The following is a 48,093-nucleotide window of genomic DNA, read 5'->3' as shown; positions in this document are numbered from 1 at the left end:
GCCTCGGCATGCCTCGCCTCACTTAACCTCAACTACTCGAACCGCCCGGTGCGGACCCGCATGCCGGGTGGTGTGGGAGGGGACCGGCCAGACAACTGGCCGCCCCTATCCCGATTCTAACGCTGCACGACCACCAGCAGCGCCTTCGCTTCGGTCTTCCCCGCATTCCGAATCACATGGTCATGGTCCGCCGGATAGCGCGCCGTGCCGCCATGCTTGATCTTCTTCTTTTCCGCCCCCACTTCCAGCTCGATCGTCCCGCTGATCACGGTCAGGTGTTCCTTGGTCCCCGGATCGTGGGCCTGCGAGGCCATCTCGCCGCCCGGCGCCAGGGTCAGCTCGTACCACTCGTACTTGCCCGCCAGGTCCATCGGGCCCAGGATGCGCAGCGAATAGCCGGCGTGGGCGCCGGGCAGGGTAGGCGTCTCGTGGGCATCCACCACCCGGATCAGGTCCACCGCCCGCACCTCGGACGACAGCAGCTCGCCGATCTCCACGCCCAGGGCGTTGGCCAGGCGCCAGGTGATGGCGATGGTGGGATTGGCCTTTTCGCGCTCGATCTGGGACAGCATCGACTTGGACACTCCGGCGATACGTGACAAATCTTCAAGGGTCAGGCCGCGCGCCAGGCGCAGGCGCTGTAGCGTGGCGCCAACTTCCGGCGGGGCGTTATTTGTTACAGTCATCGTCATTGCCTTTGGCTTGCCAAGTTCATTAGCTGGGGGTAATATTCAATATATTGAATTTTCGTTCGACATACAGAACTCGGTTCCATGAACCGAACGGGTCCAACGATACGACATTCGCCAACCACCGGTCAAGCCGGACCAAACCAGGAGTGGGAACACCATGAGCGACCAAGCATTCTATAGTGGCCTCCAATCGAAACTCGAGACGCTGCGTAGCGACGGCCTGTTCAAGCCCGAGCGCGTGATCGCCTCGCGCCAGGGCGCGATCGTTACCGCGCAGGACGGCCGCACGCTCATCAATATGTGCGCCAACAACTACCTGGGCCTGTCCGGCGACGAACAGACCTCGCAGGCCGCCGCCGCAGCGCTGGAAAAATACGGCTACGGCCTGTCCTCGGTGCGTTTCATCTGCGGCACCCAGACCGTGCACAAGGAACTCGAGAAGAAGCTGTCCGAATTCCTCGGCACCGAAGACACCATCCTGTACGCGGCCGCCTTCGACGCCAACGGCGGCGTGTTCGAGCCGCTGTTCGACGAAAACGACGCCATCATCTCGGATGCCCTGAACCACGCTTCCATCATCGACGGCGTCCGCCTCTGCAAGGCCGCGCGCTACCGCTACGCCAACAACGACATGGCCGACCTGGAAAAGCAGCTGGTCGCCGCCACCGAAGCGGGCAAGCGCCACAAGATCATCGTCACCGACGGCGTGTTCTCGATGGACGGCACCATCGCCCAGCTGGACAAGATCGTCGCGCTGGCCGAGAAATATGGCGCCCTGACCATGATCGACGAATCGCACGCCTCCGGCTTCATGGGCAAGACCGGGCGCGGCACCCACGAGCACTGCGGCGTGATCGGCAAGATCGACATCATCACCGGCACCCTGGGCAAGGCCCTGGGCGGCGCCATGGGCGGCTTCACCTCGGGCCGCAAGGAACTCATCGAGACCCTGCGCCAGAAATCGCGTCCCTACCTGTTCTCGAACACCCTGGCGCCGATGATCGCCGGCGCCTCGCTGTCGGTGCTGGACCGCATCTCGAACTCGACCGAACTGCGCGACCGCCTGCACGAGAACACCGCATACTTCCGCAAGGAGATCGAGCGCATCGGTTTCACCATCAAGCCGGGCACGCACCCGGTGGTGCCGGTGATGCTGTTCGAGGCCCCGATCGCACAGAAATTCGCGGCCCGCATGTTCGAACTGGGCGTGCTGCTGTCGGGCTTCTTCTACCCGGTGGTGCCGATGGGCCAGGCACGCGTGCGCGTGCAGATCTCAAGCGCGCACACCCGCGAGCAGCTCGACACCGTGCTCGCCGCCTTCGAGCAGGCCGGCCGCGAGCTGGGCATCCTCAAGAACAATCAAGACTGATCGGAATAGATACATGGAACGCATCCTCATCATCGGCGCCAACGGCCAGATCGGCAGCGAACTGGTCACCGCCCTGGCGGAGCAGCACGGCGCGGCAAACGTGATCGCCTCGGACATCGGCAGCAACAACGTCTACGGCGCGGCGCGCTATACCCAGCTCGACGTGCTGGACAAGGACCGCCTGTCCCAGCTGATCGACGTAGAGGGCATCACCCAGGTCTACCAATTGGCAGCGCTGCTGTCGGCCACCGGCGAAAAAGCGCCGCTGAAGGCCTGGACCCTGAACATGGACGGCCTGCTGAACATCCTGGAAGTGGCACGCGAGCGCGGTGAGGCGGGCAAGCCGCTGAAGGTCTTCTGGCCGTCGTCGATCGCCGCCTTCGGCCCGAACACCCCGGCCGAGTCGACCCCGCAGTACGCGGTGATGGATCCGACCTCGATCTACGGCATCAGCAAGCTGGCCGGCGAGCGCCTGTGCGAGTACTACCACAGCAAGTACGGCGTGGACGTGCGCAGCATCCGCTACCCGGGCATCATCAGCTTCAAGTCGCCTCCGGGCGGCGGCACCACCGACTACGCGATTGCCATCTTCTACGCCGCCCTCAAGGGCGAGACCTATGAATGCTTCCTCGGTGCGGAAACCACGCTGCCGATGATCTACATGCCGGACGCGATCCGCGCCACCATCGAACTGATGGACGCACCGGGCGAGAAAATCGCGATCCGTTCCTCGTACAACGTGGCCGGCGTGTCCTTCAATCCGCGCGAACTGGCCGCCGTGATCAAGAAGTCCCTGCCCGAGTTCGAGATCGCCTACAAGCCGGACAGCCGCCAGCAGATCGCCGATTCCTGGCCGAAGAGCCTGGACGACAGCCGCGCGAGCGCCGACTGGGGCTGGAAGGCCCGTATCGGCGTCGATGAGATGGTAGCAAGCATGCTGAAGAACATCGACGTCGGCGTCACTGCCTGAACGTCACCGCAATCCCATAAGAATAAAAAACTGAAGAGCGAGACAATAGATGGACATGAGTGTTTTTGATCTGTTCAAGATCGGTATCGGGCCATCGAGCTCCCACACGGTGGGCCCGATGATGGCGGCGCGCCGCTTCCTGTTGGAATGCGGCTCGCTGGAAAACGCGGTCGGCGTCGAGGCCCACCTGTACGGGTCCTTGGCCCTGACCGGCGTCGGCCACGCGACCGACAAGGCCGTGATCCTGGGCCTGATGGGCGAGACGCCGCAGGGCGTCGACCCGGACAGCGTCGAGGACAAGCTGGCCGAGGCCGAGATGGACGGCGTCCTGCGGCTGCTGGGCACGAAGGAAGTGCCTTTCCAGTACCGCAGCGGCCTGGTCTGGCACAAGCAGTCGACCTTGCCCGAACACCCGAACGGCATGCGCTTCATCCTGCAGCTGGCCGACGGCAGCATCATCGAGCGCATCTATTACTCGGTCGGCGGCGGCTTCATCACGGCGGCCGGCGAAGGCCAGAACCGCGCGCCCGATGCGAATGCGGTCAGCGTACCGTTCCCGTTCAGCACCATGGGCGAGCTGCTGGCGCAGGGCAGGGAACATGGCCTGTCGATCCCGCACATGCTGCGCGCGAACGAACTGGCGCGCATGAGCGAGGCCGAGCTGGACGCGGGCCTGGACCGCATCTGGGAAGTGATGCGCGACTGCATCGCCCATGGCCTGGTCACCGAAGGCGAGCTGCCGGGTGGCCTGAACGTCAAGCGGCGCGCGGCCAAGCTGTGGAAGCAGGCCCACTGCGTCGAGGGCAAGCGCGTCAACGAGCTGCCGCATGATGCGACGCACCAGGTGACCCTGTACGCGATGGCCGTGAACGAAGAGAACGCGGCCGGCGGCCGTGTGGTGACGGCGCCGACCAATGGCGCGGCCGGCATCATCCCGGCGGTGCTGCGCTACTACGCCGAGGACTGCCGTCCGAGCGATCCGGCCAATGGCATCCGCGACTTCCTGCTGAGTTCCGCCGCGATCGGCATGCTGTGCAAGAAGAACGCCTCGATCTCGGGCGCCGAAGTCGGCTGCCAGGGCGAGGTCGGCGTCGCCTGCGCGATGGCGGCGGCCGGCCTGGTGGCGGCGCTCGGCGGTTCCAACGAGCGCATCGAGAACGCGGCCGAAATCGGCATCGAACACCACCTCGGCATGACCTGCGACCCGATCGGGGGCCTGGTGCAGATTCCCTGCATCGAGCGCAACGGGATGGGGGCGATCAAGGCGATCACGGCGGCCTCGCTGGCCTTGAAGGGGGATGGGACGCACTTCGTCAGCCTGGACAACGTGATCGAGACCATGCGCCAGACGGGGGCCGACATGCAGGTGAAGTACAAGGAGACTTCGCTGGGTGGTCTTGCCGTGCATGTGGTGACGGTGAATCACGCTGCCTGCTGAGTTGACTTGGGTCCCGGCCTGCGCCGGGACGACGTGCATGCGTCAGCTTTTTTTGCAGCACAGCATACGATCCGTTCGGGCGCTATAATAAAAGTTCAACTTTGGCCCCTACCGGATCTCCTACCGTATGCATTACGTCTCCACCCGCGCGACCAGCGCGTCCGCAGCACGCAATCCCCAACGTTTTTCCGACATCCTGCTGGCGGGCCTGGCCCCGGACGGCGGCTTGTACCTTCCTGAAGAGTATCCGCAGGTCTCCAGGGAAGAACTTGACGCCTGGCGCAAGCTCTCCTACGCCGAACTGGCCTACGAAATCCTGCGCAAGTTCGCGACCGATATCCCCGACGCCGACCTGCGCGCCCTGACCGCGAAAACCTACACGCCCGAGGTCTACCGCAACGCCCGCACGGACGAGTCCAGCGCCGACATCACCCCGCTGCGCGTCCTCGAGGACGGCGCACAGGGCAAGCTGGTCCTGCAGGCCCTGTCGAACGGCCCGACCCTGGCCTTCAAGGACATGGCCATGCAACTGCTCGGCAACCTGTTCGAGTATGCGCTGGCCAAGAACAGCGACGAACTGAACATCTTCGGCGCCACGTCGGGCGACACCGGCAGCGCGGCCGAGTACGCGATGCGCGGCAAGCGCGGCGTGCGCGTGTTCATGCTGTCGCCGCACAAGAAGATGAGCGCCTTCCAGACCGCCCAGATGTTCAGCCTGCAGGACCCGAACATCTTCAACATCGCGGTCGACGGCGTGTTCGACGACTGCCAGGACATGGTCAAGGCCGTGTCGAATGACCTGTCCTTCAAGGCGCGCCACAAGATCGGCACCGTCAACTCGATCAACTGGGCGCGCGTGGTGGCCCAGGTCGTGTACTACTTCCGCGGCTACCTGGCGGCCACCACCAGCAATGACGAGAAGGTCTCGTTCACCGTCCCGTCGGGTAACTTCGGCAACATCTGCGCCGGCCACATCGCGCGCATGATGGGCCTGCCGATCGACAAGCTGGTGGCCGCCACCAACGAGAACGACGTGCTGGACGAATTCTTCCGTACCGGCGTGTACCGGGTGCGCAAGCCGCTTGAAACCTACCACACCAGCAGTCCGTCGATGGACATCTCCAAGGCGTCCAACTTCGAGCGCTTCGTGTACGAACTGGTGGGCCGCGATGCCGAGCGCACCCATGCGCTGTTCCGCAAGGTCGACACCCATGGCGGCTTCGACCTGTCGGGCGCGCCGGGCAGCGATGGCGACGAGTGGAAGCTGGTCGGCCAGTATGGCTTCGCCTCGGGCAAGTCGACCCATGAGGACCGCCTGGCGACCATCCGCGATGTGCTGGACGACTACGGCATCACCATCGACACCCATACCGCCGACGGCATCAAGGTCGCGCGCGAACACCTGCAGCCGGGCGTCCCCATGATCGTGCTTGAAACCGCGTTGGCCGCCAAGTTCAACGAAACCATCCTGGAAGCGATCGGCATGGATGCCGAGCGTCCGGCCGGCTTCGAGGACATCGAGGCGCTGCCGCAGCGCTTCGTCGTCATGGGCACCGATGTCGATGCCATGAAGGCCTACATCGCCCAGCACACGGGGCTGTGAGATGAAGCCGCCGATGCTGTCCGTGCGCGAGGCCCTGGGCCGGCTGCTCGATGCGGCGCGGCCGCTCGAGGGCATCGAGGTGGTGCCGACCCTGGAGGCCAACGGCCGCGTGCTGGCCGAAGACCAGCATGCGACCATCGACGTGCCGTCCGCCGACAATACCCAGATGGACGGCTACGCGGTGCGCGCGGCCGACTGCGAGAGCGGCAGCGCGACCCTGCGCGTGGCCCAGCGCATCCCGGCCGGCAGCGTCGGCGAGCCGCTCGAGCCGGGCACCGCCGCCCGCATCTTCACCGGCGCCCTGATTCCGCCCGGCGCCGATGCGGTCGTGATGCAGGAGCAGTGCGAGGCGGTGGGCGACAGCGTCACCGTGCGCCACGCCCCGCGCGCCGGCGAATGGATTCGCCGCACCGGCGAGGACGTCGCGGCGGGCGCGGTCATCCTGCCGGCCGGCACGCACCTGCGCAGCCAGGAACTCGGGCTGGCCGCTTCCGTGGGCCTGGCCGAGCTGCCGGTACTGCGCCGCGCGCGGGTCGCGGTGTTCTTCACCGGCGACGAACTGGCCATGCCGGGCGAGCCCCTGAAGCCGGGCGCCATCTATAATTCGAACCGCTTCACCCTGCGCGGCCTGCTGGAGAACTTCGGCTGCGACTTCACCGACTACGGCATCGTGCCGGATTCGCTGGAGGCGACCCGCGCCACCCTGCGCGAAGCGGCGCGGGAGCACGACCTGATCATCACCTCGGGCGGCGTCTCGGTGGGCGAAGAGGACCACATCAAGCCGGCGGTGGAAGCCGAAGGGCGCCTGGACATGTGGCAGATCGCCGTCAAGCCGGGCAAGCCGCTGGCCTTCGGCGAGATCCGGCGCAACGAAGGCGCGTCGTACTTCATCGGCCTGCCGGGCAACCCGGTGTCGAGCTTCATCACCTTCCTGCTGTTCGTGCGGCCCTTCCTGCTGCGCCTGCAGGGCGTGAGCGGTCCGGTGGAGCCGCGCGGCTACAGCATGCGCGCCGACTTCGCGCTGCCGAAGGCCGACCGCCGCAACGAATTCCTGCGCGTGCGCGTGAACGCCGCCGGTGGACTCGACCTGTTCCCAAACCAGGGCTCGGGCGTGCTGACCTCGACCGTCTGGGGCGAGGGCCTGGTGGACAATCCGCCGGGCCAGTCCATCGCCGGGGGCGACCTGGTACGCTTCATTCCCTTCGCCGAACTGCAGCACTAGGAACGACATGAAAATCAGTTTGCGGTATTTTGCATCGGTGCGCGAACAGCTCGGCACCGGACAGGAAAGCCTGGAGCTGCCGGCAGGCGCCCTGACGGTGGGTGCGGTGCGCGAGGCGCTGGTGGCGCGCGGCGGCGCCTGGGCCGAAGCCCTGGGGCAGGGCCGCGCGGTGCGCATGGCCTGCAACCAGGTGATGTGCGGCCCCGAGACCGAAGTGGTTGACGGGGCCGAGGTGGCTTTCTTTCCGCCCGTGACGGGCGGCTAGGTCAGATCATCGCGATCGACTGCTCGGCCAGTTCCAGCAGCTTGGCGCAGTTGCCGTTCTTCTCGCCATACTCGCGCCAGGCATTGGTGCGCGCCACCGCCTGCCACTTGCGCAGGGCTTCGGCATTCAGGTCGACGATCTGGGCGCCGCTCTTGGCGTAAACCGCGGCCACCGCCGCGTCGTCCGTCCGCGCGGCCTTGAGCGCGAAGCCTTCCAGCTCGGCGCCCACGGCCATCACGGCGGCCTGCTGCTCCTTGCTGAGGCGGTCGAACACGGTGCGCGACATCATCAGCGGCTCGAACATGAACCAGTAGGCGCCGCCGCGCGCCGTGGTGACGGAGCGCGCCGATTCCTGCAGGCGGAAGGAGATCAGCGAGGTCGACGAGGTCAGCGCCGCGTCGAGGGTCCCGGCGCGCATCGCGGCCCCGATCTCGTTGGACGGCAGGTTGACCACGGTGGCGCCGGCATCCGCCAGCAGGCGGTCCATCTCGTGCGAGCCGCCGCGCACCTTCAGTCCGGCCACGTCTTCGGGATGCAGGATCGGCTTGCCGCGCGAGGCGACCCCGCCGGCCTGCCAGATCCAGCTGACCACCACCAGGCCTTGCTCGTTCAGGATGCGGGTCAGCTCGCGCCCGACCGGCGCATTCTTCCACGCATAGCCCTGCTCGTACGAGGTGACCAGGCCGGGCATCAGGCCGATGTTCGCTTCCGGGGCCTCGGCGCCCGCATACGACAGCGGCACCAGGGCCATGTCCAGGCTGCCGTTGCGCAGAGCGCCAAACTGGGCGTTGGGCGCCATCAGGCTGGCGCCGGGATAGATCGAGAACTTCAGGCCGCCGCGAGTGCGCCGTTCGACATTGGCCGCGAACATGCGGCACAAGCGGTCACGGAAATCGCCTTCTGCAAGGCTGCCGCGCGGGAACTGGTGGGAGATCTTCAGATTGTTTGGCTGCGCCCATGCGGACTGCATCCAGAGTGGACTGGACGCGATTGCGCCCAGCACTGTCCTACGGGACATTGCTGCCCTGTTCATTACCGACATACACATCCTCCAAGATGTTGAAACGGACTGCCTTGGCGAGTCGTGGCGGCCTCGTCGAGCGGGCGCCATCGTTCGTTATAGCGGATACAAGAATATTCCTGTTACATGTATTGTCAAGAAGAATCTTATAGATATATCAAACGCATGCATATATCAGCGCTTGGTGTCGGGATGGCGGCACGTGGCGCACTCGGCGCCGCGCTCGGCCCGGTAGTAGCGCGAGCCGATGAAGATGGCGGCTGCCAGCACCGACCAGGCCAGCGACTCGCGCCAGCCGGTCTCGAAGGCTTCGCCGCGCAGGAACACGTCGATGCCGGCCAGCAGGGCGAACATCGAGCCGGCGGCCAGCAGGTACTGGCCGCTCCAATAAGTCAGTTTGTGCATCGGGTGCTCCTTCGGGTTTACAGGCGGTTGAGGAAACGGCGGACCGCGTCGGCCACCGCATCCGGCTGGTCGAACATGGCGAAGTGGCGCGCCTTGGGCACCGGTTCCACGATCAGCTGGGGCGTGCCGGCGAGCAGGCTGCGGTAGTGTTCGAGCTTCATCATCGCCGTCACCTGGTCCTGGCTCGCATCCGGTTCGAAGTAGGGTACCAGTACCAGCACCGGTGCGGCAATCTTCGGCAGGCCGGGGCGCAAGTCGGTGCCCAGCAGCTCTTCCATGTAGGCGCCGACGGCGGCGCGGTCGCTGCGCAGGGCCAGCGCGGCGAGGTCCTCGGCCTTGCCCATGTCGACCAGGCCCTGGCTGCGCATGTACTGCTTCTGCTGCTCGGCGTAGGCATCCACGGGGGCGGCTTCCAGCCGGCGCCGCACGCTGGCCGCCATGAGCGGGCGCTGCTCCGGCGCCAGCGCCTCGGTGCCGGGGAAGACCGGCAGGCCGTCGAGCGAGATCACGCCGCCCACCTGCGCCGGGATGTCCTGGGCCACCGCGAAGGAGAGGGCGCCGCCGAGGCTGTGGCCGATCAGCACCGGCTTGTCGAGCCGGCGCGACGTGACTAGTTCCTGGAGGGCGGCGCGGGCCGCTGCAAGGGGCGGCCCGCTTGGCGCGGGACGCCCGTCGAAGCCGGGCAGGGTCACGACGTAGACGGCGCGCTCGCCGCTGAAGCGCCGCACCAGGTCTTGCCAGGCCCAGGGTCCGCTGGCCAGGCCGGGGATCAGGACCAGCGGGCGCCCGCCCTGGCCGTGGCGCTCGACCAGCATGCCCTGGATCTCGAAGCGCTCGGCCGGCGCCATGCGCATCGCGAAGCGGTTGGCGGCGGGCGCCGTTACGGCGGCGGGGGCGGCATGCGCCGGCAGGGTGGCGGCAAGCGCCAGGGTGAACAGGATTGCGGCTTTCATGGTGTCTCCGGGTCTGGGATGAAGATGGATTCGATCGGTTGGCCGAATAGGCGGGCGATCGCGAAGGCGAGGGGCAGGCTGGGGTCGTAGCGGCCGGTCTCGATCGCGTTCACGCTCTGGCGCGAGACGTCGAGCATGTCGGCCAGCTCGGCCTGGCTCAAGCCGCGCTCGGCCCGCAAGGATCTGATGTGGTTGTTCATCGGTCGAGCAGCTTGCGCAGCAGCTGCACCAGCACGACGGCGCCGCACAGCACGCACCAGACGGTGAACATGGACAGCTTCGGGTAGCCGGCGGTCTCGAGGAAGCCGTAGCTGAAGGTCAGGCCGGCGGTGATGGCGGCGGCTAGCGCCACGTTTTCCAGCAGGCGCATGCGCAGGTATTCGTCGATGCGTCCGAGGTGGCGCGCGATCACCCACAAGGCCGCGCCGAAGCCGATCATCGGCGACAACAGCACCAGGGTGCGCGCCAGGCCGTCTTCCATCGGCCGGCCCCAGCGGATGGCCGCCATCAGCAGCACCGTGTACAGCGCCAGCGATGCGAACAGTTCGCGCAGATAGGCTTTTCCGACCCGCTTTTCGTGCATGACATCCTCCATGAAGTAAAGTATGCTTGACATCGTAGTCAAGGAAACTAGACATGTCAAGCTTGCTTTACATTTTTATGCGCGCCGCAAACTCGACTACAATGCCGCTCCTTTGCCTTCCCTGAATGCCGATGAGCCAGCAGCCCAGCCAACCCCCACGTGTCGCCGTCATCGGCGGCGGCCCCGCCGGCCTGATGGCGGCCGAAGTCCTGGCTGCCGGCGGCGTGCAGGTCGACGTCTACGATGCCATGCCCTCGGTCGGCCGCAAATTCCTGCTGGCCGGTAAGGGCGGCATGAACATCACCCATTCGGAAGCGCTGCCGGCCTTCCGCGCGCGCTATGGCGCCCGCGAACATGAAGTAGCACGCTGGCTGCAGGCCTTCGACCCGCAGGCGGTGCGCGACTGGATCCATGGGCTCGGCATCGGCACCTTCGTCGGCAGTTCCGGCCGCGTCTTCCCGCTTGAGATGAAGGCGGCGCCCCTGCTGCGCGCCTGGCTGCACCGCCTGCGCGAGGCCGGCGTGCGCTTCCACATGCGGCATCGCTGGCTCGGCTGGCAGGACGGGCGCCTGCGCATGATTACGCCCGACGGCGAGCTGCTGGTCGAGGCCGGGGCCACCGTACTGGCCCTGGGCGGCGCGAGCTGGGCCCGGCTCGGTTCCGACGGCGCCTGGGTGCCGCTGCTGGCCGCACAAGGCGTGGAGGTCGCGCAGCTGGCACCGTCCAACTGCGGTTTCGACGTCGGCTGGAGTGCGCATTTCAGCGGGAAGCATGCGGGTGCGCCGCTCACCACGGTGGCCATCGGCTGGCGCGGCCGCGACGGGACGCTGGAAAAACGCCGGGGCCAGTTCGTGGTCACGCAGACCGGGATCGAGGGCAGCCTGGTGTATGCGCTGTCGGCGCCGCTGCGCGACCAGATCGCGCAGCAGGGCGGCACCACGGTCTGGCTCGACCTGCTGCCCGACCTCGACGCCGCGCGGGTGGCGGCGGAAGTGGCGCGTCCACGGGGCTCGCGTTCGATGTCCAGCCACCTGCAGGGCCGCCTCGGCATCAAGGGCGTCAAGGCGGGACTCCTGCACGAATGCCTGTCGAAGGAAGATTTCGCCGCCCCGGAGAAACTGGCGGCTGCGCTGAAGGCGCTGCCATTGGTCTTGCAGCGCCCGCGCCCGATCGACGAGGCGATCAGCAGCGCCGGCGGGGTGCGCTTCGAGGCGCTCGAGGAGGGCAGCGCGATGCTGCGTGCGCTGCCGGGGGTGTTCGTGGCGGGGGAAATGGTGGATTGGGAAGCCCCGACCGGCGGCTACCTGCTCACGGCCTGCTTCGGCAGCGGCCGCGCCGCGGGGCGCGACGCATTGGCCTGGCTCAATCGGTAAAGCTCACCGCGCCGCTGCCCGAGCGGCTGACGCTGCGCTCGGCCGGATTGCCGATCACCTCGATGTCGCCGCTGCCCGAGATCGAGGCGGCGACGGTCTGGGAGGCCCGCACGGTACTCTGGCCGGAACCGGTCTGGCTGACCTGCACCTTCTCGGCGCGCAGGTGGCGCGCATCGAGTTCGCCCGAACCGCTGGCGTTGGCGTTCAGTTCGCGGGTGCTGCCGACGATGGTCAGGTGTCCCGAGCCGGTGAGCACCGCATCGAAGCGCTCGATGCCGGAGCCGGCATTCAGGTCGAGTTCGCCGCTGCCGCTCATACCCGCATCCACCTCGCGAAAGCGGCCGTTGAAGTGCAGGCTGCCCGAGCCTTCCATGCGCACCTTGATGCGTTCGCCCGAAAAACCGTTGACCGTGCTGTCGCCGCTGCCGTCCACCGTGACGCCCACCAGGCTTGGCAGCACCAGTTCGACTTCGAGCGGGCGGCGGTGGCCCAGCACCATGCCGCGGATGCCGATGTGCAGGACCTCGCCCTCCTTGCTGACGTCGACGTTGTCCAGCAGGCGCGCCTCGCCGCGCACCTTGAGCGACGGGGCCGAGCCGTAGCGCAGGGTCAGGTCGATCGGCCCGTCCAGGTCGATCGCGTTGACGCCCGCCGGCAGCGCGCGGTTCTCGCTCGCCACCTGGCGGCCTTCGCTGGCCGCGGCCACGCCGTTGGCGCGCAGCGCCGCGTAGCTCAGGCCGATCAAGACGAAGGCCAGCAACAGCAGGCTGAATCCGACTTTCAGCAATCCGCGCATGATTCAAGCCCCCTTCAGCAGCGACAGGTTCATCTTGATGTAGCGTTTCAGGCCGATGAAGGTGTAGCGGGTGATCACCAGCGAGAGCAGGAACAGCAGGATCCCGCCCAGCACCATGCCGAGGCCGACGACGGTCTGGGTGGTGCGCGATTCGCCGTCCATGTCGGTATTGATCTGGATGCCGGCGTCGGCCACCTTTTCGGCGCGGCGGATCACCGCCGTGGCCCTGGCCTCGTCGGCCGGATTGTCGTCCGCCACCTCGGGATCGGCCGGCTCGTCCTCAATCACGTGGATGCCCTGCTTGCCGATCGAGACGCGGGTGCGCACGTTTTCCGTGGTCTCGCGGCGCTCGCCCGATTCCATGACCTCGATCCGGTGCAGGGGATTGTTCAGGACCAGTTCATTGGCGCCGGCCAGGCCGCTCGCGGTGATGGCGATGCCCGAGACGTAGACGCCGAGGGCGGTGCAGTACGCGGCAACCAGCAGCGAGGCATACACGGCCGCCGGAATCGCCATGAACAGGTTGAAGACCAGCAGGCCGGCGCCCGCGACGACCACGCGCACGGCATTCGCGGGCGTCTTCTTTTCCTTGAATGCTTCCATGTGGGCGCTGGCGCGCAGCGTCACCGCGACCTTGCGCGGATCGCCCAGCTCTTCGGCGATGCTCGCCTCGGAGCGGCCGGCGGCCACGCCGTCGACGAAACGCTGCTCGTACCAGGCCAGGGTCTTGGCCTGGGTCTCAGGCGGCAGGCCGCTCATGGCCCGCTTGAGCGCGTCGAGATATTCCAGTTTACCCATGTGCTGTACTTCTTCGGTAATCAATGGTGACCCACGACCGGGATCGAACCGATCGCGAAGGCCGTGGCCGGCGCGGAGCCGCCGATGAGTTCAGGCTGGACCAGCACGGCGGTGCTGGACACCACAACGGCCAGCAGGGCCAGGGTACGCAAACCGAGTTGGAGCTTGTTCATGTTGTTCAATCCATAAGACATGTTTCGATGTTGCTAGCTTACGGAAGGGGGCGCAGCCATGCCATCGGCATGCGACAGTCTGCGTTTTTCGCGGGGCAGGGTGCCGTAGGCGCGGATAAGCGCCGCGGCCTCGATGCCGCTGCGCACCGCGGTTTCCAGGGTCGCCGGGTAGTCGCTGGCGGTGTAGTCGCCCGCCAGCACCAGGCCCGGCAGCGAGGTATCGTTGCCGGGGCGGACCAGGCCCGGGGTGCAGGAAAAGGTGGCGCGCTTCTCGGTGATCACCCGCGTCCACTGCGGCGCGGCCAGTTCCGGGCGGCCCAGGTCGCGGGCCAGTTGGGCGGCAATGCTGCCGGCCAGCGCCTCCTGGTCGAGCTGGGCGGCCGCGCCGGCGGCGCTGACGACGACTGCCAGCAGGCCCGGCTGGGCGGCATCGAGCTGGCCGCGGTCGAAGGCGAACTGGCCCCAGCGCCCCTGTGCCGGGTCGTCGAGCAGGGCGTAGAAGGGCAGCTCGAGGCGGACCGAGGGGGCGTACTGCAGGTAGCAGGTCGCGATCGGCTCGTAGTCGAGGGCGGAAAGTTGCTGCGCCAATTCAGGCGCGTGTGGCGCGAGCAGGGCGGCCGACTGGGCGGCCGGCGTGGCCAGTACGACGGCATCGAAGCTCGCCTCCCGGCCTGAGAGTGCGACCTGCCAGCCGTCGCCGGATGGCGTCGCGGCCGTGAGCCTGGTCCCGGTGAGCAGCTTGCCGCCGTGGGTTTCGACGAAACGCGCCGCCGCCTCGGGAAACAGGGCTCCCATGTCCATGCGCGGCAGCAGCATGTCCGAGGCGGCGCGCCGTTTCGCACCCAGGCTGTCGCGCAGCACGGCCAGGAAGACCTTGGCCGAGGCGCGTTCGGGCGGCGTGTTCAGCGCCGCGATGCACAGCGGGTGCCACAACAGGCGGTTCAGGCGCGGGGTCTGGTCGTAGCGGTCCAGCAGCTCCCCGACCGTGCAATCCTTGTAGAGCACCCAGCCCATCATGCGGCCCGTGGAGTTGAAGCGGGCCAGGGCCAGCTTGTCGGCGCGTGTCAGGCCCCTGGCGCGCAGCAGCGCGGCGATCAGGTGGAAGGGCGCCGGCCAGCGCGGGGCGACGAAGTCCATGCCGCCGCTGCGTTCCGGGTAGCGCATCTGCACCGGCAGGCGCAACAAGGCTGTATCAGGGGCGATGCCGACCTGGCGTAACAGGCGCAGGGTCGCGTCGTAGGCGCCCAGCAGGATGTGCTGGCCGTTGTCGAGCAGTTTTCCCTCCACCTCGACGGCGCGGGCGCGGCCGCCGAGCGTGCGGGAAGCCTCGACCAGCGTCACGTCGGCACCATGAGAGGCCAGTTCCACCGCGGCCGCGCAGCCGGCCCAGCCGCCGCCGGCGACCAGGACCCGCAGCCGGGCCTCAGGTGCGGACATAGGTCTTCCAGGCCAGCCACAGCTTGCGCAGCGGCGTCAGCGAGACGCGCTGGTTCAGCACCTGGAAGTTGTCGCGCGCGATTTCATCGAGCAGGGTGCGGTAGATCGCCGCCATCATCAGGCCCGGGCGCTGGGCGCGCCGGTCTTCTTTCGGCAGCAGCGCCAGGGCCTCGTCGTAGGTGCGCTGGGCGCGCTCGTTCTGGTACCGCATCAGGGCCTCGAACTTCTCGTTGTGGCGGAAGTTGAGGATGTCGGCGGCAGTGACGTTGAACTGCTGGAGCTCGTTCACCGGGATGTAGATGCGGCCCTTGCGCGCATCGTCGCCGACGTCGCGGATGATGTTGGTCAGCTGGAAGGCCAGGCCGAGCTTCTCGGCGTAGGCCAGGGTCTCCGGCCGGGTGTAGCCGAAGATGCTGGCCGACAGGATGCCGACCACGCCGGCCACCCGCCAGCAGTATTTCTGCAGGCCGGGATAGTCGAGGTAGCGGCTCTGGTCCAGGTCCATCTCCATGCCGTCGATGATCGCCTGCAGGTGCTGCTCTTCCAGCTGGTAGGTGGCGATGTGCGGCTGCAGGGCCTGGGTCACCGGGTGGGTCGGCGTGCCCTGGTACATGGTCGAAACCTCGGTGCGCCACCAGGCCAGCTTGATGCGCGCGACCGAGGCATCAAGCGTCTCGTCGACGGTATCGTCCACCTCGCGGCAGAAGGCGTAGAGCGCCGTGATCGCACGGCGGCGCTCCGGCGGCAGGAACAGGAAGCTGTAATAGAAGCTGGAGCCGCTTTGGACCGTCTTTTGCTGGCAGTAATCGTCGGGGGACATGTATTGTTGTTTGTTGCTGAATACTTAATGGGCGATGCGGAATGATGCGAATCCGCTATTTTACATGCGCAGCGCGCGCCAGCCGACCACGAGCCAGTCGGGCGCCGCCAGGGCGGGGCGACGCCGGAACACGTCGTAGTCGGCCCGTTCGATCGCTTCCAGGATGCGCAGGCCGCCCTGCACCATGAGGCGCAGTTCCCAGCCGATGCGGCCCGGCAGGCGCTCGACCAGCGGGGCGCCGCTGAGCATCAGGGCACGGGCGCGCTCGACCTCGAAGCGCATCAGGGAGCGCCAGGCCGGGCTCGAGGGGGCGGACGCCAGTTCCGCTTCGCTCACGCCATGCCGATCCAGGTCTTCCAGCGGCAGGTAGATGCGGCCCTTGGGCAGGTCGATCGCCACGTCCTGCCAGAAGTTGATGAGCTGGAGCGCGCTGCAGATGGCATCCGAATCGCGCAGGTTGCGCTCGTCGACCGCATCGTAGAGTTCCAGCATCAGGCGCCCGACCGGGTTGGCCGAGCGCCGGCAATAGTCGAGCAGGGCCGTGTAGTCGGGGTAGCGGGTGGTGACCACGTCCTGGCGGAAGGCCGACAGCAGGTCGTGCATGGGCGCGACCGGCAGGCGGAAGTCGCGCACCACGCCGGCCAGGCGCGCGAACATGGGATCGGCCGGGGTCGCGCCATGCTCGATGGCCCGCAGCTCCCTGCCGTAGCGTTCCAGTTCGGCCAGCCGCTCGGCAGGCGCGGCGTCGCCTTCGTCGGCGATGTCGTCGGCGCTGCGCGCGAAAGCGTAGATCGCTTCCACGGCCGGCACCAGTCGGCGCGGCAGCAGGAAGGAGGCAACCGGGAAGTTCTCGTAATGCTCAACTGGCATATTTGACTGTTGACTCTAATGTCGGGTTCTTGTCTGTTTCCCTGATTATAATTGCTTGATTACAAATGCCCTAACAGGCCACCAAGGCCAGAGGATTCGACGTGTCTGCTCTCCAGCTGTTTCGCCGTACCCGCACCGCATATATTGCTCCGTTCATTGCGCCGCTCGTCCTTGCCCTGCTGACCGCCTGCGACAAGCCCGCACCCGAGCCTGAGGAGGTGCGCCCGGTGCGCGCCATCCAGCTGGCCGCCGGCAACGGCGTCGAGCGCGTCGAGTTCTCGGGCGACGTCCGTCCGCGCTACGAGTCGCGCCTGGGCTTCCGGGTCGGCGGCAAGATCGTCGAGCGCAAGGTCGATGTCGGCGCCAACGTCAAGGATGGCCAGGTCCTGATGCGGCTCGACCCGCAAGACCTGCGCCTGGCCGAGGCCCAGGCACGCGCCAGCCTGCGCGCCGCCGAGACCGAACGCGACCTGGCCCAGGCCGACTACAAGCGCCACCAGAACCTGCGCGCCCAGAACTTCGTCAGCCAGGCGGTGCTCGACGCCAAGCAGGCGGCCTTGCGGGCGGCCCAGGCCAACGTGGATGCGGCGCGCGCCGGCTTCCGCGGCCAGTCGAACCAGGCCGGCTATGCCAACCTGGAATCGGATGCCGACGGCGTGGTGACGGCGGTGGACGCCGAGGTCGGCCAGGTGGTGGCCGCCGGCGTGCCGGTGGTGCGCGTGGCCCGCACCGACGATAAGGAAGTCGTGATCGGCATCCCCGAAGACCGGGTCGGCCAGCTGCGCCAGGCCACCGACGTCAAGGTGCGCCTGTGGGCGAACCGCCAGGTGGCCATCCCCGGCAAGATCCGCGAGGTGTCGCCGGTGGCCGATCCGGCCACCCGCACCTACACGGTGAAGGTGTCGATTCCCGCCAGCGCCGAGACGCGCCTGGGCATGACCGCCACCGTCGACATGGCGGTCGCCGACGACAAGGGGAGCGGCACGCAACTGCGCCTGCCCTTGAGCGCGCTGGTGCAGGACAAGGGCGCGACCAGCGTCTGGGTGGTCGAGAAGGGCGCGGTGCAGCTGCGGCCGGTCCAGCTGGCGGGCCAGTCGGGCAACGAGCTGCTGGTGGCGGGCGGCGTGCAGCCGGGCCAGACCATCGTGACGGCCGGCGTGCACCTGCTCAAGCCGGGCCAGAAAGTCCGCATCCTGACGGCGGACGTCTCGCGCCGCGGCGACACCGAAGCCGCCGCGGCTGGCGGAGCCGCGAAATGAGGGGTTTCAACCTGTCGCGCTGGGCACTGGAACACATCCCGCTCACGCGCTACCTGATCGCGGCACTGCTGATCGGCGGCATCCTGAGCTACCAGCAGCTGGGCCAGGACGAAGATCCGCCCTTTACCTTCCGCGCGATGGTGGTCAGCGCCGTGTGGCCGGGCGCCACCGCCGTGCAGATGGCCGAGCAGGTGACCGACCCGCTCGAGCGCAAGCTCCAGGAAACGCCCTATATCGACCGCATCCGCAGCTTTTCCAAACCGGGCGAGACCACCATCATCCTCGAGCTGCGCGAATCGACGCCGCCGCTTGATACCGCGCCCACCTGGTACCAGGTGCGCAAGAAGATCGGCGACATGGCGGCCACGCTGCCGCAGGGCGTGATCGGGCCCTTCTTCAACGACGAATTCGGCGATACCTACGGTTCCATCTTCGCGCTCTCGGGCGACGGCTTCACCCAGGCCGAGATGCGCGACTATGCCGACTTCGTACGCCAGCAATTGCTGAAGGTGCCGCTGGTCTCCAAGGTCGAGCAGTTCGGCGTCCAGGAAGAGAAGCTCTACATCGAGTTCTCCAGCAAGAAGTTCGCCCAGCTGGGCATCCCCTTCGAGCAGATCGTCAACCAGATCGCCACCCAGAACCAGGTCGAGGCCAGCGGCGTGCTGGTGACCCCGAGCGACAACCTGCAGGTGCGCGTCACCGGGGCGTTGAAATCGGTCGAGCTGCTGGAAAACCTGCAGCTGCGCGCCGGGTCAACGACGTTCCGGCTGGGTGATTTCGCGATCGTGAAGCGCGGCTACCAGGATCCGCCCAAGGACAAGATGCGCTTCAACGGCAAGGAAGTGATCGGCCTGGGCGTTTCGATGGAAAAGGGCGGCAACATCATCAAGCTGGGCAAGGGCCTGGACGAGACGGTGGCGCGCGTGCGCGCCCAGCTGCCGGTCGGGATCGAGCTGGAACGCGTGTCGGACCAGCCGCAGGCCGTCACCGCCTCGGTCGATGAATTCATCAAGGTGCTGGTCGAAGCGGTGATCATCGTGCTGGCCGTGTCCTTCATCGCCCTCGGCCTGCACACCAAGCCGAAGCTGCGCATCGACGTGCGCCCCGGCCTGGTGGTGGCGCTGATGATTCCCCTGGTGCTGGCGATTACCTTCCTGTTCATGCGGGTGCTCGACATCTCGCTGCACAAGATCTCGCTCGGGGCCCTGATCATCGCCCTCGGCCTGCTGGTGGACGACGCCATCATCGCGGTCGAGATGATGGTGCGCAAAATGGAAGAGGGCATGTCGCGCTTCGAGGCGGCCACCTTCGCCTACACCTCGACCGCGATGCCGATGCTGACCGGGACCCTGATCACGGCCGCGGGCTTCCTGCCGATCGGCCTGGCCAAGTCGGCGGCCGGCGAATACACCTTCACGATGTTCTCGGTGAATGCGCTGGCCCTCCTGATCTCCTGGGTGGCGGCGGTGGTGTTCACGCCCTATATCGGCTACGTCCTGTTGCGTGTCAAACCGCACGGGCAGGGCGAAGCCTCGCACGACGTGTTCGACAGTCCGGCCTACGAGCGCTTCCGGCGCCTGGTGCACCGCTGCGTCGAGTGGCGCAAGACCACGATCGCCCTGAGCCTGGGCGTGTTCGCGCTGGGCGTGTTCGGCTTCAATTTCATCGAAAAGCAGTTCTTCCCGGATTCCAGCCGTCCCGAGCTGATGGTCGAGATGTGGTCGCCGGAAGGCACCAGCTTCGCGGCCAACGAGGCTGTCGTGAAACGCTTCGAGGGCTTCCTGAAGCAGCAGCAGGGCGTGCAGAGCGTGACCAGCTATGTCGGCACCGGCAGCCCGCGCTTCTACCTGCCGCTGGACCAGATCTTCCCGCAGTCGAACGTATCGCAACTGGTCGTGCTGCCGGTTGACGCCGAGGCGCGCGAGGCGCTGCTGCGCAAGATCGAGGACGCCTTCCGCAACGACTTCCCGGAGGTGCGCGGGCGCGTGAAACTGCTGCCGAACGGGCCGCCGGTGGCCTATCCGGTGCAGTTCCAGGTGCTGGGCCCGGACATCGGCATCGTGCGCGGCGTCGCCGACCAGGTCAGGGAAGTCATGCGCGCCAACCCGAACACGGTGGGCGTCAACGACAACTGGAACGAGGCGGTGAAGGTGCTGCGCCTCGACCTCGACCAGGACAAGCTGCGCGCCCTCGGGGTCACTTCGCAGTCGGTGCGGCGCGTGATCAATACCACCCTGAGCGGCACCCCGGTCGGCCAGTTCCGCGAGACCAACCGCCTGATCGACATCGTGGTGCGCCAGCCGCTCGAGGAGCGCTCGACCATCACGCGCCTGTCGGAGGCCCTGGTGCCCACCGCCGGCGGCGGCGCCGTGCCGATCGGGCAGGTGGCGCGCGTCGCCTTCGTGTGGGAGCCGGGCGTGGTCTGGCGTGAAGGACGCGAGTGGGCCATCATGGTCCAGTCGGACGTGAAAGCGGGCATCCAGGGGCCGACCGTTACCGCGCAAGTCGACGAAAAGCTGGCCGCGATCCGCGCCAAGCTGCCGGCCGGCTACCGGGTGACCGTGGAAGGCGCGGCGGCCGACAGTTCGGATGCGGAAGCCTCGATCATGGCCAATGTCCCGCTGGTGCTGTTCATCGTATTCACCCTGCTGATGCTCCAGCTGCACAGCTTCTCGCGCTCGCTGCTGGTCTTCCTCACCGGCCCGCTGGGCATCGCCGGGGCGGCAATGGCGCTGCTGGTGTTCGGCCGGCCGTTCGGCTTCGTGGCGAACCTGGGCGTGATCGCACTGTTCGGCATGATCATCCGTAACTCCGTGATCCTGGTCGACCAGATCGAGCAGGACATCGCCGCCGGGGCCGAGGCCTGGGACGCCATCGTCGAAGCGGCGGTGCGGCGCTGCCGGCCGATCCTGCTGACGGCCGCCGCGGCGGCGCTGGCGATGATCCCGCTGTCGCGCTCCGTGTTCTGGGGGCCGATGGCGGTGGCGATCATGGGTGGCCTGCTGGTGGCGACGGCGCTGACCCTGCTGTTCCTGCCGGCGCTGTATGCCGCCTGGTTCAGGGTGAAAAAGCCGGTTGGCGCCAAGCTCCCGTGAGCCCGCGTAGATGGAAGAGCTCTACACTCTATATAGAAGAGCTCCCAACCCCCGCACGCCTAGAAAAAAGCGTCCAATAGTGACAGAAAATCCAGTAAAATAACCGGCTGAAGTTGTAGCCCCTAAACAGAGGAGTGCAGGGCGGCCGGTTTCACTGTCGGGCGCCCTTTGTTTTTGTGGCAAAAAATGCAATCCTGCGCGAGGATGGCGAAATTGGTAGACGCACCAGGTTTAGGTCCTGACGCCAGCAATGGTGTGGGGGTTCGAGTCCCCCTCCTCGCACCACGAATAATTATTTTTTTGGACGATTTTTATAATGGCAACTGCAGTCGAAACCCTGGGTAAACTCGAGCGTCGCTTGACGATCACTTTTCCGGTAGCTGACGTCCGTAGCGAGGTCGAAAAGCGCCTCAAGAAGCAGGCCAAGACGGCAAAGGCCCCGGGCTTCCGCCCAGGCAAGGTGCCGCTCAAGATGGTCGCTGCGCAATACGGTTACCAGATCGAATCGGACGTGCTGAACGACAAGGTCGGCCGCGCGTTCAATGACGCCGCCAACGAGAACCAGCTGCGCGTTGCCGGTTTCCCGAAAATCGAGCCGAAAGAGGAAGCGCCGGAAGGCATGCTGGCCTTCGACGCAACCTTCGAAGTCTACCCGGAAGTCGTGCTCGGCGACCTGGCCAATGTCGACATCGAAACCGTGTCGGCCGACGTGACCGACGCCGAGATCGACAAGACCATCGACATCCTGCGCAAGCAGCGCGTGCACTACCACACCAAGGGTGAGGCAGGCGAGCACGGCGACGGCGGCGAGCCGGTGGCCGCCAACGGCGACCGCGTGACCGTGGACTTCGTCGGCCGCATCGACGGTGAAGAGTTCGCCGGCGGCAAGGCCGAGAACTACGCCTTCGTGCTGGGCGAAGGCCGCATGCTGCCGGAATTCGAAGCCGCGACCATCGGCCTGAAAGTCGGCGAGAGCAAGACCTTCCCGCTGCCTTTCCCTGAGGACTACCACGGCAAGGACGTGGCCGGCAAAACCGCCGAGTTCACCATCACCCTGAACAAGCTCGAGTGGGCCCACATGCCGGAAGTCGACGCGGAATTCGCCAAGTCGCTCGGTATCGAAGACGGCTCGATCGAGAAGATGCGCGAAGACATCAAGACCAACCTGCAGCGTGAAGTCAACGCCCGCGTCAAGGCCCGCAACAAGGAAGCCGTGATGGACGCCCTGGCCAAGGCTACCGACCTGGAAGTGCCGAAGGCCATGATCCAGCAGGATTCGGAGCGCCTGGCCGAGATGACCCGCCAGGACATGATGCAGCGTGGCATGGACGTCAAGGCGATGCCTTTCCCGGCAGAGATGTTCGCCGACAAGGCCGAACGCCGCGTGCGCCTGGGCCTGATCCTGTCGCAGCTGGTCTCGGACAATAACCTGCAAGCAACTCAAGAGCAGGTCAAGGCCCAGATCGAAGACTTCTCGCAAAGCTACGAAGATCCGAAGGAAGTCCTGAAGTACTACTACAGCGACCGCCGCCGCCTGGCCGAAGTGGAAGCTCTTGTATTGGAAGAAAACGTCGTTAACTATGTCCTCGGCAAGGCGAAGGTCGGCACCAAGACCATCGCTTTCGATGAACTGATGGGTGGCAACCCACAGGGCTAAAGAATAGCTGGTCCGCAAGGACGTTGTGGTTTAATGGGAGGGCGGGCAGCTTCGCTGTCCGCCCTCCGTGTCTGTGCAAACCACGCGCACCTGCTAAGATTGGACTTCTGAACCCCTTTTTAATAGGAACGAGACAGGTATGATTCGTAATCCGGCATTGGATACCCAAGCCCTCGGCCTCGTGCCGATGGTGGTCGAACAAAGCGGCCGCGGCGAGCGCGCCTATGACATCTATTCGCGCCTCCTCAAGGAACGCGTGATCTTCCTGGTCGGCCCTGTCAACGACCAGATGGCCAATTTGATCGTGGCACAGATGCTGTTCCTGGAAAGCGAGAACCCGGACAAGGACATCTCGCTGTACATCAATTCGCCGGGCGGTTCGGTCTCGGCGGGCCTGGCGATCTTCGACACCATGAACTTCATCAAGCCCGACGTGTCGACCCTGTGCACCGGCCTGGCCGCCTCGATGGGCGCCTTCCTGCTGGCCGCCGGCGCCAAGGGCAAGCGCTTCTCGCTGCCGAATTCGCGCGTCATGATCCACCAGCCGTCCGGCGGTTCGCAGGGCATGGCGTCGGACATCGAAATCCAGGCCAAGGAAATCCTGTACCTGCGCGAGCGTCTGGCCCGCATCATGGCCGACAACACCGGCCAGAGCATCGAGCAGATCCACCGCGATACCGACCGCGACCGTTTCATGTCGGCGGAAGAAGCAGTCGAATACGGTATGATTGACCGCGTCCTGACCAACCGCGCCTGAGCGCGTTGCGACATCGACCAAGGTGTTGCCAAAAAACGCCCGGGCGGAACGACGTTCGGGCGTTTCGTTTTTATTTCAGGTAGCATGTTCGTGTGCGCACTTGTTGCGTATCCGTATTAGCGATATATTCATTGCAATTCATTAAATTACCTGCCCCATGTCTGACAAAAAATCCTCCAGCGGCGAAAAACTTCTGTACTGCTCGTTCTGCGGAAAGAGCCAGCACGAAGTCAAGAAGCTGATCGCGGGACCGTCGGTGTTCATCTGCGATGAATGCATCGACCTGTGCAACGACATCATCCGCGACGAGACCTCGAACGTCGAATCGGTGGCGGGCGCCAAGTCCGATCTGCCGACTCCGCACGAAATCACCGAGCTGCTCGACCAGTACGTGATCGGCCAGCAGACGGCCAAGCGCATCTTGTCGGTGGCGGTGTACAACCATTACAAGCGCCTGAAGCACCTGGGCAAGAAGGACGACGTCGAACTGGCCAAGAGCAATATCCTGCTCGTGGGTCCAACCGGTTCCGGCAAGACCCTGCTGGCCCAGACCCTGGCGCGCATGCTCAACGTTCCCTTCGTGATCGCCGACGCGACTACCCTGACCGAAGCCGGCTATGTCGGCGAGGACGTCGAGAACATCATCCAGAAGCTGCTGCAGAGCTGCAACTACGAAGTCGAGAAAGCTCAGCGCGGCATCGTCTACATCGACGAGATCGACAAGATCTCGCGTAAATCGGACAACCCGTCGATCACGCGCGACGTGTCGGGCGAGGGGGTGCAGCAGGCCCTGCTGAAGCTGATCGAAGGCACGATGGCGTCGGTGCCCCCGCAGGGCGGCCGCAAGCATCCGAACCAGGACTTCGTCCAGATTGACACGACCAACATCATGTTCATCTGCGGCGGCGCCTTCGACGGCCTGGCCAAGATCATCCAGAACCGCTCCGAAAAGAGCGGCATCGGTTTCGCCGCCACGGTCAAGAGCCAGACCGAGCGTGCAGCCAGCGAAATCATGATGGACGCCGAGCCGGAAGACCTGATCAAGTTCGGCCTGATCCCGGAACTGGTCGGCCGCCTGCCGGTCGTGGCGACGCTGAACGAGCTCACCGAGGAAGCGCTGATCCAGATCCTGATCGAGCCCAAGAACGCCCTGATCAAACAGTACTCGAAGCTGCTTGAAATGGAAGGCGCCGAACTCGAAATTCGCCCTGCGGCCCTGCACGCGATCGCCCGCAAGGCGCTGGCGCGCAAGACCGGCGCCCGCGGCCTGCGTTCGATCCTCGAACACGCGCTGCTGGACGTGATGTATGAATTGCCGAGCCAGCAAAACGTGGTCAAGGTCGTGATCGATGAAAATACGATCACGAACGCCGCAAAACCTTTGCTGATTTACAGCGAAACGCCAAAAGCATCCGGCGAAAACTGAAAAAAGACGCGCACTCTTGCCACAAAAGTCTTGCCGTACGGATTCTTGAGCGTACAATTTACCTCAATAATAGACGTAGGCTTCAATCGAAAAGCCACTCGCGGGAGCCCTCGCGTAGTGGCTTTTTCATTTGAAAAGACGACTTTTATTGGAACGGCTATATTTTCACTTAATTGATAATCTTTTACCGGTAGAAAATATATTCGCGGTGGTCTTGAGATTTACGCTGCGAGCGCCCAAGTTCAGCAACACGTTTCTATAAGGTATGCCATGACAACTACGAAATTAACCGAGCAAACGACGCTGCCTCTCCTGCCGCTGCGCGATGTGGTCGTGTTCCCGCATATGGTGATACCTCTGTTCGTCGGCCGTCCGAAATCGATCAAGGCCCTCGAAGCCGCGATGGAGCAGGGCAAGAGCATCATGCTTGCCGCGCAAAAGGCCGCAGCCAAGGACGAACCTTCCGCCGCAGACATCTACGAGATCGGCTGCGTGGCCAATATTCTGCAAATGCTGAAGCTGCCGGACGGTACCGTGAAGGTCCTCGTCGAGGGCGCCCAGCGCGCGCGCATCGACCAGATCACCGATGGCGCCACCCACTTCACGGCCGAGCTGACCCCGGTCGCCTCGGAAATCGGCGACGATTCCGAAGTCGAGGCCATGCGCCGCGCCATCGTCCAGCAGTTCGACCAGTACGTCAAACTCAACAAGAAGATCCCGCCGGAGATCCTCGCTTCGCTGGCGGGCATCGACGACGCCGGCCGCCTGGCCGACACCGTCGCCGCGCACCTGCCGCTCAAGCTCGAGCAGAAGCAGGTCATCCTCGAGATCTTCAACGTCGCCAAGCGCCTCGAGCACCTGCTCGGCCAGCTGGAAGGTGAACTGGACATCCTGCAGGTCGAAAAGCGCATCCGCGGCCGCGTCAAGCGCCAGATGGAGAAGTCGCAGCGCGAGTACTACCTGAACGAGCAGGTCAAGGCCATCCAGAAGGAACTGGGTGAAGGCGAAGAGGGCGCCGACATCGAAGAGCTGGAGAAGAAGGTGATCGCCGCCAAGATGCCGAAAGAGGCACTGGAAAAGGCGCAAGCCGAGATCAAGAAGCTCAAGCTGATGTCGCCGATGTCGGCCGAAGCCACCGTGGTGCGCAACTACATCGACACCCTGGTGTCTCTGCCGTGGAAGAAGAAGTCGAAGGTCACCATCGACCTCGAGAAGGCCCAGCAGGTGCTGGAGTCGGATCACTACGGCCTCGACAAGATCAAGGAACGCATCCTCGAGTACCTCGCGGTGCAGCAGCGCGTCGACAAGCTGAAGGCGCCGATCCTGTGCTTCGTCGGTCCTCCAGGCGTGGGCAAGACCTCGCTGGGTGAATCGATCGCCCGCGCGACCAACCGCAAGTACGTGCGCATGGCGCTCGGCGGCGTGCGCGACGAGGCCGAGATCCGCGGTCACCGCCGTACCTATATCGGCTCGATGCCGGGCAAGGTGCTGCAGTCGCTGTCGAAAGTCGGCGTGCGCAACCCGCTGTTCCTGCTCGACGAGATCGACAAGATGGGCGCGGACTTCCGCGGCGACCCGTCCTCGGCCCTGCTCGAGGTGCTGGACCCGGCGCAGAACCATACCTTCAGCGACCACTACGTCGAAGTCGACTTCGACCTGTCGGACGTGATGTTCGTGGCGACCTCGAACTCCTTCAACATCCCGCCGGCGCTGCTGGACCGGATGGAAGTGATCCGCCTGTCGGGTTACACCGAGGACGAGAAGACCAGCATCGCGCAGCGCTACCTGCTGCCGAAGCAGATCAAGAACAACGGCCTGAAGGAAGGCGAGATCAAGGTCGAGGAATCGGCGATCCGCGACATCATCCGCTACTACACCCGGGAAGCCGGCGTGCGTTCGCTCGAGCGTGAGATCTCGAAGATCTGCCGCAAGGTCGTCAAGATGCTGCTGCTGACCAAGTCCGAAAAGCGCATCCTGGTGAACGGCAAGAACCTCGACAAGTTCCTGGGCGTGCGCCGCTACGACTTCGGCGTGGCCGAGAAGGAAAACCAGATCGGCCAGGTGGTCGGCCTGGCCTGGACCGAGGTGGGCGGCGACCTGCTGACCATCGAAGCCGTGAACGTGCCGGGCAAGGGCGCGATCATCCGCACCGGTACCCTGGGCGACGTGATGAAGGAATCGATCGAGGCGGCCCGCACCGTGGTCCGTTCGCGTGCGCAGCGCTTCGGCATCAAGGCCGAGGCCTTCGAGAAGACCGACATCCACATCCACGTACCGGAAGGCGCGACGCCGAAGGATGGCCCGTCGGCCGGTATCGGCATGACGACGGCGCTGGTCTCGGCCTTCACCGGCATCCCGGTGCGCGCCGACGTGGCGATGACCGGCGAGATCACGCTGCGCGGCGAAGTCCTGCCGATCGGCGGCCTGAAGGAAAAGCTGCTGGCGGCGCATCGCGGCGGCATCAAGACGGTCCTGATCCCCGAGCAGAACGTGAAGGACCTGGCCGAGATCCCGGACAACGTCAAGAACAAGCTCGAGATCGTGCCGGTGCGCTGGATCGAGAAGGTGCTCGAGATTGCGCTGGAGCGCCAGCCGGAAGCCCTGGCGGACGTGCCGGCAGCCGTGGCCGTGACCCCGGCGCCGGCTGCGGAAGGTTCAACCGAAGTGGTCAAGCACTGATCGCAGTACGTGATCGATAAGACGGGCGCTTCGGCGCCTGTTTTTTTTCGTGCCTGCCGCGCGCATGAAGTGACGTATGCATGCAACCGACACCGGCCTCCACGGATGTTGCTTGACAGACCAATGTTGCCCTTGTTTAATACGCGCTTGCACTTTTGCAGGAAGGCGCCGCGGCGTCCAACGTATAAACGAGGGTTAGAGTGAACAAGACAGAACTGATCGAAGAAATCGCGAAGTCCGCGGACATTACCAAGGCCTCGGCGACCCGTGCTCTCGACGCGATGATCGAAGCGGTAACCGAGTCCCTGAAGAAGAACGACAGCGTCACGCTGGTCGGCTTCGGCACCTTCACCGTGGGCGAGCGCGCCGCACGCACCGGCCGCGATCCGCGCACCAAGGAACCGATCAAGATTGCAGCTGCAAAGGTTCCGAAATTTAAGGCTGGTAAAGCGCTGAAAGATGCTGTAAACTAATGCCTTCTCTGCAGTGACACGCAGGGGGCACTAGCTGAAAAGCTAATGCGATGAAGTGTTTTTGTTGGAGCGGTAGTTCAGTTGGTTAGAATACCGGCCTGTCACGCCGGGGGTCGCGGGTTCGAGCCCCGTCCGCTCCGCCAACATCCACAACATTTAGTCTGGAGCGGTAGTTCAGTTGGTTAGAATACCGGCCTGTCACGCCGGGGGTCGCGGGTTCGAGCCCCGTCCGCTCCGCCAGAATTCAGTAAGGTCCGGAGTCTGCGAAGGCTCCGGAATACAAGAAGGGGCGAACGCGAGTTCGCCTTTTTTTTTAACTTGTGCTGTTAAAGCATTATCAACCTTGAATGGCTGACCATGTTTGATTTTGTCCGTAACAACAAGCGCGTGATGCAGGGCCTGCTGCTGGTCCTGATCGTGCCTTCGTTCGTGTTAGTCGGTGTCGAGAGCTACCAGGACCGCGGCGACGCGGCCACCGGCGTGGCCACTGTGGCCGGCCAGAAGGTCACCCAGCAGGAATGGGAAGAAGCCCAGCGCCGCCAGATCGACCAGGCGCGCCAGATGATGGGCCCGCAGTTCGACCAGAAGATGTTCGAGACGCCGGAAGCCAAGCAGGCGATCCTCAACAACCTGGTGGCCGAACGCGCCATCCGCGCCGAGATCGCACGCAGCAACATGAGCGTGGGCGACGCCGCCCTGGCCAAGAGCATTGCCGAGATCCAGGCCTTCCGCAAGCCGGACGGCAGCTTCGACATGGAGCAGTACAAGGCCGCCCTGGCGGCCCAGGGCATGACCCCGGCCATGTTCGACCAGCGCCTGCGCAGCGACCTGACCATGCAGCAGCTGTCTAACGCGATCCAGGCGACCGCCTTCGCACCGCGCTCGGTAAGCGCGCGCCTGTCGGACATCAGCGACCAGGAACGCGAAGTCCAGGAACTGCAGTTCCCGATCGCGCAATTCCTGCCGCAGGTGAAGGTCACCGACCAGATGGTCAAGGCCTACTACGACAAGAACGCCCAGCTGTTCACAATACCGGAGCAGGTAAAGGCCGAGTACGTCGTGTTCGATGCCGCCGCCGTCGAAAGCCAGGTGCAGGTGACGGACGCCGAAGTCACCGACTACTACAACAAGAATCTCAAGAGCTACACGACGCCGGAACAGCGTAGCGCGAGCCACATCCTGATCAACCTGGCGCGCGACGCCAAGCCGGCCGACCAGGCCGCCGCCAAGGCCAAGGCCGAAGCGGTGCTGGCGGAAGTGCGCAAGAACCCGGCGAACTTCGCCGAGATCGCCAAGGCACAGTCGCAGGACCAGGGTTCGGCCCAGGCCGGCGGCGACCTCGGCGTGGTCGAGAAGGGTGCCTTCGTCAAGCCGGTGGAAGACGCGATCTACGCGCTGAAGGAAGGCGAAGTCAGTGGCGTGGTGCAGTCGGAATTCGGCTACCACATCATCAAGCTCACTTCGCTCAAGGCCGCCGAGCAGAAGCCGCTGCTGGCCGTCAAGGATGACATCGTCGCCGACCTGAAGAAGCAGAAGATGTCAAAGCGCTATTCGGAAATGGCCGAGACCTTCACCAACATGGTGTACGAACAGTCGGAGAGCCTGAAGCCGGTGGCCGACAAGCTGGGCCTGAAGATCCAGACCGTCGACAACCTGACCCGCAAGCCGAACCCGCAACTGGGCCAGGCGCCGTACAACAACGAGAAGTTCCTGGCTGCGCTGTTCGGCACGGACGCCGTCAAGAACAAGCGCAACACCGAAGGCGTGGAAGTGGCGCCGGGCGTGCTGGTCTCGGGCCGCGTGCTCGAGTTCAAGCCGGCCACCAAGCGTGCGCTGGCCGACGTCGACGCCCAGATCCGCCAGCGCGTGACCCTGGAAGAAGCCGCCCGCCTGGCGCGCGCCGCCGGCGAGCAGAAGCTGGCCGCGGCCAAGGCCTCGGGCGATGCGAGCGGCTTCGGCGAGCCGAAGCTCGTGACCCGCACCAAGGAACCGACCATCAACACCACGGCTGCGGTCGCGGTGCTGAAGGCCGATGCGACCAAGCTGCCGGCCTACGTCGGCGTGGAGATCCCGGGCCAGGGCTATGGCGTGTACCGCATCAACAAGGTATCGCAGCCGGCTGCGCCGGACCTCAACCGCCGCAAGCAGGAAGCCCAGCAGATCTCGGGCGTGGTGGGCCAGTCGGAGCTGTTCAACTACGTCGAAGCACTGAAGACCAAGGCCAAAGCCAAGATCAACGTGCAGCCGTCCCAGCTCGGCGTCAAGACCGACGGCGAGTGATCGCCACGAAGTAGCAAGGCATGAAAAAGCCCGGCTGTGTGAGCAGCCGGGCTTTTTGCTTTACAAGGCGCCGAACGGCGTCTCAGGCAGCGTGCAGGCGGCGCGCCGCCGCGACGAAATCATGCTCGGCGATGTCGTTCAACTCGAGGCTCTCGGCCTTCGGAAACTGCGCGAAATTCCGGTCGATCGACCGCAGGTAGGCCGGATCGTAGTGCTCCACCAGCAGCTGGTCGACCAGCTCCGCCATGGCCCCGCTGTTGGCCATGTCGTGCCAGGCCTTGATCTTTTCGTTCCCGTGCAGCTGCGCCAGGTGGGCCAGCTGGCCGGTCAGGGCGTCGGGGTTCTTGCAGAAGTGCGCGTAGTCTTCCATCAGCAGCCGCACCCGGTTCTCGCGCGACAGCGACAGCGAGATGCAGCGCGAGGCGCGCATGCGTTCCATCACCGCGTCCGGCACGCGCAGGTTGCCGACCTTCTTGCTCTCGGATTCGACGAACACCGGCTTGGATGGATCGAAGCGGCGCAGCTTGTCCCAGATCTGGCTTTCGAACATTTTTTGGGTCGGCTGGGGTTCGTCCGGCAGGTGACCGAGCACCGAGCCGCGGTGGGCCGCCAGGCGTTCCAGGTCGAGTACCTGGGCGCCCAGGCGGTCGAGGGTTTCCAGCAGCCGGCTCTTGCCGCTGCCGGTGGTGCCGCACACCACGCGGAAATCGAGTTCCGGCGGATTCTCCAGCGCCGTGGCCACGTGCGCGCGGAAGGCCTTGTAGCCGCCGTCGAGCTGCACCACCGGCCAGCCGACCTTGGCCAGGATGTGGGCCAGCGAGCCGCTGCGGTTGCCGCCGCGCCAGCAGTAGACCAGCGGTTTCCAGTCGCGCGGCTTGTCGGCCCACAGGGTCTCGATGTGGCGCGCGATGTTGGCCGCCACCAGCGGCGCACCGAGCTTCTTCGCCTCGAAGGCGCCGACCTGCTTGTACAGGGTCCCGACGCGGATGCGCTGCGCGTCGTCAAGCACCGGGGCGTTGACCGCGCCGGGAATCCGGTCGAGCGCGTATTCCGACTCGCTGCGCGCGTCGATGATGGTATCGAAGGTATCGAGTTCGGGGAGAATGTCGGCGAAGCTCAGGACGGCAGGGTATTTCATTATTCTTTCACGAGCGGCGCGAATTGCGGCCAGATGTTGTTCAGGATGATGGGGTGGGCGGCGGCGGTCGGGTGCAGGCGGTCCTGCTGGAACAGCGCCGGCTTGTCGGCCACGCCTTCCAGCATGAAGGGCACCAGCGGCGACCTGGTTTCGCTGGACAGCTTCTTGAACATGTTGAAGAAGCTCTCGGTGTAGGCGCGCCCGTAGTTCGGCGGCATGCGCATCCCCACCAGCACCACCTTCGCCTTCTTCTGCTGCGCCATGCTCACCATCGCGCGCAGGTTGCTTTCGGCCGAGGCCACCGGCAGGCCGCGCAGGCCGTCGTTGGCGCCCAATTCGAGCACCACGATGTCGGGCCGGTGCTGGTCGAGCAGGGCCGGCAGGCGGGTGCGGCCGCCGATCGTGGTCTCGCCGCTGATGCTGGCGTTGACCACCCTGGCCGGGATCTTCTCGGCCTTGAGCTTCCGTTCCAGCAGCGCCACCCAGCCGGCGCCGCGCGTGATGCCGTATTCGGCCGACAGGCTGTCGCCCACCACGAGGACGGTTTTTGGTGCAGAATAAGCGCTTGCCGATGCTGCCAGGGTCAGGCAGGCAGCAACAGCCAACTTTTTAAGACTTTCTAACATCATTCGCATGCGTGATCACCCCGAGGCGTACAAGAACGGTCCGGCCAATGAAACAGTCAGGACGCCGGCGATTGCCGTCAGCGGCCTGTCGAAGCGGGTGGCGGACGCCAGCGGCGAGCTCACCATCCTGCAAAACATCGATTTTACCGTGCAACCGGCCGAGACGCTCGCGCTCGTCGGGGCTTCCGGTTCGGGCAAGTCGACCCTGCTGGGCCTGCTTGCCGGCCTGGACACGCCTTCCGAAGGCAAGGTATTGCTCGACGGTACCGACATCTTCGCCCTCGACGAAGACGGACGCGCGGCTTTCCGCAAGGCCAAGCTGGGCTTCGTGTTCCAGTCCTTCCAGCTGCTGGCCCACCTGAACGCCGTGGAGAACGTAATGCTGCCGCTGGAGTTGCGCGGCGACGCCGACGCCCGCGCCAAGGCCGAGGCGATGCTGGGCCGCGTGGGCCTGGCCAGCCGCCTGCGGCATTATCCCAAGTACCTGTCGGGCGGCGAGCAGCAGCGCGTGGCCCTGGCGCGCGCCTTCGTCACCGAGCCGCCGCTGCTGTTCGCGGATGAGCCGACCGGCAGCCTCGACGCCGCCACCGGCGAATCGATCATCCAGCTGATGTTCGAACTGAACCGCGAACGCGGCTCGACCCTGGTGCTGGTCACGCACGACCCGGCAATGGCGGCCAGATGCGGCCGCACCATCACCATCGCCGCCGGGCGCCTGGCTTAAGCCTGCGGGGACGCTTCCCGTACGAGCACGTTCAGCACGTCCCGCGCTGCGGCAGGCAGTTCCCCCGCCGTCATCCCGATCGGCCCGACGCCCTGCGCGACCAGCAGGTCGGCTGCGGCGCCGTGGATCCATGCGCTGCCCAGCGCCGCTTCCCATGCCGGCCAGCCCTGGGCCAGCAAGGCCCCGCAGATCCCCGCCAGCACGTCGCCGCTGCCGGCCGTCGCCAGGCCGGCGTTGCCGGTCGGGTTGATGAGGATGGCCCCGTCGGGGCGCGCGATCACCGACCCCGAGCCTTTCAGGATGACCGTCGCATTGCTGCGCAGGGCCATCTCGCGCGCGGCCTCCAAGCGGTCGGCCTGGATCTGCGCCGCCGTCATGCCGAGCAGGCGGGCAGCTTCCAGCGGATGCGGCGTGAGGACCGCCGGGCCGCTGCGCTGCGCCAGCCGTTCCAGCAGGTCGGGACTGGCGCCGATCAGGGTGAGGGCGTCGGCGTCGATCACCAGCGGACTGTCGCTGTCGAGCGCCTTCGCCAGCAGGCGCATGGCCGCGGCCGAGCCGCCCATGCCGGGACCGATCACCAGGGTGCGCCCGTCGAACGCGAAGCCCTCGGCAGCACGGAACATGATCTCGGGCTGGACGCTGTCGTAGCCGGGGCCGGGGTCGAGCATCGCCACGAAAGTCCGTCCAGCCCCCGCATACAGGGCGCCGCGCGCGGCCAGCACCGGCGCGCCGGCCATGCCGTGGGCGCCGCCGATCACCGCCACGTCGCCGAAACTGCCCTTGTGCGTATTGTGCCGGCGCGCAGCCAGGCGGTGCGCGAAGGCTTCCGCCGAGCTGAGGCGGGCGGCGGGGGCGGGCAGGTGTTCGGGTCCGACACCCAGCATCTCGACCCGCACCTGACCGGCGTGGTCGCGCCCGTCGGCCGTGTGCAAGCCAGGTTTGTCGCCCAGGAAGCTGATGGTATGCGTGGCCCGCACCGCGATGCCGTCCGGCCCGATTACGGCGCCGGTGTCGGCATCCAGGCCGCTCGGCACGTCCAGCGCCAGGGTCGGGCAGCGCAGGGCGCCGAGCGAGGCGACCAGCTCGCGGTACTCGCCCTCGAGCGGGCGCGCCAGGCCGATGCCGAACAGGCCGTCGACCACCAGGCCCCATTGCCCGTCGGGCGGCAGCATGTCGATGAAGCCGACCGTGCCGGCGCGCGCCCGTTCGTGGGCGCTCGCGGCCTCGCCCGAGGTCTCGCGCTGTCCGGGCAAGTGCATCACGGTCGCATCGACGCCGGCATCGGCCAGGATGGCCGCCATTTCCAGTGCGTCGCCGCCGTTGTTGCCGGGCCCGGCGAGCAGCAGGACTGGAAGATTGCGCCGGTCGCCCAGCAGTTCGAGCGCGAACTTCGCGGCGGCTTCGCCGGCGCGCCGCATCAGGGCGCCGGGCGCCAGGTTCGCATAGGCGGCAGCTTCGATCTCGCGCAGCTGCGCGACGGTGTACAGGGGATTGTCCATGGCCGCATTGTCATGCATTTTCGCCAAAACGGCCGCGCGGCCGGACTACAATAGACGTTTTGATTGACCCGTCGGGAGTAAACACATGGACTGGCAGTTCTGGATCGATCGTGGCGGCACCTTCACCGACATCGTGGCGCGCAGGCCCGACGGGCAGCTGGTCACGCACAAGCTGCTGTCCGAGAATCCCGAGCACTACCGCGACGCGGCGGTGGCCGGCATCCGCCACCTGCTCGGCCTGGCCGGCGGCGAGCCGGTCCCAGTGGCGCAGGTGGAAGCCGTCAAGATGGGCACGACGGTCGCCACCAATGCGCTGCTGGAACGCAAGGGCGAAGCCACCGTGCTGGCGATCACCCGGGGCTTCCGCGACGCGCTGCGCATCGCCTACCAGAACCGTCCGCGCCTGTTCGACCGCCACATCGTGCTGCCCGAACTGCTGTACCGCGCGGTCATCGAGATCGACGAGCGTATGGGCGCGCACGGCGAGGTGGTCGTGCCGCTGGACGAAGCCGCAACGCGCAGCGCACTCCAGGGCGCATATGACCAGGGCCTGCGCTCGCTCGCCATCGTCTTCATGCACGGCTACCGCTATACGGCCCACGAAGCGGCCACCGCCCGCATCGCGCGCGAGATCGGGTATACCCAGGTGTCGGTGTCGCACGAAGTCAGCCCCCTGATGAAGCTGGTGGCGCGCGGCGACACCACCGTGGTCGACGCCTACCTGTCGCCCATCCTGCGCCGCTACGTCGACCAGGTGGCGGGCGAGCTGCCGGGCGTGAACCTGCAGTTCATGCAGAGCAGCGGCGGGCTGACCGACGCGCGGGCCTTTCAGGGCAAGGACAGCATCCTGTCCGGACCGGCGGGCGGCATCGTCGGCATGGTGCGCGCCAGCCAGCTGGCCGGCTTCGAGCGCGTGATCGGCTTCGACATGGGCGGCACCTCGACCGACGTCTCGCATTTCTCGGGCGAGTTCGAGCGGTTGTTCGAGACCCAGGTGGCCGGCGTGCGCATGCGCGCGCCGATGATGAGCATCCACACCGTGGCGGCCGGCGGCGGCTCGATCCTGCACTTCGACGGCACCCGCTACCGCGTCGGCCCCGACAGCGCCGGCGCCAATCCCGGCCCGGCCAGCTACCGGCGCGGCGGCCCGCTGGCGGTCACGGACTGCAACGTCATGCTCGGCAAGATCCAGCCCCGGCACTTCCCGCGCCTGTTCGGCAGCAGCGGCGACCAGCCGCTCGACCTGGACGCCGTGCACGCCGGCTTCGCCGCGATGGCAGACCGGATCGGCGCGGCCACCGGCAGCCGGCCGGCGCCCGAGGAGGTGGCCGAAGGCTTCATCCAGATCGCGGTCGGCAACATGGCGAATGCGATCAAGCAGATCTCGGTGCAGCGCGGCCATGACGTCACCGATTACGCACTGACCAGCTTCGGCGGCGCCGGCGGCCAGCACGCCTGCCAGGTGGCCGATGCGCTCGGGATGAAGACGGTGTTCATCCATTCGCTGGCCGGCGTGCTGTCGGCCTATGGCATGGGCCTGGCCGACCAGACCGCGATGCGCGAACAGGCCGTCGAGCTGCGGCTGCCGGAGGCTGGCCGTGACGCGCTGGCTGTGCGCCTCGCCGCACTAGGCGCGAACGCACGCGGGCAGTTGCTGGGGCAGGGCGTTGCGCCGGACCGGATCGAACTGGTCGAGCGCGTGCACCTGCGCTATGAAGGCACGGACTCGGCCATCGTCGTGCCTTTCGGCGAGGTCGAGGCCATGCAGGCCGCGTTCGAGGCGGCCTACAAGCGCCGCTACTCCTTCCTGATGCCGAGCCACGCCCTGGTGGTCGAGGCGGTGTCGGTGGAAGCCATCGGGCGCTCGGATGCGCCCGTCGAGGCGGCGGCCCAGGGCGGCTCGGGCGGCGCGCAGCCGGCGCCGGACGAACGGGTGCGCATGTTCAGCGGGGGCGCCTGGGTCGACACCGGCGTGTTCCTGCGCGATGCGGTCAAGCCGGGCGACATTGTGCGCGGGCCGGCCATCATCGCCGAAGCGAATGCGACCACGGTGGTGGAGCCGGGCTGGCAGGCCGAGGTCACGCCGCACAACCACCTGGTGCTGCGGCGCGTGGAGGCCTTGCCCGAGCGGCGCGCGATCGGCACCACGGCCGATCCGGTCATGCTCGAGATCTTCAACAACCTGTTCATGTCGATCGCCGAGCAGATGGGCCTGCGCCTGCAGAACACGGCCTATTCGGTGAACATCAAGGAGCGCCTCGACTTCAGCTGTGCGATCTTCGATGCCGACGGCAACCTGGTGGCGAACGCGCCCCACATGCCGGTGCACCTCGGCTCGATGGGCGAGAGCATCAAGACCGTGATGCGCAAGAACGCCGGCCGCATGAAGGCCGGCGACGTCTACGTGCTGAACGACCCCTACAACGGCGGCACCCACCTGCCCGACGTGACCGTGATCTCACCGGTGTTCGACGAAGCGGGCGTCGACACCGGGGAGCCGGACCTCCTGTTCTACGTCGGCTCGCGCGGCCACCATGCGGACATCGGCGGCACCACCCCGGGTTCGATGCCGCCGGATTCGGAGCACATCGAGCAGGAGGGCGTCCTGATCGACAACTTCAAGCTGGTGGACGGCGCCGACGGCGTGCTGCGTGAGGCCGAGGCCCGCGAGCTGCTCACGGAGGCGCGCTACCCGGCGCGCAACCCGGACCAGAACATGGCCGACCTGCGCGCCCAGGTGGCGGCCAACCAGAAGGGTGTCGAGGAACTGCACAAGATGGTGGCGCACTTCGGCCTGGACGTGGTGCGCGCCTACATGGGCCACGTGCAGGACAACGCCGAGGAAGCGGTGCGGCGCGTGATCTCGGCACTGAAGGATGGCCGCTACAGCTATGCGCTCGACAACGGCGCGCGCATCGAGGTGGCGATCCGGGTCGACCGGGACGGCCGCAACGCGGAGATCGATTTCACCGGCACCTCCAGCCAGCTGCCGAACAACTTCAACGCGCCGTCCGCGGTCTGCATGGCGGCGGTGCTGTACGTGTTCCGCACCCTGGTGGACGACGAGATTCCGCTGAATGCCGGCTGCCTCAAGCCGTTGAAGGCGATCATCCCGCCAAGCTCGATGCTCAACCCGCACTATCCGGCCTCGGTTGTGTCGGGCAACGTCGAGACCTCGACCTGCATCACCAACGCGCTGTACGGCGCGCTGGGCGTGATGGCGGCGGCGCAGGGCACGATGAACAACTTCACCTTCGGGAACGCGCGCTACCAGTACTACGAGACGATTTCCGGCGGCTCGGGCGCGGGCCCGGGCTTTGACGGGACCGACGTGGTGCAGACCAATATGACCAACTCACGCCTGACCGATCCGGAGATCCTGGAGTTCCGCTTCCCGGTGCGGCTGGAGAGCTACGAGATCCGCCACGGGACGGGCGGGGCGGGGCGCTGGCACGGCGGCAACGGCGGGGTGCGCAAGGTCCGCTTCCTGGAGCCGATGACGGCGGCGATCCTGTCGAACAACCGCGTCCATGCGCCCTTCGGCATGGCGGGTGGCGAGCCGGGCGAGCGTGGGCGGAATACGGTGCTGCGCGCGGATGGGACGGTCGAGACTCTGGGCCATATCGGCAAGGTGGGGATGGAGCCGGGCGATCTGTTCGTCATCGAGACGCCCGGGGGAGGCGGCTACGGCGCGACTGGTCCTTAAACGAAGCGAAGCCGGACCGGCCCCGTCCCATCGACACGTCGTGCAAGTCCCTGGTCGACGAAGATCGCAGCAAGTGCCGGGTTAGTTGAAGTCTGCTTTGGGTCGGATCCGGTCCTTCGTGATAGCCTGCGATTTTTCGGGCTCGGTGACCTACTATGCTGAGATCGAGGGCCGAGATCGGCCAAGAGCGGACCCTGGTACTGCGGACGATTTTGACCGCACGCTACTTATCGTGAAAAGCAATCAACCCGTGCGACATGTTCAGTTACAAGAACAAGCGTCTGGAACCTATGATCGATCAAGCGAAAGCATCGCAACTTGCAGCAGAAGCTTTTGACCACTGGCAAGCTGGCCGGCATGAGCAATCTCGGCTGCTGTACGAAGAAGCCATTCCTTTAGCTGACCCACAACATTACAGGCTAGCGCAGTACTACGGTGAGTACGCGTGTGTACTTAACCAACTTGGGTGGCGTGATCAGGCGACCAACCAGCTGGAAAAATCTTTGAAGACTGAAATCGCACAGGGCCAGCCAGAAGGATCCCCGGCGATCATCGTTGCGCGTTACTTTCTCGCAGACCAGCTACTTCGACTTGGCGAAAGTGAACGTGCGCTTGAAACTTTGTCCCCCTCACTCAGCCATGCGCCAGGCAATTGGCTTACACGACTAGAAGAGGCTCACGTGCTTTACGCGCTGGACAGAAAGGTGGAAGCCAAGGCCGCTGCTGAACTAGCTGTCCAATACGCGCCTACTGCAGAGAAGGCTGAACAACTGAAGAAGAACCTTGAGGAAGTTCTTTGCATTCGCGGTACACAGCCTTAATTCTGGGGGGACGACAACCCGTAAACTCAACGTTTCATTGTCTGCAGTATTCATCGTTGCACGTCGTGTGAGGTCCGCTTTAGGTCGAAAACTGCCCCCCTGATCGACCGAGATCGCTTGGTAGAGAATCAGCGATCAGAGTGGCGCCTCCACACTCGCATACTTTTCCCGCAAGGATTTGCAGTCATTGGGCAGTTGGGTACCGTTAAGTTTGCCCAAGATTCCTTCATGCATTTGCACCAGGTTAGCGGCGAAACAAGCGCGCTCTGGAGTATCGGACACCGCTAGCAGCTTGTTGCTGTCAATTTTACCTGTCAAGTAATCGACTGCCGGCCTCGGCCAGTCGGTCCAGCCTTCGAGGCGCGCCTGGAGTTGGCTGCCGGCTTGCGCGTCACCGGCACGGAGCTGCGCCAGGTACAGCCATAAAGCGCCATTCCGTCCAGTGTGTCCTTCGCCGAGTGTCGTGCGCAGGTGTGCAATCGCCTGCTCGGACTTTCCTTGTACCAATAGCTGCACGCCCAGCGACAGGTTTGCCTCGCGCTGGCCCAGCGCTGCGGCGCGTTCCAGGTAGCGGGCCGCAGCCGTCTCATCACGCGTCCTGCTGCGCTCGGAAGTTGCCATGGTTGCCATCGTGTACCAGGCGTCAGCGTTACCAAGCTCGGCTTCCTGGCGCATCCAGGGCCTGACGTCGCGCCGCGCATCGAACGGTTCTCCGCCGAGGTAGGAAATGTAGAGCTTGCCTTGGCTCATGGCGAACAGCACGCGGTGTGCGCGCAAGAAGTCGGCGCCCAGGAGTACATCGACGCTCAATTGGGCGTCGATCACGTCGAACTCGGGGTTGTGGACTGTGGCGTCGCCTACCTTGAACGTATCGGCCTTGACAGTCCAGTTGGCCACCGATCGGCGTCCGACGCCGTGTGAATTGGCCACGCGCTTGGCATGTGGGCCATTGAGATCGATGCCGGCGCGGTACGCCGCGCTCTTGGTGATGGTCGTCACCGATGCGCCACTGTCGATCATGGCGGTAAGACGGGTACCGTTGAGGTGCACCGAAAAATGCGGGTTTGGCGTCAGCTCGTCATGGGGGAGGAAGGGAATCACGCTCGCGTTCCGGTCCCAGTAGGCGAGCCAGGTGCTGCCGCATTGTTGCGGACGGAAAAACCGCAGCTCCTTGGTGGCAAGCGAGAATTCAAGGTCGCTCTGCAGCAGGAAGGCGGCGCCGGCGATCGCGTCGAACGGTGGCGTGAATGAGGTCTCGCCAATCACCGCTAACTGCACGTTCCTGGCGCGTACCGGACCGACGGCAAACTCGGCCACCTTGGCATCGTACAGCCGCGACTTCCCCGCGATACCCTGGACGTATTCTCCGGTCGCACGTAAACTGAGGCCGTGGCCTTGGATACCGGTGCGAGTAAGGTAGGTACGCCCGGATCCGGTATCGGGCAACATCGTCGCTCTCTTGCCATTGATCTCGCCGGTCATCATCAAGCCTAAACCTGCACCGGCGTAATATAGCGGGACTTGGGCTATCTGCAGAAACTGGCACGATGTTTGGGCTGGCGCAGCATGCAAGGGCGCGGCAATCAGGCAGACAAATAGCGCTCCAACATAAAAGCGTAGTGTTGTGGTAACAAAATTCATGGGCTCATTCTACGTGCAAAGGAATCCAACAGAAAGACGAGCTCGGAGGCAGTGCGAGCGACACATGCGGGAAAACGACAACTCCAGGAGCTGATATCGAGACTATCAGATTGAACGCTTAGGGCCGAGAGCTGTCGTAAACTGAGCGCGGCTATCGGCCAGAAGCGGTCCTTCGAAAAAAGCGTGGATCGATGGAAGCAAATCCCGGACGTATCTTGCGGCAGTCGTGTGCAAGCGCCCTGATGAGGCCCTCGTTGCTCATTCGCCACGAACTCGCAATGTTATGTTCTAGACATTATTGCGATCATATATCCTGCTTACCGTGCTTCGCGTGTGGTCGAAGCGCCTACTCAACGAGGGAAAAGATGATCAAAGCAATCACGAATGCTATCCTGGCGGCGGCACTTCTGTTCGCATCCGTTACGTGCGCGGCGCAAGCTTACCTGGGCGTCAACATCGGCCGTGCCGATCTGGATGCCAGCGTTGACCTGGGCCTGGCGCCGAACAGCGTCTCCCGGGCCTCCGCTACCGACGATGCCTACAAGCTCTACGGCGGCTACAAGCTGACTCCGAACTTTGGTGTCGAGGCTGGCTATGTGGTGCATGGCGAAGTGAAGTTGCCCCTGTCCGGTTTGATCCGCAATCTGGAACCGCGGTCCGGCTATGTGGCGGCCACCGGCGAGTTTCCGTTGGCGCAGAACTTTGCGTTGTTAGGTAAAGTAGGCGTGGCCAATAGCCGCAGGGCTGGCGACAACAAGACGGGCACCATGTTCGGCGCCGGCGTGTCGTATGCGTTCACGCCGGCAGTCTCGGCCGTGCTCGAGTACGAACACTTCCGCAAATTGGGTGATCCGTACGAGGTCAAGTCAAAGCTGATCTCGGCCGGTGTGCGTTTCGGTTTTTAAACGAAGCGCCAGAACCCGCCCTGCCTGCCAGCATCGCGCCGGCAGGCCGGTTCCATCCAGTTTGGGCGCGAAAGCGCGTGAGCCCGGCGCACTCTTCGCATGCAATATTCCTGCTCAGTTAGCTCTTCAGATGGCCGACCGCGAAGGAGGCGAGCACTCGGGCCGAGACCCAACCGGTCGCGGCAAACTCGGAGGCAAACATCATCTGCTGGTGGATGAGCGTGGGCTTCCGCTAGTAGCTCAGATCTCAGGCGCGCAAGTACACGACTCGCGTTTCCTCATCTCGCCGGTAGAGTCCGTCCCGGCAGTGAAAGGATTAGCAGGCCGCCCTAAAACGCCCAGGTAAGCTGCATGCCGATCGAGCGTATGCTTCGAGAGCCCATCGGGCTTGGCTGCGCCATCGGGGCATTGCAGCTCGAATCGCGCGCTATGGCGTAGAGCCGCGCGAACGGCTCGGCCGATGGCGGTGGGTCGTCGAGCGCACCTTGGATTGGCTACACCGCTTTCGCAAACTGCGCATACGACATGAGCGACGAGCAGACATCCACCAGGCGTTCCTTTCACTTGCCTGCTTGCTCATCTGTTGGCGGTATGTCGAATGGTTTTGTTAGGCGCTCTAAGTCGAGATACCGTACTTGCGCTTGGCCTGCTGGAATTCCTCGGTGAGTGCCGCGAGGCGCGGATGGCCGGCATCCAAGGCCCGCAGCCGCTCGATCTGCTCGGCCGCCACTTCGCTCAGCGCGTGGTCCCATCCCAGTTCGTTCACCTGGCGCAGGATGCCGCCGGCCACCGCGACCATGACCTGTTGGTTCCCCGGCGCCATGTGCAGCGCCTCGAGCAGGGTCTGCACCGCGCCGCGCACGTCGCCCATGTTGCGCTTCTCGTCGGCCACCCCCAGCAGGATCTGGGCCTGCGCGCGCAGCTGCTCGCCCATGCCATCGGCCAGGTCGGGCCGGCCGGCGCGCACGAACACGCCAATTGCCTGGTCCACCGTCACCGCGCCCGCCGCGTCGTGCATGACGTTCATCATGACGCTCGAGGCCTGCTCGTCGAGCTGGTGTTCCAGGCAGGCTTGCGCCAGGCCGATCTTCAGGTTGGGCGACAGGCCGCTGCTGGTGCGCGCCGCGCTCACCGCGTTCGAGAGCTCGGCCACGGCCGCGCTGGCATTGCCCATCTTTTCCAGCAGCAGGGCGTTCGAATAGGCCTTGCAGGCATCGACGTTGGCGTTGCCGCGCATCGAACGTTCCAGGTCGCGGATCACGCCGCCGGCGCCCGCGACGTCGCCGCGCGTGACCATCGCCTTGACCAGGTTGACGTGGTCTTCGGGATTGCGGAATTCCGAGTAGCGCGCCTTGTTCACGACCTGCTTGAACGATTTTTCGGCGGCTTCGGCGTCGCCGTTTTCCAGCGCGACCTCGCCCAGCTTGCGCAGGCGGCGCACCATGTGCGGCGAGATCGCCACCGCTTCTTCCAGCACCTTCTGCGCATCGGCGGTGGCGCCGAGCCGCTCGTGGCAACGGGCCAGCAGGTCATAGGCGGCCATCAGGCGCGGATTGGCCTGCACCAGCTGTTCCAGGGTGTCGCGCGCTTCTTCGACCTCGCCCTGCGCGAGCCTGGTGCGGGCCAGGCCGAGCCCGGCCCAGCCCAGCGGGCGCTCGGCCAGCACGTCGCGGTAGATCGCGCCGGCCTCCAGGTGTTCGCCGACCGAGACGTGCAGCTCGGCCTTCAGGCGCAGGAAGTCGAGGGCATAGCGCGGGTTGGCGAGGGCCGCGGTGGCGCAGGCGCGGATCGCCTCGACCGGCTTGCCCTGAGCCGCCAGCTGCCAGACCGGGAGCAGGGCGGTGCGGCGCTCCAGCGCGCGTTTGATGCGGGTGCTCAGCATCTCGACCGTGAAAGGCTTGAGCACGTAGTCGGTCGGGGTCAGCTCGGCCGCGCTGACGACCTTGTCGTACACGCCCTCCGAGGTGAGCATGATGAAGATGGTCGAGGCGGTGATCAGGCGGTGGTGGCGCAGGTCTTCCAGCAGCTGCTGGCCGTCCTGGCCGTCGCCGCCCGCGCCGCCCAGGTCGTACTCGCAGAGGATGACGTCGTAGCTGCGCTTGGCGAGCTGCTTGATCGCGGTGCTGGCGTTGACCGCCGATTCGATCTTGGTGATGCCGGCCTGGTTCAGCATGTTCTGCAGGCTGCCGCGCATGCCCTGGTTGGGATCGACGATCAGTACCGTGAGGTTGGCGTTCTCTTGCATCTCGCTTCCGTCCTGTTCGGTGCCTGCGCACCTGTTGTAGTTATCTAGCCCCTACAATACCGATTAGTTCCTGCAGGATCAAGAAATGTCCGATCTACAAGGCCGGCACTGATAGGAATGCAACGCTGTATAATAGCGGGCTATCTTCCACCCTAGCAGCGACGCTGCATCAACCAACTTCTCAGCCATGTTGATTCTGCCGGGTTCCAATGCCCTGTCCGCCTTCCGTAGCCAACGCCTCCTGTCGCAACTCCAAGCCGTCGCACCATCGATCGCGGCAGTCCAGGCACGCTTCTTCCACTTCATCGACAGCAGCGCAGCGCTGAGCACTGACGATACCGAGCGCCTCACCGCCATGCTCACCTATGGCGAACCGGCGGCGCAAACTTTATACGAAGGCGTGACCGAAGAGTTCTTCGTGATCCCGCGCCTGGGCACGATCTCGCCGTGGGCCTCGAAGGCCACCGACATCGCGCACAACTGCGGCATGGCCCACGTGCACCGCATCGAGCGCGGCGTCGGCTATACCGTCGTGCTCAAGGGCGGCATCCTCGGCACCGGCTTCAAGGCGCCGAAGAAGCTGGGCGACCAGGAACTGCAGGCCGTCGCGGCACTGCTGCATGACCGCATGACCGAGACCGTGCTGCGCAACGCCGACGAGGCCCAGCGCCTGTTCGACGAACTCGCCGGCCGTCCGCTCGAGACCGTCGACGTGATCGGCCAGGGCCGGGAGGCACTGGTGCGCGCCAACACGGAACTGGGCCTGGCAATGTCGGTCGACGAGATCGACTACCTGCACGAAGCCTTCACCAAGGCCCGGCGCAACCCGACCGACGTCGAGCTGATGATGTTCGCACAGGCGAACAGCGAACACTGCCGCCACAAGATCTTTAACGCCGACTGGATCATCGACGGCGTCAAGCAGGACAAGTCGCTGTTCGGCATGATCAAGAACACCCACCAGCTGAACCCGCGCGGCACCGTGGTCGCCTACAGCGACAATTCCTCGATCATCGAGGGCGGCACCGTGACCCGCTTCTTCCCGCGCCAGGGCCAGGAATACGCGCCGTCGACGGAATTGGTGCACACCCTGATGAAGGTCGAGACCCACAACCACCCGACCGCGATTTCGCCCTTCCCGGGCGCCTCCACCGGCGCCGGCGGGGAGATCCGCGACGAGGGTGCGACCGGCCGCGGCGCCAAGCCGAAGGCCGGCCTGACCGGCTTCACGGTCTCGAACCTGCTGTTGCCGGATGCCCAGCGTCCGTGGGAAAACGCGAGCGACGTCACCGCCGGCCCGAATGGCCGCGTGGACGCCGTCTACGGCAAGCCGGAGCGCATCGCCTCGCCGCTGCAGATCATGATCGACGGCCCGATCGGGGGCGCCGCCTTCAGCAACGAATTTGGCCGTCCGGTGCTGGGCGGTTACTTCCGTACCTACGAGCAGAACGTCGGCGCGGCCGGCGCCGTTTTCGGCTACCACAAGCCGATCATGATCGCAGGCGGCATCGGCAGCATCTCGGCCGCGCACACCCACAAGGACGAGATCCCGGTCGGCAGCCTGCTGATCCAGCTGGGCGGCCCGGGCATGCGCATCGGCATGGGCGGCTCGGCCGCGTCCTCGATGGCCACCGGCACCAACACCGCCGACCTGGACTTCGACTCGGTCCAGCGCGGCAACCCGGAGATGGAGCGCCGCGCCCAGGAAGTCATCAACGGCTGCTGGCAGATGGGCGAGGACAACCCGATCATCTCGATCCACGACGTCGGCGCCGGCGGCCTGTCGAACGCCTTCCCGGAAATCGTCAACGACGCCAAGCGCGGCGCGCTGTTCGACCTGCGCAAGGTGCCGCTCGAAGAGTCCGGCATGGCGCCGAAGGAAATTTGGTCCAACGAGTCGCAAGAGCGATATGTGTTGGCGATTTCGCCAATGGACCTTGATAAATTTGCATCGCTGTGCGAGCGCGAGCGCTGCCCGTACGCGGTGGTCGGTACTGCGACCGAAGAGCGCCAGCTGCGCGTGATCGATCCGGAAGCCGGCGGTGAGGGAACTGCGAACCCGGTCGACATGCCGATGGACGTCCTGCTCGGCAAACCGCCCAAGATGCTGCGCGACGTCGAGCACGTGAACTACAGCTTCCCGGCCATCGACCTGACCGGCATCGAGCTGGTCGAAGCGGCGCGCCGCGTGCTGCTGCTGCCGACCGTAGGCGACAAGTCCTTCCTGATCACCATCGGCGACCGTACCGTGGGCGGCATGACCGTGCGCGACCAAATGGTCGGCCCGTGGCAGGTGCCGGTGGCCGACTGCGCCGTCACCGCCATGTCCTACGAGGGCTTCCTGGGCGAGGCGATGGCGATGGGCGAGCGCACCCCGCTGGCCGTGATCGACGCCGCCGCTTCCGGCCGCATGGCCGTGGGCGAGGCGATCACCAACATCGCTGCCGCCGCGATCGACCAGATCGGCGACATCAAGCTGTCGGCCAACTGGATGGCCGCCTGCGGCCAGCCGGGCCAGGACGCCGCGCTGTTCGACACCGTGAAGGCGGTCGGCATGGAGCTGTGCCCGGCGCTGGGCGTGTCCATCCCGGTCGGCAAGGATTCGCTGTCGATGCGCACCACCTGGAACGATGAGGGCGCGGATAAATCGGTGATCTCGCCGGTGTCCTTGATCGTGTCGAGCTTCGCACCGGTGACCGACGTGCGCCGTTCGCTGACCCCGCAGCTGCGCACCGACCTGGGCGACACCGCCCTGGTGCTGGTCGATCTCGGCCGCGGCAAGAACCGCCTCGGCGCTTCGGCGCTGGCGCAGGTGACCCAGCAGATCGGCGACAGCGTGCCGGACGTCGATGCGCCGCAAGACCTGAAAGCCTTCTTCGACGCCATCCAGCGCCTGAACAAGGAAGGCAAGCTGCTGGCCTACCACGACCGCTCGGACGGCGGCCTGTTCGCCACCCTGTGCGAAATGGCCTTCGCCGGCCGCGCCGGCGTGTCGGTCAACCTCGACATCCTCACCATGGAAGGCGAGCACGCTTCCGACTGGGGCGACGCCAAGAACTGGGCGACCCAGGTGGGCGAGCGCCGCAACGAGATGACCCTGCGCGCCCTGTTCAGCGAAGAGCTGGGCGCGGTGCTGCAGGTGCGTGCGGACGAGAAGCAGGCCGTGATGGCCGTGCTGCGCGAACTGGGCCTGGGCGCCTGCAGCCACATCATCGGCAAGCTGAACGACCGCGGCGTGATCGAATTCACCCGGGACGCGAAGGTCATCTACAGCGAAAAACGCAGCGCACTGCATCGGCTGTGGAGCGAGACCAGCTGGCGCATCGCGCGCCTGCGCGACAATCCGGTCTGCGCCGACCAGGAATACGACCGCCTCCTGGACGAGAGCGATCCGGGCATGTCCCCGGTGCTGAGCTTCGACCTGCGCGAGGACGTGGCCGCGCCCTTCATCGCGACGGGCGTGCGTCCGCGCGTGGCGATCCTGCGCGAGCAGGGCGTCAACTCGCACATCGAGACCGCCTGGACGATGCACCAGGCCGGCTTCGCCGCGATCGACGTGCACATGAGCGACCTGATCGCCGGCCGCGCCAAGCTGGACGACTTCCACGGCCTGATCGCGGTGGGCGGCTTCTCCTACGGCGACGTGCTGGGTGCGGGCGAGGGCTGGGCCAAGACCATCCTGTTCAACCCGCAGCTGGCTGACCAGTTCGCGAAGTTCTTCGCGCGCCTGGACACCTTCGGCATGGGCGTCTGCAACGGCTGCCAGATGCTGAGCAACCTGAAATCGATCATCCCGGGCGCCCATGCCTGGCCGAAGTTCACCCGCAACAAGTCGGAACAGTTCGAGGCGCGCTTCGGCATGGTCGAAGTGCTCGATTCGCCGTCGATCTTCTTCGCCGGCATGGCGGGCACCCAGGCGCCGATCGCGATCGCGCACGGCGAAGGCTTTGCCGACTTCTCGCTGACCGGCGATATCGACGCGGCGGTGAAAGCCATGCGCTACATCGACAACCGCGGCCAGGCCACCGAGACCTATCCGTTCAACCCGAACGGCTCGCCGGGCGGCCTGACCGCCGTCACCACCGAGGATGGCCGCTTCACCGCCATGATGCCGCACGGCGAACGCGTGTTCCGCACCGTGGTCCACTCCTGGGCGCCGGATGCATGGCCGGACGAGGCGCCATGGCTGCGCATGTTCCGTAACGCGCGCAAGTGGGTGGGTTAACCACCTGAGCTTTGGTAGGGTGGGCGGAGAATTGAACTGACCCCAAATAGTTGGACGTTAAGTCGTTAAGCGCCCATGGCCTGGGTCCTGTACTGCACGGGACTCAGGCCTTTTAGTTTGAGTTTGATGCGGTCATTATTGTAATACCT

The 48,093-nt window shown here is 65.5% G+C and carries 39 protein-coding genes and 3 tRNA genes; 24 read left to right on the top strand and 18 right to left on the bottom strand.

Going from position 1 to position 48,093, the window contains the following annotated elements; genetic code table 11:
- Positions 1 to 116: 116 nt before the first annotated feature.
- A complete protein-coding gene (locus tag AC56LK_RS23660; RefSeq protein WP_497186901.1) occupies positions 117 to 692 on the bottom strand; it encodes a helix-turn-helix domain-containing protein in 576 nt (191 codons plus the stop codon).
- Positions 693 to 849: 157 nt separating this feature from the next.
- On the opposite strand from AC56LK_RS23660, the gene AC56LK_RS23655 reads away from it, so the two are divergent.
- The 6 genes from AC56LK_RS23655 to moaD all read left to right on the top strand — a co-directional run bounded on the left by AC56LK_RS23655 (position 850) and on the right by moaD (position 7,559).
- Entirely contained in the window at positions 850 to 2,061 is a 1,212-nt protein-coding gene (locus AC56LK_RS23655) for a glycine C-acetyltransferase (protein WP_497186900.1), read from the top strand.
- Positions 2,062 to 2,074: 13 nt separating this feature from the next.
- Complete coding sequence (locus tag AC56LK_RS23650) at positions 2,075 to 3,031, top strand: NAD-dependent epimerase/dehydratase family protein (protein ID WP_497186899.1); 957 nt, start codon at positions 2,075 to 2,077, stop codon at positions 3,029 to 3,031.
- A 49-nt stretch (positions 3,032 to 3,080) separates the two neighbouring features.
- On the top strand, positions 3,081 to 4,469 hold the full coding sequence (locus tag AC56LK_RS23645; protein ID WP_497186898.1) for an L-serine ammonia-lyase: 1,389 nt from the start codon (positions 3,081 to 3,083) through the stop codon (positions 4,467 to 4,469).
- A 127-nt stretch (positions 4,470 to 4,596) separates the two neighbouring features.
- A complete protein-coding gene (thrC, locus tag AC56LK_RS23640) occupies positions 4,597 to 6,072 on the top strand; it encodes a threonine synthase (protein ID WP_497186897.1) in 1,476 nt (491 codons plus the stop codon).
- 13 nt (positions 6,073 to 6,085) lie between these two features.
- Positions 6,086 to 7,294, top strand: coding sequence for a molybdopterin molybdotransferase MoeA (locus AC56LK_RS23635; RefSeq protein ID WP_497186903.1), 1,209 nt, complete (start codon positions 6,086 to 6,088; stop codon positions 7,292 to 7,294).
- Positions 7,295 to 7,301: 7 nt separating this feature from the next.
- Positions 7,302 to 7,559 carry a molybdopterin converting factor subunit 1 gene (moaD, locus tag AC56LK_RS23630; RefSeq protein ID WP_497186896.1) on the top strand — a complete coding sequence of 86 codons (258 nt, stop codon included), beginning with the start codon at positions 7,302 to 7,304 and terminating at the stop codon, positions 7,557 to 7,559.
- Between the two features lies 1 nt (position 7,560).
- Here moaD and dctP read toward each other — a convergent pair whose 3' ends face one another.
- The 5 genes from dctP to AC56LK_RS23605 form a co-directional block, all read right to left on the bottom strand.
- Complete coding sequence (dctP, locus tag AC56LK_RS23625) at positions 7,561 to 8,577, bottom strand: TRAP transporter substrate-binding protein DctP (protein ID WP_497186895.1); 1,017 nt, start codon at positions 8,575 to 8,577, stop codon at positions 7,561 to 7,563.
- Between the two features lie 177 nt (positions 8,578 to 8,754).
- Complete coding sequence (locus AC56LK_RS23620; RefSeq protein ID WP_497186894.1) at positions 8,755 to 8,985, bottom strand: hypothetical protein; 231 nt, start codon at positions 8,983 to 8,985, stop codon at positions 8,755 to 8,757.
- A gap of 17 nt (positions 8,986 to 9,002) precedes the next feature.
- A complete protein-coding gene (locus AC56LK_RS23615) occupies positions 9,003 to 9,938 on the bottom strand; it encodes an alpha/beta fold hydrolase (RefSeq protein WP_497186893.1) in 936 nt (311 codons plus the stop codon).
- On the bottom strand, positions 9,935 to 10,138 hold the full coding sequence (locus AC56LK_RS23610) for a helix-turn-helix transcriptional regulator (protein ID WP_497186892.1): 204 nt from the start codon (positions 10,136 to 10,138) through the stop codon (positions 9,935 to 9,937). Before AC56LK_RS23610 ends, AC56LK_RS23615 begins: the two co-directional genes overlap by 4 nt.
- Complete coding sequence (locus AC56LK_RS23605) at positions 10,135 to 10,521, bottom strand: hypothetical protein (RefSeq protein ID WP_497186891.1); 387 nt, start codon at positions 10,519 to 10,521, stop codon at positions 10,135 to 10,137. Before AC56LK_RS23605 ends, AC56LK_RS23610 begins: the two co-directional genes overlap by 4 nt.
- Before the next feature lie 125 nt (positions 10,522 to 10,646).
- On the opposite strand from AC56LK_RS23605, the gene AC56LK_RS23600 reads away from it, so the two are divergent.
- Entirely contained in the window at positions 10,647 to 11,894 is a 1,248-nt protein-coding gene (locus tag AC56LK_RS23600) for a TIGR03862 family flavoprotein (protein WP_497186890.1), read from the top strand.
- On the opposite strand, the gene AC56LK_RS23595 is transcribed toward AC56LK_RS23600, so the two are convergent.
- Genes AC56LK_RS23595 through hpnC form a run of 6 tightly spaced genes read right to left on the bottom strand, consistent with a single transcriptional unit; the run spans position 11,884 to position 16,788 of the window.
- Positions 11,884 to 12,690 (bottom strand): head GIN domain-containing protein, encoded by an 807-nt coding sequence (locus AC56LK_RS23595; RefSeq protein WP_497186889.1) that lies wholly within the window; start codon positions 12,688 to 12,690, stop codon positions 11,884 to 11,886. The genes AC56LK_RS23600 and AC56LK_RS23595 overlap by 11 nt on opposite strands.
- A 3-nt stretch (positions 12,691 to 12,693) precedes the next feature.
- A complete protein-coding gene (locus AC56LK_RS23590; RefSeq protein ID WP_497186888.1) occupies positions 12,694 to 13,488 on the bottom strand; it encodes a DUF1700 domain-containing protein in 795 nt (264 codons plus the stop codon).
- 20 nt (positions 13,489 to 13,508) lie between these two features.
- A complete protein-coding gene (locus AC56LK_RS23585; protein ID WP_497186887.1) occupies positions 13,509 to 13,661 on the bottom strand; it encodes a hypothetical protein in 153 nt (50 codons plus the stop codon).
- A gap of 33 nt (positions 13,662 to 13,694) precedes the next feature.
- The gene (gene hpnE, locus AC56LK_RS23580) at positions 13,695 to 15,098 is read right to left on the bottom strand and encodes a hydroxysqualene dehydroxylase HpnE (protein ID WP_497186886.1); all 1,404 of its coding nucleotides are present in this window, start codon (positions 15,096 to 15,098) and stop codon (positions 13,695 to 13,697) included.
- Positions 15,085 to 15,918, bottom strand: coding sequence for a presqualene diphosphate synthase HpnD (hpnD, locus tag AC56LK_RS23575; RefSeq protein WP_497186885.1), 834 nt, complete (start codon positions 15,916 to 15,918; stop codon positions 15,085 to 15,087). Before hpnD ends, hpnE begins: the two co-directional genes overlap by 14 nt.
- 60 nt (positions 15,919 to 15,978) lie before the next feature.
- Positions 15,979 to 16,788, bottom strand: coding sequence for a squalene synthase HpnC (hpnC, locus tag AC56LK_RS23570; RefSeq protein WP_497186884.1), 810 nt, complete (start codon positions 16,786 to 16,788; stop codon positions 15,979 to 15,981).
- 101 nt (positions 16,789 to 16,889) lie between these two features.
- Between hpnC and AC56LK_RS23565 the strand changes: the two genes are divergently transcribed.
- The 11 genes from AC56LK_RS23565 to AC56LK_RS23515 all read left to right on the top strand — a co-directional run bounded on the left by AC56LK_RS23565 (position 16,890) and on the right by AC56LK_RS23515 (position 30,414).
- Positions 16,890 to 18,047, top strand: a complete 1,158-nt coding sequence (locus tag AC56LK_RS23565; RefSeq protein WP_497186883.1) for an efflux RND transporter periplasmic adaptor subunit — start codon at positions 16,890 to 16,892, stop codon at positions 18,045 to 18,047.
- A complete protein-coding gene (locus AC56LK_RS23560) occupies positions 18,044 to 21,142 on the top strand; it encodes an efflux RND transporter permease subunit (RefSeq protein WP_497186882.1) in 3,099 nt (1,032 codons plus the stop codon). The genes AC56LK_RS23565 and AC56LK_RS23560 overlap by 4 nt, the downstream gene beginning before the upstream one ends.
- Positions 21,143 to 21,340: 198 nt before the next feature.
- Positions 21,341 to 21,427: transfer RNA gene (locus AC56LK_RS23555), tRNA-Leu, on the top strand.
- Positions 21,428 to 21,458: 31 nt separating this feature from the next.
- Positions 21,459 to 22,799 carry a trigger factor gene (gene tig / locus AC56LK_RS23550; protein ID WP_497186881.1) on the top strand — a complete coding sequence of 447 codons (1,341 nt, stop codon included), beginning with the start codon at positions 21,459 to 21,461 and terminating at the stop codon, positions 22,797 to 22,799.
- Between the two features lie 139 nt (positions 22,800 to 22,938).
- On the top strand, positions 22,939 to 23,556 hold the full coding sequence (clpP, locus tag AC56LK_RS23545) for an ATP-dependent Clp endopeptidase proteolytic subunit ClpP (protein WP_436106107.1): 618 nt from the start codon (positions 22,939 to 22,941) through the stop codon (positions 23,554 to 23,556).
- Positions 23,557 to 23,713: 157 nt separating this feature from the next.
- Entirely contained in the window at positions 23,714 to 24,982 is a 1,269-nt protein-coding gene (clpX, locus tag AC56LK_RS23540) for an ATP-dependent Clp protease ATP-binding subunit ClpX (protein WP_436106106.1), read from the top strand.
- A 270-nt stretch (positions 24,983 to 25,252) separates the two neighbouring features.
- Complete coding sequence (gene lon / locus AC56LK_RS23535) at positions 25,253 to 27,661, top strand: endopeptidase La (protein WP_497186880.1); 2,409 nt, start codon at positions 25,253 to 25,255, stop codon at positions 27,659 to 27,661.
- 200 nt (positions 27,662 to 27,861) lie between these two features.
- Complete coding sequence (locus AC56LK_RS23530) at positions 27,862 to 28,134, top strand: HU family DNA-binding protein (protein WP_227803043.1); 273 nt, start codon at positions 27,862 to 27,864, stop codon at positions 28,132 to 28,134.
- A gap of 66 nt (positions 28,135 to 28,200) precedes the next feature.
- Positions 28,201 to 28,277, top strand: a tRNA-Asp gene (locus tag AC56LK_RS23525).
- Between the two features lie 20 nt (positions 28,278 to 28,297).
- Positions 28,298 to 28,374: transfer RNA gene (locus tag AC56LK_RS23520), tRNA-Asp, on the top strand.
- A gap of 117 nt (positions 28,375 to 28,491) precedes the next feature.
- Complete coding sequence (locus AC56LK_RS23515; RefSeq protein WP_497186879.1) at positions 28,492 to 30,414, top strand: SurA N-terminal domain-containing protein; 1,923 nt, start codon at positions 28,492 to 28,494, stop codon at positions 30,412 to 30,414.
- A gap of 82 nt (positions 30,415 to 30,496) precedes the next feature.
- Here the strand turns inward: AC56LK_RS23515 and mnmH are convergent, their stop codons facing one another.
- Entirely contained in the window at positions 30,497 to 31,552 is a 1,056-nt protein-coding gene (mnmH, locus tag AC56LK_RS23510) for a tRNA 2-selenouridine(34) synthase MnmH (protein ID WP_497186878.1), read from the bottom strand.
- Complete coding sequence (locus AC56LK_RS23505) at positions 31,552 to 32,178, bottom strand: arylesterase (RefSeq protein ID WP_497186877.1); 627 nt, start codon at positions 32,176 to 32,178, stop codon at positions 31,552 to 31,554. The genes mnmH and AC56LK_RS23505 overlap by 1 nt, the downstream gene beginning before the upstream one ends.
- A gap of 7 nt (positions 32,179 to 32,185) precedes the next feature.
- On the opposite strand from AC56LK_RS23505, the gene AC56LK_RS23500 reads away from it, so the two are divergent.
- Positions 32,186 to 32,902 carry an ABC transporter ATP-binding protein gene (locus tag AC56LK_RS23500; RefSeq protein ID WP_436106101.1) on the top strand — a complete coding sequence of 239 codons (717 nt, stop codon included), beginning with the start codon at positions 32,186 to 32,188 and terminating at the stop codon, positions 32,900 to 32,902.
- On the opposite strand, the gene AC56LK_RS23495 is transcribed toward AC56LK_RS23500, so the two are convergent.
- Entirely contained in the window at positions 32,899 to 34,401 is a 1,503-nt protein-coding gene (locus tag AC56LK_RS23495; RefSeq protein WP_497186876.1) for an NAD(P)H-hydrate dehydratase, read from the bottom strand. The two genes, AC56LK_RS23500 and AC56LK_RS23495, sit on opposite strands and share 4 nt — an antisense overlap.
- Before the next feature lie 85 nt (positions 34,402 to 34,486).
- Between AC56LK_RS23495 and AC56LK_RS23490 the strand changes: the two genes are divergently transcribed.
- Positions 34,487 to 38,107, top strand: a complete 3,621-nt coding sequence (locus tag AC56LK_RS23490; protein ID WP_497186875.1) for a hydantoinase B/oxoprolinase family protein — start codon at positions 34,487 to 34,489, stop codon at positions 38,105 to 38,107.
- Positions 38,108 to 38,364: 257 nt separating this feature from the next.
- Positions 38,365 to 38,928: a hypothetical protein gene (locus AC56LK_RS23485; RefSeq protein ID WP_497186874.1), complete on the top strand. Its 564-nt coding sequence runs from the start codon at positions 38,365 to 38,367 to the stop codon at positions 38,926 to 38,928.
- 135 nt (positions 38,929 to 39,063) lie between these two features.
- Here AC56LK_RS23485 and AC56LK_RS23480 read toward each other — a convergent pair whose 3' ends face one another.
- A complete protein-coding gene (locus AC56LK_RS23480; RefSeq protein WP_497186873.1) occupies positions 39,064 to 40,569 on the bottom strand; it encodes a retropepsin-like aspartic protease in 1,506 nt (501 codons plus the stop codon).
- Positions 40,570 to 40,934: 365 nt separating this feature from the next.
- On the opposite strand from AC56LK_RS23480, the gene AC56LK_RS23475 reads away from it, so the two are divergent.
- Both AC56LK_RS23475 and AC56LK_RS23470 read left to right on the top strand, forming a co-directional pair.
- Positions 40,935 to 41,474: an outer membrane beta-barrel protein gene (locus tag AC56LK_RS23475; protein ID WP_497186872.1), complete on the top strand. Its 540-nt coding sequence runs from the start codon at positions 40,935 to 40,937 to the stop codon at positions 41,472 to 41,474.
- A gap of 347 nt (positions 41,475 to 41,821) precedes the next feature.
- Complete coding sequence (locus tag AC56LK_RS23470; RefSeq protein ID WP_497186902.1) at positions 41,822 to 42,085, top strand: transposase; 264 nt, start codon at positions 41,822 to 41,824, stop codon at positions 42,083 to 42,085.
- Positions 42,086 to 42,090: 5 nt separating this feature from the next.
- On the opposite strand, the gene AC56LK_RS23465 is transcribed toward AC56LK_RS23470, so the two are convergent.
- The gene (locus AC56LK_RS23465; protein ID WP_497186871.1) at positions 42,091 to 43,719 is read right to left on the bottom strand and encodes a tetratricopeptide repeat protein; all 1,629 of its coding nucleotides are present in this window, start codon (positions 43,717 to 43,719) and stop codon (positions 42,091 to 42,093) included.
- A 187-nt stretch (positions 43,720 to 43,906) separates the two neighbouring features.
- Between AC56LK_RS23465 and purL the strand changes: the two genes are divergently transcribed.
- On the top strand, positions 43,907 to 47,944 hold the full coding sequence (gene purL / locus AC56LK_RS23460; RefSeq protein WP_497186870.1) for a phosphoribosylformylglycinamidine synthase: 4,038 nt from the start codon (positions 43,907 to 43,909) through the stop codon (positions 47,942 to 47,944).
- A 65-nt stretch (positions 47,945 to 48,009) separates the two neighbouring features.
- Here purL and AC56LK_RS23455 read toward each other — a convergent pair.
- Positions 48,010 to 48,093: IS3 family transposase (locus AC56LK_RS23455; RefSeq protein ID WP_497186378.1), on the bottom strand; the 84-nt coding region annotated here is incomplete at its 5' end.

It is taken from the genome of Telluria sp. ZB4P36 (assembly GCF_059685865.1).
Note: the sequence above shows the minus strand (reverse complement) of the source record. Positions and strands in the feature narration are given on the sequence as shown.

Bases quoted from the DNA above. Each gene is read 5' to 3' on its own strand.
- AC56LK_RS23660 (WP_497186901.1), bottom strand. From the start codon at position 692: ATGACGATGACTGTAACAAATAACGCCCCGCCGGAAGTTGGCGCCACG.
- AC56LK_RS23655 (WP_497186900.1), top strand. From the start codon at position 850: ATGAGCGACCAAGCATTCTATAGTGGCCTCCAATCGAAACTCGAGACG.
- AC56LK_RS23650 (WP_497186899.1), top strand. From the start codon at position 2,075: ATGGAACGCATCCTCATCATCGGCGCCAACGGCCAGATCGGCAGCGAA.
- AC56LK_RS23645 (WP_497186898.1), top strand. From the start codon at position 3,081: ATGGACATGAGTGTTTTTGATCTGTTCAAGATCGGTATCGGGCCATCG.
- thrC (WP_497186897.1), top strand. From the start codon at position 4,597: ATGCATTACGTCTCCACCCGCGCGACCAGCGCGTCCGCAGCACGCAAT.
- AC56LK_RS23635 (WP_497186903.1), top strand. From the start codon at position 6,086: ATGCTGTCCGTGCGCGAGGCCCTGGGCCGGCTGCTCGATGCGGCGCGG.
- moaD (WP_497186896.1), top strand. From the start codon at position 7,302: ATGAAAATCAGTTTGCGGTATTTTGCATCGGTGCGCGAACAGCTCGGC.
- dctP (WP_497186895.1), bottom strand. From the start codon at position 8,577: ATGTCCCGTAGGACAGTGCTGGGCGCAATCGCGTCCAGTCCACTCTGG.
- AC56LK_RS23620 (WP_497186894.1), bottom strand. From the start codon at position 8,985: ATGCACAAACTGACTTATTGGAGCGGCCAGTACCTGCTGGCCGCCGGC.
- AC56LK_RS23615 (WP_497186893.1), bottom strand. From the start codon at position 9,938: ATGAAAGCCGCAATCCTGTTCACCCTGGCGCTTGCCGCCACCCTGCCG.
- AC56LK_RS23610 (WP_497186892.1), bottom strand. From the start codon at position 10,138: ATGAACAACCACATCAGATCCTTGCGGGCCGAGCGCGGCTTGAGCCAG.
- AC56LK_RS23605 (WP_497186891.1), bottom strand. From the start codon at position 10,521: ATGCACGAAAAGCGGGTCGGAAAAGCCTATCTGCGCGAACTGTTCGCA.
- AC56LK_RS23600 (WP_497186890.1), top strand. From the start codon at position 10,647: ATGCCGATGAGCCAGCAGCCCAGCCAACCCCCACGTGTCGCCGTCATC.
- AC56LK_RS23595 (WP_497186889.1), bottom strand. From the start codon at position 12,690: ATGCGCGGATTGCTGAAAGTCGGATTCAGCCTGCTGTTGCTGGCCTTC.
- AC56LK_RS23590 (WP_497186888.1), bottom strand. From the start codon at position 13,488: ATGGGTAAACTGGAATATCTCGACGCGCTCAAGCGGGCCATGAGCGGC.
- AC56LK_RS23585 (WP_497186887.1), bottom strand. From the start codon at position 13,661: ATGAACAAGCTCCAACTCGGTTTGCGTACCCTGGCCCTGCTGGCCGTT.
- hpnE (WP_497186886.1), bottom strand. From the start codon at position 15,098: ATGTCCGCACCTGAGGCCCGGCTGCGGGTCCTGGTCGCCGGCGGCGGC.
- hpnD (WP_497186885.1), bottom strand. From the start codon at position 15,918: ATGTCCCCCGACGATTACTGCCAGCAAAAGACGGTCCAAAGCGGCTCC.
- hpnC (WP_497186884.1), bottom strand. From the start codon at position 16,788: ATGCCAGTTGAGCATTACGAGAACTTCCCGGTTGCCTCCTTCCTGCTG.
- AC56LK_RS23560 (WP_497186882.1), top strand. From the start codon at position 18,044: ATGAGGGGTTTCAACCTGTCGCGCTGGGCACTGGAACACATCCCGCTC.
- tig (WP_497186881.1), top strand. From the start codon at position 21,459: ATGGCAACTGCAGTCGAAACCCTGGGTAAACTCGAGCGTCGCTTGACG.
- clpP (WP_436106107.1), top strand. From the start codon at position 22,939: ATGATTCGTAATCCGGCATTGGATACCCAAGCCCTCGGCCTCGTGCCG.
- clpX (WP_436106106.1), top strand. From the start codon at position 23,714: ATGTCTGACAAAAAATCCTCCAGCGGCGAAAAACTTCTGTACTGCTCG.
- lon (WP_497186880.1), top strand. From the start codon at position 25,253: ATGACAACTACGAAATTAACCGAGCAAACGACGCTGCCTCTCCTGCCG.
- AC56LK_RS23515 (WP_497186879.1), top strand. From the start codon at position 28,492: ATGTTTGATTTTGTCCGTAACAACAAGCGCGTGATGCAGGGCCTGCTG.
- mnmH (WP_497186878.1), bottom strand. From the start codon at position 31,552: ATGAAATACCCTGCCGTCCTGAGCTTCGCCGACATTCTCCCCGAACTC.
- AC56LK_RS23505 (WP_497186877.1), bottom strand. From the start codon at position 32,178: ATGTTAGAAAGTCTTAAAAAGTTGGCTGTTGCTGCCTGCCTGACCCTG.
- AC56LK_RS23500 (WP_436106101.1), top strand. From the start codon at position 32,186: ATGCGTGATCACCCCGAGGCGTACAAGAACGGTCCGGCCAATGAAACA.
- AC56LK_RS23495 (WP_497186876.1), bottom strand. From the start codon at position 34,401: ATGGACAATCCCCTGTACACCGTCGCGCAGCTGCGCGAGATCGAAGCT.
- AC56LK_RS23490 (WP_497186875.1), top strand. From the start codon at position 34,487: ATGGACTGGCAGTTCTGGATCGATCGTGGCGGCACCTTCACCGACATC.
- AC56LK_RS23485 (WP_497186874.1), top strand. From the start codon at position 38,365: ATGTTCAGTTACAAGAACAAGCGTCTGGAACCTATGATCGATCAAGCG.
- AC56LK_RS23480 (WP_497186873.1), bottom strand. From the start codon at position 40,569: ATGAATTTTGTTACCACAACACTACGCTTTTATGTTGGAGCGCTATTT.
- AC56LK_RS23475 (WP_497186872.1), top strand. From the start codon at position 40,935: ATGATCAAAGCAATCACGAATGCTATCCTGGCGGCGGCACTTCTGTTC.
- AC56LK_RS23465 (WP_497186871.1), bottom strand. From the start codon at position 43,719: ATGCAAGAGAACGCCAACCTCACGGTACTGATCGTCGATCCCAACCAG.
- purL (WP_497186870.1), top strand. From the start codon at position 43,907: ATGTTGATTCTGCCGGGTTCCAATGCCCTGTCCGCCTTCCGTAGCCAA.